General features: G+C 72.0%; 35 protein-coding genes and 1 pseudogene (1 of these 36 only partly in view). 20 read left to right on the top strand and 16 right to left on the bottom strand.

From position 1 onward, the window contains the following. From ABH935_RS38385 to ABH935_RS38365, 5 genes are all read right to left on the bottom strand, one after another. Positions 1–916, bottom strand: partial view of a glutamate synthase-related protein gene (locus ABH935_RS38385; protein ID WP_370382886.1) — the 5' portion only. The gene continues 374 nt to the left of window position 1, outside the view; only the first 916 of its 1,290 coding nucleotides appear in the window; the start codon lies at positions 914–916; its stop codon lies off the left edge, out of view. Beyond that, positions 913–1,935, bottom strand: a complete 1,023-nt coding sequence (locus ABH935_RS38380) for an asparagine synthetase A (protein ID WP_370382885.1) — start codon at positions 1,933–1,935, stop codon at positions 913–915. The genes ABH935_RS38385 and ABH935_RS38380 overlap by 4 nt, the downstream gene beginning before the upstream one ends. A 54-nt stretch (positions 1,936–1,989) precedes the next feature. Further along, entirely contained in the window at positions 1,990–3,414 is a 1,425-nt protein-coding gene (locus ABH935_RS38375; RefSeq protein WP_370382884.1) for a methylaspartate mutase, read from the bottom strand. Next, positions 3,411–3,860 (bottom strand): cobalamin B12-binding domain-containing protein, encoded by a 450-nt coding sequence (locus ABH935_RS38370; protein WP_370382883.1) that lies wholly within the window; start codon positions 3,858–3,860, stop codon positions 3,411–3,413. Before ABH935_RS38370 ends, ABH935_RS38375 begins: the two co-directional genes overlap by 4 nt. Positions 3,861–3,991: 131 nt before the next feature. Then, positions 3,992–5,407, bottom strand: a complete 1,416-nt coding sequence (locus tag ABH935_RS38365) for a helix-turn-helix domain-containing protein (RefSeq protein WP_370382882.1) — start codon at positions 5,405–5,407, stop codon at positions 3,992–3,994. Between the two features lie 198 nt (positions 5,408–5,605). On the opposite strand from ABH935_RS38365, the gene ABH935_RS38360 reads away from it, so the two are divergent. Next, entirely contained in the window at positions 5,606–5,821 is a 216-nt protein-coding gene (locus ABH935_RS38360) for a hypothetical protein (protein ID WP_370382881.1), read from the top strand. A 118-nt stretch (positions 5,822–5,939) separates the two neighbouring features. Here the strand turns inward: ABH935_RS38360 and ABH935_RS38355 are convergent, their stop codons facing one another. Beyond that, entirely contained in the window at positions 5,940–9,062 is a 3,123-nt protein-coding gene (locus ABH935_RS38355) for a BTAD domain-containing putative transcriptional regulator (protein WP_370382880.1), read from the bottom strand. A 211-nt stretch (positions 9,063–9,273) separates the two neighbouring features. On the opposite strand from ABH935_RS38355, the gene ABH935_RS38350 reads away from it, so the two are divergent. The 11 genes from ABH935_RS38350 (at position 9,274) to ABH935_RS38300 (ending at position 38,748) form a co-directional block, all read left to right on the top strand. Continuing rightward, a complete protein-coding gene (locus ABH935_RS38350) occupies positions 9,274–9,672 on the top strand; it encodes a nuclear transport factor 2 family protein (RefSeq protein WP_370382879.1) in 399 nt (132 codons plus the stop codon). A 217-nt stretch (positions 9,673–9,889) separates the two neighbouring features. Continuing rightward, entirely contained in the window at positions 9,890–14,917 is a 5,028-nt protein-coding gene (locus tag ABH935_RS38345; protein WP_370382878.1) for an amino acid adenylation domain-containing protein, read from the top strand. Next, positions 14,914–19,455 (top strand): amino acid adenylation domain-containing protein, encoded by a 4,542-nt coding sequence (locus tag ABH935_RS38340; protein ID WP_370382877.1) that lies wholly within the window; start codon positions 14,914–14,916, stop codon positions 19,453–19,455. Before ABH935_RS38345 ends, ABH935_RS38340 begins: the two co-directional genes overlap by 4 nt. Before the next feature lie 85 nt (positions 19,456–19,540). Next, positions 19,541–19,735, top strand: coding sequence for an MbtH family protein (locus ABH935_RS38335; RefSeq protein WP_370382876.1), 195 nt, complete (start codon positions 19,541–19,543; stop codon positions 19,733–19,735). Positions 19,736–19,772: 37 nt separating this feature from the next. Then, positions 19,773–21,722 carry an amino acid adenylation domain-containing protein gene (locus ABH935_RS38330; RefSeq protein WP_370382875.1) on the top strand — a complete coding sequence of 650 codons (1,950 nt, stop codon included), beginning with the start codon at positions 19,773–19,775 and terminating at the stop codon, positions 21,720–21,722. After that, a complete protein-coding gene (locus ABH935_RS38325; RefSeq protein WP_370382874.1) occupies positions 21,719–22,612 on the top strand; it encodes a thioesterase II family protein in 894 nt (297 codons plus the stop codon). The genes ABH935_RS38330 and ABH935_RS38325 overlap by 4 nt, the downstream gene beginning before the upstream one ends. Beyond that, the gene (locus ABH935_RS38320) at positions 22,609–23,796 is read left to right on the top strand and encodes a cytochrome P450 (RefSeq protein WP_370382873.1); all 1,188 of its coding nucleotides are present in this window, start codon (positions 22,609–22,611) and stop codon (positions 23,794–23,796) included. Before ABH935_RS38325 ends, ABH935_RS38320 begins: the two co-directional genes overlap by 4 nt. A 43-nt stretch (positions 23,797–23,839) precedes the next feature. Next, entirely contained in the window at positions 23,840–25,582 is a 1,743-nt protein-coding gene (locus tag ABH935_RS38315; protein WP_370382872.1) for an MFS transporter, read from the top strand. A 96-nt stretch (positions 25,583–25,678) separates the two neighbouring features. Then, the gene (locus ABH935_RS38310) at positions 25,679–37,813 is read left to right on the top strand and encodes an amino acid adenylation domain-containing protein (protein WP_370382909.1); all 12,135 of its coding nucleotides are present in this window, start codon (positions 25,679–25,681) and stop codon (positions 37,811–37,813) included. Between the two features lie 165 nt (positions 37,814–37,978). Next, positions 37,979–38,188, top strand: a complete 210-nt coding sequence (locus tag ABH935_RS38305) for a hypothetical protein (RefSeq protein ID WP_370382871.1) — start codon at positions 37,979–37,981, stop codon at positions 38,186–38,188. Between the two features lie 14 nt (positions 38,189–38,202). After that, positions 38,203–38,748, top strand: coding sequence for a hypothetical protein (locus ABH935_RS38300; protein ID WP_370382870.1), 546 nt, complete (start codon positions 38,203–38,205; stop codon positions 38,746–38,748). A gap of 188 nt (positions 38,749–38,936) precedes the next feature. On the opposite strand, the gene ABH935_RS38295 is transcribed toward ABH935_RS38300, so the two are convergent. The 3 genes from ABH935_RS38295 to ABH935_RS38285 all read right to left on the bottom strand — a co-directional run bounded on the left by ABH935_RS38295 (position 38,937) and on the right by ABH935_RS38285 (position 41,750). Further along, the gene (locus ABH935_RS38295; protein ID WP_370382869.1) at positions 38,937–40,373 is read right to left on the bottom strand and encodes an alpha/beta hydrolase; all 1,437 of its coding nucleotides are present in this window, start codon (positions 40,371–40,373) and stop codon (positions 38,937–38,939) included. Positions 40,374–40,485: 112 nt separating this feature from the next. Continuing rightward, entirely contained in the window at positions 40,486–40,608 is a 123-nt protein-coding gene (locus ABH935_RS38290; RefSeq protein WP_370382868.1) for an alpha/beta hydrolase, read from the bottom strand. A gap of 785 nt (positions 40,609–41,393) precedes the next feature. After that, positions 41,394–41,750 carry a hypothetical protein gene (locus ABH935_RS38285; RefSeq protein WP_370382910.1) on the bottom strand — a complete coding sequence of 119 codons (357 nt, stop codon included), beginning with the start codon at positions 41,748–41,750 and terminating at the stop codon, positions 41,394–41,396. Here ABH935_RS38285 and ABH935_RS38280 point away from each other — a divergent pair. From ABH935_RS38280 to ABH935_RS38270, 3 genes and pseudogenes are all read left to right on the top strand, one after another. Continuing rightward, on the top strand, positions 41,637–41,987 hold the full coding sequence (locus tag ABH935_RS38280; protein ID WP_370382908.1) for an integrase core domain-containing protein: 351 nt from the start codon (positions 41,637–41,639) through the stop codon (positions 41,985–41,987). The two genes, ABH935_RS38285 and ABH935_RS38280, sit on opposite strands and share 114 nt — an antisense overlap. Before the next feature lie 148 nt (positions 41,988–42,135). Next, positions 42,136–43,230: a hypothetical protein gene (locus ABH935_RS38275; RefSeq protein ID WP_370382867.1), complete on the top strand. Its 1,095-nt coding sequence runs from the start codon at positions 42,136–42,138 to the stop codon at positions 43,228–43,230. A gap of 230 nt (positions 43,231–43,460) precedes the next feature. Then, positions 43,461–43,776, top strand: a pseudogene (locus ABH935_RS38270) (helix-turn-helix domain-containing protein); the annotation flags it as partial. Between the two features lie 878 nt (positions 43,777–44,654). Here the strand turns inward: ABH935_RS38270 and ABH935_RS38265 are convergent. The 4 genes from ABH935_RS38265 to ABH935_RS38250 all read right to left on the bottom strand — a co-directional run bounded on the left by ABH935_RS38265 (position 44,655) and on the right by ABH935_RS38250 (position 49,894). Further along, entirely contained in the window at positions 44,655–44,828 is a 174-nt protein-coding gene (locus tag ABH935_RS38265; protein WP_370382866.1) for a hypothetical protein, read from the bottom strand. A 227-nt stretch (positions 44,829–45,055) separates the two neighbouring features. Next, positions 45,056–45,283: a hypothetical protein gene (locus ABH935_RS38260; protein ID WP_370382865.1), complete on the bottom strand. Its 228-nt coding sequence runs from the start codon at positions 45,281–45,283 to the stop codon at positions 45,056–45,058. 290 nt (positions 45,284–45,573) lie between these two features. Beyond that, positions 45,574–46,080, bottom strand: a complete 507-nt coding sequence (locus ABH935_RS38255; protein WP_370382907.1) for a GNAT family N-acetyltransferase — start codon at positions 46,078–46,080, stop codon at positions 45,574–45,576. A 1,099-nt stretch (positions 46,081–47,179) separates the two neighbouring features. Continuing rightward, complete coding sequence (locus ABH935_RS38250) at positions 47,180–49,894, bottom strand: cell wall-binding repeat-containing protein (protein ID WP_370382906.1); 2,715 nt, start codon at positions 49,892–49,894, stop codon at positions 47,180–47,182. A gap of 135 nt (positions 49,895–50,029) precedes the next feature. Here ABH935_RS38250 and ABH935_RS38245 point away from each other — a divergent pair, with 135 nt between their 5' ends. The 3 genes from ABH935_RS38245 to ABH935_RS38235 all read left to right on the top strand — a co-directional run bounded on the left by ABH935_RS38245 (position 50,030) and on the right by ABH935_RS38235 (position 51,147). Then, positions 50,030–50,401: a hypothetical protein gene (locus ABH935_RS38245; RefSeq protein ID WP_370382864.1), complete on the top strand. Its 372-nt coding sequence runs from the start codon at positions 50,030–50,032 to the stop codon at positions 50,399–50,401. 20 nt (positions 50,402–50,421) lie between these two features. After that, positions 50,422–50,796 (top strand): hypothetical protein, encoded by a 375-nt coding sequence (locus ABH935_RS38240; RefSeq protein ID WP_370382863.1) that lies wholly within the window; start codon positions 50,422–50,424, stop codon positions 50,794–50,796. A gap of 135 nt (positions 50,797–50,931) precedes the next feature. Beyond that, the gene (locus ABH935_RS38235) at positions 50,932–51,147 is read left to right on the top strand and encodes a hypothetical protein (RefSeq protein ID WP_370382862.1); all 216 of its coding nucleotides are present in this window, start codon (positions 50,932–50,934) and stop codon (positions 51,145–51,147) included. A 64-nt stretch (positions 51,148–51,211) separates the two neighbouring features. On the opposite strand, the gene ABH935_RS38230 is transcribed toward ABH935_RS38235, so the two are convergent. Beyond that, positions 51,212–52,216 (bottom strand): ArsR/SmtB family transcription factor, encoded by a 1,005-nt coding sequence (locus ABH935_RS38230; protein WP_370382861.1) that lies wholly within the window; start codon positions 52,214–52,216, stop codon positions 51,212–51,214. A 117-nt stretch (positions 52,217–52,333) separates the two neighbouring features. Here ABH935_RS38230 and ABH935_RS38225 point away from each other — a divergent pair, with 117 nt between their 5' ends. Continuing rightward, positions 52,334–53,827, top strand: coding sequence for an alpha/beta hydrolase (locus ABH935_RS38225; RefSeq protein ID WP_370382860.1), 1,494 nt, complete (start codon positions 52,334–52,336; stop codon positions 53,825–53,827). A gap of 415 nt (positions 53,828–54,242) precedes the next feature. Next, complete coding sequence (locus tag ABH935_RS38220) at positions 54,243–55,385, top strand: hypothetical protein (protein ID WP_370382859.1); 1,143 nt, start codon at positions 54,243–54,245, stop codon at positions 55,383–55,385. Between the two features lie 391 nt (positions 55,386–55,776). Here ABH935_RS38220 and ABH935_RS38215 read toward each other — a convergent pair whose 3' ends face one another. After that, entirely contained in the window at positions 55,777–56,952 is a 1,176-nt protein-coding gene (locus ABH935_RS38215) for a flavin monoamine oxidase family protein (RefSeq protein ID WP_370382858.1), read from the bottom strand. Further along, positions 56,858–57,409, bottom strand: a complete 552-nt coding sequence (locus ABH935_RS38210) for an FAD-dependent oxidoreductase (protein ID WP_370382857.1) — start codon at positions 57,407–57,409, stop codon at positions 56,858–56,860. The genes ABH935_RS38215 and ABH935_RS38210 overlap by 95 nt, the downstream gene beginning before the upstream one ends. Positions 57,410–57,671: the final 262 nt, after the last annotated feature.

The raw sequence follows: 57,671 nt of genomic DNA, 5'->3' as shown, positions 1-57,671 counted from the left end.
CGACGGTCACGGCGTCCGCACCGGCGCTCCAGGCGGTCGCCGCGGCCTCGGCGATGTCGCGACCGGGGTGGAACTTGATCCACGTACGGGCTCGCGGGTAGTTGTTCCGCATGAAGTGCAGCTGCTGGCGCACGATCTCCTCGGTGAACGTCCCCGGGCTCGCGCAGCGCAGCACCCGCTCCGAACCCGGGCCGAGCACGTCGCGCACCGCGAAGCGGTCGGCGAGCCGGTCCGCCTCGGGCCGCGTGAGCACGGTCATGCCGCCCAGCCCGGGCTTGGCGCCCTGGCCGACCTTCAGCTCGAACCCGAGCCGGCCGGAGGCCAGCAGCGGCTGGACCGCCGGGTCGCTGTAGAGCAGGTTCCAGACCTCGGAGTCGGCGTCCTCGGTACTCTGCTGCACCACGACGCCGCCACGGCCCTCCCCGGCTTCCTCCAGGTAGGCGCGGATCCGGGACAGGATCACCGACGGCGCGCCCGAGGCACCGCGGTATCCGTGCACTGACACGGTGTTCTCGCCGATCACCATCGGGATGCCGAGGCGGCCGGCCTGCCGGCTCGCGGCGACGGCGAGGTCGCCGCTGCCGACCCGGGTGGATCCGAACGCCGACAGGAACAACGGAAGCGGGCTGGCGAAGCCGCCGATGCCGGATTCCAGGTCCACGTCGTCGGGCAGCGGCTCACGGCCCAGCTCGATCAGCCGCTCCAACCGCCGCGGCATGAAGACCGGCGGGACGATGCGCGCCCGGTCCAGGTCGTCCTGAGCCTGACCGCAGCCGTCCGACACGCCGGCCCCGAACACCCGCACGCCGTAGTCGGCTTCCGGCGGGAAGGCGTCGGCGGTTCCCACGCGCGCCCGGTCACGTACCCGCGCCTCGGCGAATCCGGCAGCGAATCCGTCGACGAAGTCCCCGGTCACGGCGCCAGCACCCCCGGAAGCTTCGGGTAGGCGCTCACTTGCCACAGCGCGTCGAGTCCGGTCAGGAACCGCACCAGCCGCTGCAGGCCCATGCCGAACCCGGCGCTGGCCGGGATGCCCTCGCGCACCATGTCCAGGTACCACTGGTATTTCGCGGGGTTCTCCCCGCTCTCGCGCATGCGCGTGATGATCGCGGCGTAGTCCGCCTCGCGCTCGCTGCCGCTCACCAACTCGCCGAACCCGCCGTGGGCGATGAGGTCGAAGTTGCGCAGCACGCCCGGCCGATCAGGGTCCTGACGATCGTAGAAGCCCCGCGAGCCCTTCGGGTAGTCGGTGACGAAGAACGGCCGCACGGCCTGCCGCGACAGCCGCTCCTCGCCGGTCCAGTCGATCTCGGCGTCAGGGCTCTGCGGATGCCCGAGGGCGCGCAGCCGGCCCACGGCCTCGGCGTGGGTGCACCGGTCGAACGGCCCGTCCAGCAGCTCGGCGAAGGCCCGACGGTCACGGCCCAGCCCCACCAGTTCCTGCGGCACGCGTTCCCAGACCCGCTCCACGACCGCCTTGAGCAGATCCGCCGCGAGCCGCATGGCGTCCTCGCGGGTGCCGTCGGCGATCTCCACGTCGATCTGGTGGAACTCCACGAGGTGCCGGCCGGTCTCGGCGGTCTCCGGCGGCTCGACGCGCACGTTCGGCGCGATGTAGAAGAGCTTGCCGAAGCCGCGCAGCGAGGCCTGCTTGTAGAGGATGGCGCTGGTCATCAGACGGTAGCGCTGTCCGTAGTAGTCGACGTCGAGCGCTTTGGCGCCGCGCCCGCCGGGGTCGGTGACCGGGCCGATGAGCGGCGGCAGCAGTTCGGTGAACCCCCGGCCGCGCAAAAGGTCACGGGTGGCTTGGAGGGCCTCCTGCTGGACGAGCATGGCGGCCTTGAGCGTGTCCGAGCGCAGGTGCTCGGCCAGCGGGAGCGGCCGAGGCGGGGTGGGGCCCGCCACGGCGAGCGGGGTCGGGGACGTCTGGATCATCGTCGATCTCCTTCGAGTCGGTCGCCGAGGGGCGCACCGGTGCGGGGCGAGGCGTCAGTGGTCGAATTTGTCGGCCACCGCGCGCAGGGCTTTGAGCAGTTGGTCCGAGGACATCTCCGGCCGGCCCGGACCCGGGATCCGGGCCGGCCGGACCGGCATCGCGCCGACCGCGGACCACCGCAGCCGGCCGCCGCCGTCGAGCGTGCTGCGCGAGCGGCCGGCGTTGTCCGGGTGCAGGCAGTACGGGACGTCGAGGTAGCCGCGGCCGAACGCGGCCAGCAGCGCGCGGCCGACGTCGGCGTCCAGGTCGAGCACGGCTTCGACGAAGGCCCGGGCCTCGTCGTAGACGGCGTGCGCGTCGTCGGGGTCGTCACGGCCGGCATCACCGTCGACGGGGCGGGCGGGCGCCGGGACCGGCCCGGCTTCGGCCGCGGCGGTCGCGCCGGCCCATTCCAGGGCCCTGACGTTCTCCTCGATGGTGGGGATCCGCCGGCTCTCGGCCGCGGTCTTGACGATCAGCCGCTGGGCCCCGGCCCGCACCGCGAGCCGCGCGGACTCCTCCAGCAGCCGCCGCGCGCCGCGGTCGGAGGCGGGGAAGACTCCCATGTAGGTGTAGACGACGACGTGCAGGTCGACCTCCGGAGGCAGGAACTCCGCGGCGAGGCGCCGCAGGGCCCTGATGGCGTGCTCGTCCTGCACGGGATCGGTCTGTTGGGCGTAGCTCAGGGAGACGCTGGCGATGCCGTGCTGCGTGAAGAACAGTCCCTCCAGCAGGCTGAGCGCCACCAGCAGCCCGGGCGGGCAGAGCTGGCCGAGCAGGCAGCCGCCGAAGGTCTCCACGTGTGGCAGCCGGGGCGGCGGCACGAGGTCGGCCAGCAGTTCGCAGGAGCGGGCCCAGCAGTCGATCGATTCGCTCAGCGGGGTGCGGCCGTAGGGCAGGCAGTAGGAGACCGGGCCGCCCTCGGTGGCGTCGAGGCCGGCGGCGGCCACCGCGCGGATGATCCGCTCCGGCCGCGCCGAGCCGTGCCGGACCTGGACCGGGAAGGTGGCGTCCACGATCCCGTCGAGCATCGCGCGGGTGTCCTGGAGGCGGTGGTCGACGATCGGGTAGCCGTTGAGCCGGTCCCCGGCGGCCAGTGCCCGGCGCGCCGCGGCGTGTTCGCCGAGCCGGGTGTAGCTGTCCAGGGTGATGGTGCCGACGGCGCGGGCCGCGGCGTACTTGGTGCGCTGCAGGCCGAGGCGCATCACGGCCGGGTCGCTGAAGCCCATGCGCGGCTGGACCACGAGGTGGCCGGCGGCGGACGCGGCGGCGACGAACGCGCCGAAGGAGGGCGCGGAGGGCGGGGCGGGTGCCGGCCGCTCGGCGGCGAGCTGGTCGGCGCGGGGGCGCCGCGCAGCGTGGGGCTGTGCGGCAGAGCCCTGATCGGCACGCGGCTGATCGGCACACAGCTCGTCGGCACGCCGCCATCGCACGCTCATCGCGCCCGCTCCGGCGCTCGCTCCGGGACGCGGCCGCCGGCCAGCGCGGCGAGCAGTTCCAGGAACGCGGCGGTGTCCCCGTCGGCGAACACGGCGCGGTACCCCGCGGCGATCAGCCGCGCGACCTCGTCGGCGTCGACCACCCCGGCGACGTCGAGCTTCCCGCCGATCACGGCCGGCAGCCCGGCCAGGGCCGGGTCGGCGCGCAGCGCCGCGATCATCTCCAGGCCGTCGCGGTGCCCGTGCCCGTTGACGGTGCCCACCGCGACCAGGTCGGGTTTGTGCCGCCGGCACTCGGCGGCCAGCAGGTCGCCGCTGACGCAGGGCCCGATGTTGACCGTGCGGTGGCCGGCTTCTTGGAGCAGCAGTTCCAAGTACACGAGGTTCCAGGTATGCGCGTCGGACGCGCCGCCGGCGATCAGGACTTTGAGTCCGGGCTCAGCCACGATGATGTTCCCTTTTCCGTCGACGGTTCTCACAGGTGGATGTGAGCGTGGAAGCAAGCGCTCGAATGTAGGCAGGCCGGTTCGGCCGCGGCGGAAGTCGGACCGGCACTTCCCAGGCAGGTCCGAAGCGCTCACGCCGCCATGACCGGCCGCCGGGACCCGGCCTGGCTCGCGGCCCGGGCCAGGTTCAGCACCCGGAACCGGTTCTGGCCGGCCCGCCCCGATCCCGGGCACACCAGTCCGCTCAGCAGCAGCTCGCGCAGCACCCGGGCGCAGTGCGCCAGGCTGAGCCCGGCGTGGTCGGCGGCCTGGGCCAGGTCGAAGTCGCCGTCGGAGGCGCAGAGCGCGCGCAGCAGGCGGGCCCGGTCCCCGGCCAGCGCCGCGACCCGCCGTTCCAGGCGCTCGCGGACCCGCCAGCGGCCGTCCGCGCCGGACAGGTGGCCGAGCAGGCCGTCCGGCTCGGCCAGGCACGCGCGCAGCGTCGCGACGTCGTAGACCACCAGCCAGGAGGCGGCGGCCCGCAACGCTGCGGGCAGTCCGTCGAGCAGGCGGCAGATCTGCGCGACGTCGGCGGCGTCGTCGGGGGTGAGCGTGTATCCGGGGTGGATGCGCCGCACCTCGTCGAGGAACAGCAGGACGGCAGGGACCCGCGCAAGGGCGTCCGGGTCGATCTCCGATCCCGCTCCCGCTCCTGCTCCCGCTTCCGGGATCGGCAGCGGGTGCACGGTGTGGATCCGGGTGCCCGGCAGACCGGTGGGGCCCTCCGCGGTGATCAGGATCCTGAGCTCGGGGAGGAGCCGCAGCAGCCGGGCGGCGCGGTCGGCGTGCGGGGCCCGGGTGGTGCCGTCCACGACCAGCAGCGCCGGCCGGTCCGGGGCGAGGGCGCCGGCCAGCGCGTCAGGGTCCGGATTCACCCGGGGGAAGGCCTCGCCGAAGGCGCGGGTCAGGCGGGCCTCGGCCCGGTCGGCGCCGAACAGTCCGTCGACGCCCGCGCGCACCAGCTCCGCCAGCCCGTCCGGGGCGGCCGGGTACCGGTACTCGTCCTCGCCGGCGCCGGGGAACGCGAACCAGAGCACCGGCAAGGCGGCCTGGCGGTACAGCAGTCCGGCCACCTCGACCGCGAGCCGGGTCTTGCCGACCCCGGCCAGGCCGACGATCTCGACGACCGGTTCCGCGCCGTCGGCCAGCGCCGCCGCGAGCGCCGCGGCCGCCTGGTGCCCCTCGACCAGCGCCCGGGGCGCCGTCGGCGGTCCCGGGGGCGCGTCGGCGAAGTCCGCTCCGAACAGCCGGCCGGCACCCGGGCCCTGCGCGGCCAGGCGCAGCTCCTCGCGGGCACGCGGGCCCAGCCGCAGGCCCTCGGCGATCAACCGGACCGTGTCCCGGCGCGGCTGGCGCACCCGGCCGCTCTCCAGGTCGCGGATGGCGCGTTCGCTGACGGTGGAGAACCCGGCCAGTTCGCGCTGGGTCAGGCCGCTGCGGGTGCGGTGCAGGCGAAGCAGGCTGCTGAACTGTGTCTCGTGCGCTAGCACCGCGGTGTCGACGCCCATTCCCGTCCTTCTCTCGATGAGGTCATGGCTTGCCGACGACCATGGGAGCCCGCGCGGCTATCCGCCGAACATCCGTGCCCCTATCGCGGGGCGCCCGGAGGCTTTCACGGCGTGATAACGCGGTGATGCCGGGGTGATTTCGCAGGTCCCTAGCTTGAAGATGTCGCAATCGGGCGGCGCAGGAGAAAGGTAGAGACGATGCGGATCACGAAGTCCCTCGGCACCACGGTCGCGGCCATCGCCCTCGGCGCCGGCACGGTGCTGGGCGCGGGGCTGGTCGCCGGTACGCAGGCCGGCGCCGCCGGGCAGCAGCACAGCGTGGTCCGCCTCGCCGACTCCGGCACCCCGACCACGAGCCCGACCACGAGCCCGACCTCGACGAACCCCACCGGCGGCAACGACCCCTGGGACTGACCGAGGAGACTGTGACCGAGGAGACTCTGACCCGCAGACTCCCCACGCATCGCCTGGAGGGGCGGCCGGAATCTCCCGGCCGCCGGCGTGGCGTGTTCCGCCGACTTTTCGCAGGGTTCTACAACGTCTCCGCCACGTCCGCGCCCCGCAGCTGTTCGGCTTCCCGCAGCTCCCGGTACATCCTGTGCTGCCGGAACACGGCGATCGCGCCGTCCAGCCCCGCGCCGTCCAGCCCCCCGCCGTCCGATCGCGAGGAGTCCGGGCCCATCCGCGCCAGGTCCAGCCGCAGCACCGCGGCCCCGCCGTGGTCCATGATCTGCTCGCGGATCGCGAGCGCGGCGCAGAAGTACCCGCGCGCCTGCTCGTGCCGTCCGAGCTCGGTGCTGATCTCGCCGAGGTTGCGCAGCAGGTGCGCCTCGCCGATCACGTCGCCGATGCCGCGCACCATCTCAAGCGCGCCGGCGAAGGTGCTGCACGCCTGCTCGCGCTCCCCGCTCTGCTGCAGCATCTGCCCCACCCGGCGCAGCGCCCTGGCCTGGCCGCCGACGTAGCCGACCGACCGGTAGATCTGCAGGGCCTCGTCGAGGCGGGCGCGCGCCGAGTCGGCCTGGCCGCGCCGCATCAGGATGTGCGAGCTCTGCGTCAGCACCGTGGCCTTGCCGACGACGTCGCCGACCCGCTCGAAGTCCCGGAGCGAGTGCTCGTAGCGGGTCAGGGCCCGGTCGTCGTCGCCGCCGTGCCGGTCCAGCAGCGCCAGGTCGCGGCGGCACAGCGCCTGGCCGTGCCGGTCGTCGAGCACGATGAAGGACTCCAGCGCGGTCTGGAGCGCGTGCCGCGACTTGTCCGGCTGGCTGCGGCTCATGTACAGGGTGCCCAGCGACGCCAGCAGCGCCGCGGTGCCGCGGTGGTTGTCGGCCTGCCGGGTGGCGTCCAGGGCCACCTCGTGGGTCCGCTCCCACAGGTCGTGGAAGCCGCGCGCCTCGAACAGGGTGACCAGGGTGGTCGCGAGGTCCCAGCACAGTTCGTCGTGCCGGTTCTGCGCTGCCTGCTCGACCGCGCCGCACAGGCCGGCCTGCTCGCGGTCCATCCACTCCAGCGGGTTCTCCAGCAGGCCGGCCAGGTACTCCTGCGGCGGGTGCCACCGCGGGGCGCGGCCGTGCAGGACGGTGTAGTCGCCCCCGTAGACGGCGCGGTGTGCCTGCTCGGTCAGTGCCAGCCAGCCGCCGAGCATCCGGGTCAGGGAGTCGGCTCGGACCGCCGGGTCCTCGTGCGCGTCGAGCTGTTCGCGGGCGAACAGCCGGATGATCTCGTGGAACCGATAGCGGAACTCGCCGGTCGGTTCGACCGAGGCCACGTCCAGCAGCTGGATGTCGACCAGCGGCTCCAGCAGGTCGGCCGGCTGCGGGCGGCGGTCGTCGAGCAGCGCCCCGGCCAGCCAGCCCGGGATGGTCGGCCCCGGCGCCAGGCTGAGCAGGCGCAGCAGCCGGCGCTCGGACTGGCCGAGGCCGTCGTAGGTCAGGGACAGGGTGGCGCGCACGGTCATCTCGCCGTGCGCGAGCTCGTCGAGCCGGTGCCGTTCGCTGGCCAGCCGGCTGACCATCGAGGCCAGGGTCCAGTGCGGGCGGGCGGCCAGCCGGGCCGCGACGATGCGCAGCGCCAGCGGGAGTCCGCCGACGGCGCGGACCAGGGCCACGGCCGCCTCGTGCTCGCCGGCCACGCGTTCCCGGCCGGCCACCCGGGCCAGCAGTTCCAGCGCCCCTGCGGCGTCGAGCACGTCGAGCTCGACGCGGGTGGCGCCGGGCAGCGCGGTCAGCCGGCTGCGGCTGGTGACCAGCACGCCGCAGACGCCGGTGCCGGGCAGCAGAGGCCAGAGTTGGGCCTCGGTCGCGGCGTCGTCGAGCACGACCAGGACCCGGCGGACGGCCAGCAGCGTGCGGTACATCTCCGCACGCTCGTCGAGCAGGTCCGGGATCATCGCCCCGGGGATGCCGAGCGCCCGCAGGAACCGGCCGAGGACTTCTTCGGGCGGCAGCGGCTGGGCGCTGGTGCCGCGCAGGTCGCAGAACAGCTGGCCGTCGGGGTAGTGCTCGTCGGCGACGCGGTGGGCGACATGGGTGGCCAGTGCGCTCTTGCCGACTCCGGGCCGGCCGGCGATGACCACGACCGGGCCGCGGTGCTCGCGCGGGCCGGTGAGCAGGGCTTCGACCCGGGGTATCAGACCGTTGTCGACGTAGTCGACGGTGTCGGCGGGGAGCTGGCGGGGGCGTTCCTGGCCGTAGTGGCGCGCGGCGGGGGGCTCGGAGTCGGCGGCGGTGCCGGGCACCGGGCCGCCTTGTTCGGTGCCACTGTCCGGGAGGCGGATTCGCTCGGCGTCGACGGGCTCGACCGCGGGTTCCGCCGGTTGCCCGGCGCCGGCCGGATCCGACCCGAACGCCTGGATCGACGTCGGGCTCCCAGCGGCGTCCGGGAGGTTGAGCGCCGCGTCGCCGCACAGGATCGCCGACTCCAGCAGCCGCAGCGACTCCCCGGGCTCCAGGCCCATCTCCTCCAGCAGCAGCCGGCGCCCGGCCCGGTACGTCTCCAGCGCCTCGGCCTGCCGTCCCGAGCGGTACAACGCCACCATGAGCTGCCCGCGCAGCCGTTCGCGCAGCGGCTGCTCATCCACCAGCCGACCGAGCTCGCCGACCAGCTGGTGGTGCCGGCCCAGATCGAGTTCGAGCCCGAGCGCGGTCTCGATGGCGACCAGCCGCTCCTCGTCCAGCCGGATCCCCTTGCTGCGCAGCGTCGCCCCGGGCATCCCGCTCAGGCTCGGCCCGCGCCACAGGCCGACGGCGCGGCGCAGCACCTCGGCGGCCTCGGCGGCGCGGCCCTCCTTGATCAGCACGCGGGAGCGGGCCACCTGCGCGGTGAAGACGTACAGGTCGACGGCGTCGTCCTCGACCTGCAGCAGATAGCCGGGCGCGCGGTTGACCAGCTGCGCGCTGATCCCGGTGCCGGCGAACGTCTTGCGCAGCCGCGACACACAGATCTGCACCTGGGTGCGCGCGGTCTCCGGCGGCTCCTCGCCCCAGATGATGTCGACGAGCTGGTCGGTGCTGACGATCCGGTTCGCCTCCAGCACCAGGCACGCCAGGATGGCCTGCTGCCGACCGGCGGGGATGCGCAACAGAGCCTGCGGGCCGCCCACTTCCAACGGCCCCAGGATGCGGAACACGGGCGCGGAAGGGTTCGGAAGGCGCATAGATCTCCCTTGATCAGCCGAGCACCCTCGGTGGTTCCGCAAGCGTTCGGAGGTGATTCTGGCCGATGCCTCAGGGTTCGTCCATATGGGGCTCTGACAGGGATAACACGGCGATAGCAGTTGGTTGTGGCCGCCGCGTTGGCTGGAGACGACCGAACCGCCGCCCGGCGCGGCCCCGGATCGCCGCGCCTTCTCCCCCTAGGAGACGCCCATGGCATCCCACGATCAGCGCCGCCTGCCCCCCAGCTCGGCCGTGACCGCCATCGGGCTGGACCACGTCCGGCTCTCGTATCTGTATCTGGACAGCCGCGACATCGACGCCTACGGCTCTCTGTTGGCCGAGGAAGTGCAGGTCACGCGGCCGGACACGACGCCGCGCAGCGGGCGTCACAACGTGCTGGACATGCACCGGGGGCCGGAGGCGCCCCGGGAGCGGCACCAGATCTTCAAGACGGTCGCGGACGGCGACTGCGTCGCCGTCATGGGGCGGCTGATCCGGACCGAGGCCGATCCGGCACAGCCCGATGTGGACTTCGCGGACTTCTTCACGCTGTCCGAAGACGGCATGCTGCTCGGTTGCCGGCGCTTCTACTTCGCACCGCCGGCATGAGTTCCGCCCGCATGAGTCGCACCTCCATGAGCCCCGTCGCGGGCCCAGGCACCGGCGCGCCGGTCCCGGGCGCCGCAGAGCTGCCGGTCGTCCTGCCGGTCCGGCCACTCCGGCGCCCCTACCGTCGGACCCATCGCTCGACCTTCCCCGCCCAGCGTGCCGCGATGTGCCGTCCGCGGCGGAGTTCCAGCCTTCGTCTTCCAACCCGAGGTGGACCATGTCGGTGAACAAGCAGATCCCCGTCGCCGCGGCCGGGACCGTGACCGGACGCCTGCGGCTGCTCGCGGCGCGGGACCCCGGCCGGGCCGCGGTCCGGGTGGGCGCGGACGTGCTTTCGCGGGGCGCTTTGGACCGGCTCACGGACCGCCTGGCGGCCCGGCTGGCCGCGGCCGGCGTGCGGCCCGGCGACGTGGTGGCGGTCGCGCGCAGCGAGCGGCTGCACCAGGTGGCCGGGATGCTGGCGGTGTGGAAGGCCGGCGGCGTGTATCTGCCGGTGGATCCGGAGTGGCCGGCGGAACGCGCCGAGATGGTGCTCGCCGACAGCGGCGCTGTGTTCACACTGGATGAAACGGTGCTGGAAGCATCCGCGTTCGAGATCACCGGTGCCGATTCCGCGCTCGATCAGAACTCTGCGACGCCGTCGGAGAATCCGGACGCTGCGATCGATCCGGCCCCGGACACCCTGGCGTATCTGATCTACACCTCCGGGAGCACCGGACGTCCGAAGGCGGTGGCCGTCGCGCACCGGGCGTTGGCCCGGCACATCGACGCGGTCTCGGAACGCTTCGGGATCGGCGAGGCGGACACCGTGCTGAACTTCGCCAAGCCGACCGCCGACGTCGCCGTCGAACAGGTGCTGACGGCGCTGGCCGCGGGCGGCTGCCTGGTGCTGCCGGAGAACGGGCTGATGTCCGTGGAGGAGTTCTGGCGGCTGATCGACGCGGGCGGCGTCACCGTCGCGAACCTGCCGTCAGGGTACTTCCACGCCCTGGTCTCGGCGGTGCGAGACGGCCGCGGGATCCCGGCGACGCTGCGCACGATGATCTCCGGCAGCGACCGGCTGTCGCCGCAGGCCGCCGCGAGCTGGGTCGAGCTGACCGGGGTCCGGCTGCTCAACGCTTACGGCCCGACTGAGACGGTGATCACCGCCAGCGCGCACGAGGTTTCCGCCGACCCGGGCGGCGAGGCGGTACCGATCGGCACCGAGGTGGCCGGACGCGTCGCCCACGTGCTCGACGACCGGCTGTCCCCGGTCGCCGCGGACGGCGTGGGCGAGCTGTATCTCGGCGGCCCGGTCATCGCGGCCGGCTATCTGGGGCGCGCGGAGCTCACCGCGACGCGGTTCCTGCCCGATCCCTTCTCCGACGCGCCCGGCGCCCGGATGTACCGCACCGGCGATCTGGTCCGGCGGGGCGAGGCCGGCTTGGTGTTCGTCGGACGGACCGACGACCAGGTGAAGATCCGCGGCTTCCGGGTGGAGCTCGGCGAGGTCGAGAACGCGCTGGCGGCGCACCCGGCGGTGGCCACCTGCGCGGTCGCGGTGGACGAGGCCCCGGGCCGCGAGGCGCGGCTGGCCGCGTACATCACGGCCGCGGCGCCGGCTCCCGGCTACACGGAGATCCGCGACTTCCTGGCCGATCGGCTGCCCGGACACCTGATCCCGGCGAGCCTGACCGTACTGGAGGAGCTGCCGCTGACCGCGAACGGCAAGGTGGACCGGGTCGCGCTGCCGGCAGCCGCAGCCGGGGGAGCCGACTCCGACACGTCGCACGCCCCTGATGATCAGGCTCCTGACGAACGCTCCATCCCGCGCACCCCGGCCGAAGAGCTCATCTCCGGCATCTGGGCGGACGTCCTCGGCGTCGCCGGCGTCGGCCGCGGGGACAACTTCTTCCACCTCGGCGGCGACTCGCTGACCGCCGTGCGGGTCGCCAGCCGGGTGTTCGAGGTCTTCGGCCCGGTCTCGCCCTACCTGATCTTCGACGCGCCGACCCTGGCCGACTACGCCGCGGCCGTGCACGGCCAGTTCACCGGGCAGGACGGCCGGAACCGGACCGCTCCGGTGCGGACCGCGGCCGCGAGCGCGCCGCTGTCCCCGTATCAGCGCGGCTTGTGGGTCCAGGACTGTCTGCAGCCCGGCACCGCGACGTACAACGTGCCGTGGGTGTTCGAGTTCGACGGCGCCCTGGATGCCGAACACCTGCGCGACGCGCTCGCCGGGGTCGTGGCACGGCACGAGGCGCTGCGGACCACGTTCGACGTCGCCGACGGCGCCGGACGGCAGATCGTCCACCCGCCTTCGGCCCCGGCGCTGCGCGTCGAGGACCTGACCGGCGTACCCGAGGCCGAGCGCCGCGCCCGCGTCGAGGCCCTGATCCGGGCCGACGCCCAGGAGCCGTTCGACCTCCAGACCGGTCCGCTGCTGCGGTCCCGGCTGATCGTCGAGTCAGAGCGTTCGGCGAGCCTGGTGCTGGTGTTCCACCACCTGATCTGGGACGAGGGGTCGCTGCCGGTGCTGGACCGCGAGGTGAGGGAGCTGTACGCGGCGCGTTCGCAGAACCGTCCGGCGCGGCTGGCCGAGCCGGCGATCCAGTACGGCGACTACGCCGCCTGGCTCGACGCCGAGGGCGTGGGCAAGGAGCAGCTCGCGTATTGGCAGGAGCAGCTGCGCGACCTTCCGACCGGGGTCGCCGTGCCGCCGGACCGAGAGCAGGCGACGGATCCTGAGAGCCGCCTGGAATACCAGCGCTTCGATCTCGGCGCCGAACTGGCCGCCGGTGTCCGGGAGCTGGCACGCAGTCAGGACGCGACGCCGTTCATGGTGCTGCTGGCGGCTCTGGTGCTGGCCGTCCAGCGGCGCGGCGGCGAGGACGACCTCGTGGTGGCCACGCCGGTGAGCGTCCGCGACCGCCCTGAGCTCGACGACCTGATCGGCTACTTCATCAACCTGCTGCCGCTGCGCTTCCGGATCGGCCCCGGGCTGCCGTTCCGCGACGTGCTGGCCCACGTTCGCCAGGTCGCGCTGGAGGGCTATCGGAACCAGGCCGTCCCGTTCGAGCGCGTCGCCGACCTGGCCCGCGTCGAGCCCGGGGCCGCCAGGCACCCGCTGGTGCAGCTGGTCTTCGAGGCGCACACGGCCTCTCCGGCGGTAGCGCCGGTGGGCGGAGCGGCGCTGTCCCGCCGACTGCACGTCAACGAGCTGTCCCGCTTCGACCTGTCGTGGTCGGTGGAGGACGACGGCACCGGCTTCACCGGCCGCGTCGAGTACGACGCCGGGCTCTTCGACGCCTCGACGCCCGCCGCGCTGGCCGCCGACTGGACCGCGGTGCTCGCGGCGGTGGTCGCCGATCCGGAGCTGGCGGTCGTGGAGTCGGCCGGCTCGCCGCAGTCGGGCGGCTCGCCCCGCGATCCGCTCGCGGAGCCGGAGTCCCCGGTCACGGCGCGACGTCCCGCCGGTATCGACGGCGACCTGTTCAGCGTGTTCGCCGAGCAGGCGGCGCGCACCCCTTCGGCCACAGCGCTGGCGTTCGGCGAGATGAGCATCACCTACGCCGCACTGGCGGCTGCCGCCGCCCGCGTCGCGACGACCCTCGTCCAACGCGGCGTCGCCGCGGGCGACCTCGTCGCGGTCACCCTGCCGCGCGGCGTCGACATGGTCATGGCACTGCTGGGAGCGCTGAAAGCGGGCGCCGGCTACGTACTGATCGACCCGGAACTCCCCGCCGGACGCCGCGCAGCGGTCCTGACAGACACCGCACCGGCCCTGATCGTCGACGAGGAACTGGTCGCGCACGACCCCGGCCCGGCACCCACGGAACACGTCGCCGTGGACCCGGAGTCGGTCGCGTGCCTGATGTTCACCTCCGGCTCGACCGGCCGGCCCAAGGGCGTGGCGGTGTCGCACCGCGCGCTGCTCGCCACGTATCTCGGGCAGAAGTACGCGGCCTTCGACGCCTCGCAGGTGTGGCTCCAGTGCTCGCCGGTGTCCTGGGACGCGTTCGCGCTCGAACTGTTCGGCGCGCTGCTGCACGGCGGCACCTGCGTCCTGGCACCGGGTCAGCGCCCGGACCCGCAGACCGTCGCCGAGCTCGTGGCCCGGCACGGCGTCACCCAGCTCCAGCTCTCGGCCAGCCTGTTCAACTTCCTGGTCGACGAGCTTCCCGAGGCCTTCGCCGGGGTCCGTCTGGCGTTCACCGCCGGCGAGGCGGCGTCGCCGGCCCACGCGGCGCGGATCCGGGCCGGGTATCCGGAGCTGGTGGTCGTCAACGGCTACGGCCCCGTGGAAAGCCTCGGCCTGACCACGTCCCACGTCATCGGGCCCGACGACCTGGGATCGGCCTCGGTGCCCATCGGGACGCCACTGGCCGGCAAGGGCGTCCGGGTGCTCGACGAGCGCCTGCGTCCGGTGCCGCCGGGCGTCACCGGCGAGCTGTACTGCACCGGCGACGGACTGGCCCACGGCTACCTTCGCCAGCCGGGTATGACGGCGTCCCGCTTCCTGCCCGATCCTTTTTCCGGCGATCCCGGCGCGCGGATGTACCGCACCGGCGACCTGGGGCACGTCGACGAGGCGGGCGTGCTGCACATCGCCGGGCGCGCCGACGACCAGGTGAAGATCCGCGGCTTCCGCGTCGAGCCGGCGGAGGTCGTGGCCGGGCTGCAAGGGATCCGGGGCGTGCGGCAGGCGGCTGTCACGGTCGTCGGCACAGGGTCCACGGCGCAGCTCGCGGCGTGGGTCACCGGTACGGCCGACATGCCGTCGCCGCAGGACATGCAGGAGCAGCTGACCGGACTGCTGCCGGACTACATGATCCCGACGACGGTCACGGTGCTGCCGCGGCTGCCGATGACCGCCAACGGAAAACTCGACCACGCCGCGCTCGCGGCGCGGCCGCTGCAGGCCGGGCCGTCCGGCGAAGCAGGCGGCGACACGGCCAGCGACACGGCTGACGACAAGGCCGGCGACGGCGCACTCACCGACGCCGAGCGCCTCGTCGCCGACGTCTGGGCCGAGGTCCTGGGCCTGGACGCGGTCGGCACGGACGACACCTTCTTCCGCCTCGGCGGCAACTCGCTGGCGGCGGTCCGCGTCGCGATGCGGCTGTCGCGCCGGACCGGCACGAAGGTGCCGCCGCGGTTGGTCTTCTCCGCCAAGACGGTGCGCGCCCTGGCCCGTGCCCTGCCCGCCGCGCAGCCGATCCCCGCCGGGACCGCCCCCGGCCCGAACCAGACGGAGACCCGATGAGCACCCGCACCGCCCCGGCGTCCCGCCCCCAGGCCGGTCTGTGGTTCCTGGACCGCTGGAATCCGGGTTCTGCGACGTACAACACGCCCTGTGCCCTGGAGTTCGACCATCCCGTCGTTCCGCAGCTGCTCCAGCGCGCGCTGGAGCGCATCGTGCACCGGCACGAAGTGCTGCGCACCACTTTCGTCCTGGGTCCCGACGGACCGTTGCAGCTGATCCACGACACGGTCCGGGTCCCGCTCGTGCTCCGCACGCTGCCCGAGTCCCCGCCGGCCGAGCGCTCCGCCGTGCTGGAGGAGATCCTCGCCGCCGAGGCGGCGACGCCCTTCGACCTGTCTCAGGGCCCGTTGATCCGCGCCACCCTGGTCGGCCGGACCACGCTGCTGGTGATGACGCACCACATCGTGTGGGACGGCTGGTCCGCATCGATCTTCGAGCACGAACTCGCCGAGCTCTACAGCGCCTTCGAGGCCGGCCGCGAACCGGACCTGCCGCCGCTGACCGAGCAGTACGCCGACTACGCGTCGGCCGAGACCCGGCTGGACCACGCCGAGCACCGCGACTACTGGAGTACGGCGCTGGCCGGCGTCCCCACGGAGCTCGACCTGCCCACCGACCGGCCCCGTCCGGCACTGCAGACCCACCACGGCGGCACGCGCGGGTTCGCCGTCCCCGCCGGGACCGCCGAGCGCCTGCGCGACCTGGCCGGACAGGAGGACGCGACCGCCTTCGTGGTGCAACTGGCGGCGTTCGCGGTCCTGCTCGGCCGGTACTCCGGAGCGCGGGACCTGGTCATCGGCACGCCGGTGACCACCAGGGCGCGCCCGGAGCTGGAAGACCTGATCGGCTACTTCGTCAACCTGCTGCCGCTGCGGGTCCGGCTCGATCCCCGGGCCACGTTCCGCGACCTCGTGGCGCAGGTCCGCGACACGGCCTTCGACGCCTACGCGTACTGCGACCTGCCCTTCGACGGCATCGTCGACACCCTGGGCCTGGAACGCTCGGCCCGGCGCGCGCCGCTGGTCCAGGTCGTCTTCGGGGCGCACGGCGAGGACCGGGCACCCCTGCGGTTCGGCTCGTCGCGGGCCACCCGGCGCACCGTGGCCAACGCCACCAGCAAGTTCGACATCACCTGGTCCACGTTCGACGACGGCGAACTGCGCGGCGAGATCGAATACAACACCGACCTGTTCGACACCGCGACCGCGGAGCGGCTGGTCGCGGACTGGCTCGACGTACTGCGGCGGGCGCTGGACGCCCCGGACTCGCAGTTGTGGCGGCTCACGCCGGGCGCCGCCGAGCCGGTCCGGCCCAGGCCGCTGCCGACGGTCCCGACCCGCTGTCTGCACCAGGGCTTCGAGGACGCCGCGGACCGCTTCCCCGACCGTCCGGCGCTCAGTTTCGCCGGCGCCACCCTTACCTACGCCGAGCTGGACGCCCGCGCCAACCGGCTGGCCCACGCCCTGATCGGCGCCGGGGTGCGGCCCGGCGACCGGGTCGGTCTGCTGCTGGACCGGACGCCGCACGTGGTCGAGGCCATCCTCGCGGTGCTGAAGGCGGGAGCGGCCTACGTGCCGGTCGATCTGACCGCCCCGGCCGACCGGGCGGCGTTCGTGTTCGGCGACACCGGGGTGCGGGTCGTGGTCACTGACCAGGGCGAGGCCGCTCCGGCCGGCCCGTGGCGGTGCTTCGACCTGGCCGAGCAGGCCGCGCACGTGGCGGTGAGCCCCTCGGTACGGCCCGGCGTGCCCGTCGCGCCCGGCGCCGTCGCGTACCTGATCTTCACGTCCGGCTCCACCGGCGCGCCCAAGGGCGTCGCCGTGGCGCACGAGCATGTCAGCCGCCTGATGTCCTCGGGCCTGGAGCATTTCGGGTTCACCGAGGACGACGTCTGGACCCTGTTCCACTCCTACGCCTTCGACTGGACCGTGTGGGAGCTGTGGGGCGCGCTGCACCACGGCGGACGTCTCGTCGTGGTGCCCTATCTCACCAGCCGCGACCCGGGCGCCTTCGCCGATCTGCTGGCCGCCGAGGATGTCAGTCGTCTGTGTCTGACGCCTTCGGCGCTGCGGCAGCTGGAACAGACGTTGCGGGCCGAGCCGCGTCCGCTGCCGGCCTTGCGTCAGGTGATGCTCGGCGGCGAGGCGTTGGACCCGGCGGTCGTCAGGCGGTGGTTCCAGCTGCCGGAGGGTTCGCGGGCGCCGCTGTGCAACCTCTACGGCATCACCGAGACCACGGTCCACGTCACCACGCACGATCTGGCGGGGGCGGACGGCTTCGACCGAAGCCTGATCGGCGGGGCGATGCCGCATCTGGACGCGCTGGTGCTGGACGAGTGGCTGCGGCCGTGTCCGGTCGGCGTGCCGGGCGAGCTCTACATCGCGGGCGCGGCCCTGGCCTACGGGTACTGGGGCCGGTCCGGGCTGACGGCGCAGCGGTTCATCCCGGATCCCACCGGGACGCTTCCGGGCGGACGGCTCTACCGGACCGGCGACGTGGCGCGGCGGCTGGCCGACGGCGGGCTGGAGTACCTCGGACGCTGCGACCACCAGGTCAAGATCCGCGGTTTCCGGATCGAGCTCGGCGAGATCGAGAACGCGCTGACGGCGCATCCGGCGGTGCGCACGGCCGTGGTCACCGTGGCCGGCGAGGATCCGGACGATCGCAGGCTCGCCGCCTACATCACCGTGGACGGTCCGGCTCCCGGCCACGCCGAACTGCGCCGGGCTCTGAGCGGCACGCTGCCGGACTACATGATCCCGGCGACCGTCACGGTGCTGGACGTGCTGCCGGTGACGCCGAACGGCAAGGTGGACCGGGCCGCGCTGCCCGCGCCGCAGCCTTCTGCGACGGGGTCGGCCGGGGCTGCCGGTTCGGGTGGGGGCGCCGCGGGCGAACCTCTCGCCGAACCGCCGGCCACCCCGGCCGAGCGACTGCTCGCCGAGGTGTGGACCGAGGTGCTGGGTATCCCCGGGATCGGCCGCCGAGACGACTTCTTCCACCTCGGCGGCGACTCGATCCGCGCCGTGCGCCTGTCCGGGCGGCTGCGGGAACACGGATGGACCCTGTCGCTGCCCGACCTGTTCTCGGCGCCCGCCCTGGCCGACCTGGCGACCCTGCTGCGGCCGGCCGACGCCGACGCGGATCCGGCCCCGGCGACCGTCCCGTTCGCCCTGGTGTCCGAAGACGACCGCGAGTCCCTGCCGACGGACGTCGTCGACGCCTATCCGATGGTGTCCATGCAGCTGGCCATGATCTTCCACATGGAGCTGTCCGGCGGTGTCGGCGGCTACCACAACGTGAACTCCTACCGGGTCGGCGGCCGGCTCGACGAATCGGCGCTGCGCCAGGCGATCGCCGACGTGATGGCGCGGCATCCGGTCCTGCGCACCAGCCTGGATGTCTTCTCCTACAGCGAGCCGTTGCAGCTCGTGCACGCCGAGGCCCCGGTCCCGCTTCAGACCTCCGACATCAGAGCCCTGACGGAGAGCGGCCGGCAGGACGCCGTCACCAGGGTCTTCGATGAGCTCTGCGACGCCAGGTTCGACCTGCGCACCGCACCGCTGTTCCGGGTCGTGGCCCAGCGCCTGGCCGCCGAGGAGTTCCAGCTCACGCTCGCCGAGCACCACGCGATCCTGGACGGCTGGAGCTTCACCTCCATGCTGACCGAGATCCTGGAACGGCACGCGGCGCTGCGCCTGGACCCGGACGCGCCGCGCGCGCCGTCGCCGGCCGTGGCCTTCCGCGACTTCGTGGCGGCCGAGAAGGCCGCGGAGCGTTCGCCGGACAGCGCGGCGTTCTGGCGGGACCGGTTGGAAGGCGTCAGCGCGGTGCTGTTCCCCGGCGCCGGGCCGCGATCCACCGATGCCGAGATACCGCGCACTGTCGAGCACGTCATCCCGGACGCCGATCGTGTGCTGCGCGGCGCCGCCGCGGCGGCCGGGACGCCGGTCAAGGCGGTCGCGCTGGCCGCGCACGTGCTGGCGCTGACGGAGATCACCGGCCAGGCGCGGATCACCACGGGCCTGTCGGTGAACGGCCGGATCGAGCGGGACGGCGGCACCGAGTGCTACGGCCTGCACCTGAACACCGTGCCGCTGACCGTCGATGTGGACCTCGCCGGATCCGGCCCGGCCCTGGTGCGCCACGTGCACCGCGCGGAGACCGAGCTGCTCGCGCACCGGCGCATGCCGTTCGCCCGCCTGGCCCGGCTCATGGCCGACACCCGGCTGGACGCGAACTTCGCCTTCCTGCGCTTCCACTCCCTCGGCCGGCTCGCCGGGGACGCCGACGGCACCGGCGCGGGCCGGATCGTCGACGACCGCATCGGTTGCGAGCCGACCCTGCGGTACGAGCCCACTGATTTCGCCCTGGGCGTCGCCCTGGTGCAGGACCCGTCGTCCGGCCGCGCGCTGCTGGCCGTCGACCACCTGCGCTCCCAGGTGCCCGAGGCGGACGCCGACCGGTACGCGGCCGCCTATCTGGCCGCGCTGGCGGCACTGTCCGAACCGCACCCCGAGCCGGCGGCCGCCCGCTAGCGGCGGCTCGCCGGCACCTTCCGCCTGATCCGGCCGCGCGCCGGTGCGTCAGCGAACCGAACCGAGAGTGAAGAAAGGCATCGCAATGGACGCTTTCACCGAGTTCACCGTGGTCGTGAACGACGAGGAGCAGTACTCGATCTGGCCGACCGAGCTGGACGTCCCCGGCGGCTGGCGCCAGGCGGGGCGGACCGGCACGAAGGAGGAGTGCGTGGGTTACATCGACGAGGTCTGGACCGACATCCGCCCGCTCAGCGTGCGGATGGCGGCGGCCCGGTAGCCGGGCGCGACGGATCAGGCGGAAGGAGGCGCGGGACATGAATGCGATGACGAAGGATGTCGAGCAGCTCGCCGGCAGCGCGGCGGGCCGCCAGGACGAGGGCTTGTTCGGGGTGTTCGCCGAGCAGGCCGGGCGGGCGCCAGCGGCGACGGCGCTGGTGTTCGGGGAGCTGCGGGTCAGCTACCGGATGCTGGCGGCGGCCGCCGGGCGGGTCGCGGAGGAGTTGGGGCGGGCGAGAGTCGACGGCCGCCGCGGCGACGGCGACGGCGCTGGGGACCGCATCGGTGCCGGTGCCGGTGCCGATGTCGGTGCCGGAGCCGGGGCCGGGGTCGGGGTCGGCGTCGGGGACCTGGTGGCGATCACGCTGCCGCGCGGTGTCGAGATGGTCGCGGCGCTGCTCGGCACCTTGAAGGCGGGCGCGGGCTATGTGCTCGTCGACCCGGATCTGCCCGCGGCCCGGCGCGAATCAGTGCTCGCCGACACCGCGCCCGCGGTCGTGGTCGACGAGGCGCTGATGGCGCGCGCCGGCATCGACGCCGCCCGGATGGCCGCCGGCGACGACGCCGAACCGGCGTTGGCCAGACCGGTATGGACCGATCCGGCGGCTGTGGCCTCAGTGATGTTCACGTCGGGCTCGACCGGCCGGCCCAAAGGCGTCGTGGTCCCGCACCGCGCCATGCTGGCCACCTACCTGCGCCAGCGCTACGCGGCCTTCGACGCCTCGCAGGTGTGGCTGCAGTGCTCGCCGGTGTCGTGGGACGCGTTCGCGCTGGAGCTGTTCGGCGCGCTGCTGCACGGCGCGACGTGCGTGCTGGCCCCGGGGCAGCGTCCTGACCCGGAGACGGTCGCGGAGCTGACCGTGCGGCACGGTGTCACGCAGTTGCAGCTGTCGGCCAGCCTGTTCAACTTCCTGGTCGACGAGTTCCCGGGCACGTTCGCCGGACTGCGCGTGGCGTTCACCGGGGGCGAGGCGGCTTCGCCCGCGCACGTGGCACGGATCAAGGCCCGCTATCCCGACCTGGTGGTCGTGAACGGCTACGGGCCGGTGGAGAGCCTGGGCTTCACGACCTGCCACGTCATCGAGCCCTGGAACACCGAGGCGGCGGCCGTTCCGATCGGGGTGCCGATCGCCGCGAAGGACGTCTACGTGCTCGACGAGCGGCTGCGTCCGGTGCCGACGGGCGTCGCCGGCGAGCTGTACTGCGCCGGCGACGGACTGGCCCACGGCTACCTGGGCCAGGGCGGGCTGACCGCGTCGCGCTTCCTGCCCGACCCGTTCTCCGACCTCCCCGGCGCGCTCATGTACCGGACCGGCGATCTGGGACACGCGGACGCCGGCGGGGTGCTGCACGTGGCGGGCCGGGCGGACGACCAGGTGAAGATCCGGGGCTTCCGGGTGGAGCCGGCCGAGATCGTGGCCGCCGTGCTGGCGGTCCCCGGCATCCGGCAGGCGGCGGTGACCGTCGTCGGCGAGAAGCCGGAGGCCCGCCTGGCGGCTTGGGTGACCCGCGACCCCGACGCGCTCGCGCCCACGCCGCGGCAGGTGCGCGAACTGCTCGCCGACCGGCTGCCGGACTACATGATCCCGGCCGTGGTCACGGTACTGCCGCGGCTGCCGATGACGGCCAACGGCAAGCTCGACACGGCGGCGCTGCCGGCGCCGCGGTTCACGGCCGCGCCGGGCGCCGAAGCCGTCGCAGTGCCCGAAGACAGTCTGCTGGGGCGGATCGGCGCGGTGTGGTCGCGGGTGTTGAAGGTCGGACCGGTCGGGCCGCATGACGACTACTTCGCGCTCGGCGGCCACTCGCTGAACGCGGTCCGTACGCTTTATCTGCTGCGCGAATCGCTGTCGGTGGAGATTCCGCTGCGGGCGCTGATGGACGCGCCGAACCTGGCGGAGTTCACCGACGCCGTACAGCAGGTGATCGACAGCGGGGCGGCCGTGCGCAAGGTCGTGCCCCTGCTGGGACGGCGGGGAACGCGATGACGGCCTCGGTTCTGCGCGCGGCGCACGTACCGGCGCCCATGCTGACGCCCGCGGCGACGCCCACAACAGCGCTGACGCCCGCGCCCACGACAGCGCCGACCCGGCCGCGTCCGGCCGTCGAAGCGTGGCTGTACCGCCCGGTGCCCCGGGGGCTCCAGGCCCGCCAGCTGGTGTGTTTCCCGCACGCCGGAGGCGACGTCACCGCCTTCGCCGCGCTGGCCGAGGAGTCGCCGGCCGGGGTGGAGGTGGCGGCGGTGCGGCTGCCGGGGCGGGGCGGCCGGTTCCGTGAGGCGATGCCGTCGCGGTTCGACGAGCTCGTGGCCGACGTGGCCGAAGGTATCAGGACCCGGATACGGCCCGGGTCGGTGTTCTACGGGCAGAGCTTCGGCGCGCTCCTGGCGTACGAGGTCGCCCGCGCCCTGCCGCGCGCGCTGCGTCCGGCGCTGCTCGTCCCGGCCTGCGCGCCGGCGCCGCAGGACTGGCACGGCACGGTCCCGGACCCGGCCGACGGCGCCCTGGACCTGTTCCGGGCCTGCGGCCTGGCCGACCAGCTGCCGGATGACAGCGGCCTGCGGGAGCTGACGCTCGGAGTCCTGCGTGCGGACCTCGCCGTGTGCCGTTCCTACCGCCATCGCCCGGCACCCGGCTTCGACACGCCGATCCACGCCGTCGCCGGTGCCGACGATCCGGTGCTGGCAGCCGGCCGGCTCCAGGCGTGGGCCCAGGCCACCGAGGGACCGTTCGCCGCGACCGTCGTCCCGGGCGGCCACCTTCTGGCCTGCGCGCTCGACGCCGGACCGGCCGACCTGCTCGCCCGCCTGGCCGTCGGCGATCCGCTCGCCGCCGGAACCTCCCCCGCCACCGACCTCCCGCAAGGAGCCCGACCATGATCGCGACGACGACGAGCGTCGACCTGAGCGACCCCGGCCTGTGGTCGCGGCCCGACCTGGCCGACCTGATGGACACCCTGCGCGCCGAGGCGCCGGTCCGTCGCACCGACACCGCCCAGGACGGGCCGGTGTGGTCGGTCATGTCCTACGAACTGGCCTCGGCCGTCCTCACCGACGCCGCCACCTACAGCTCGACCAGTGGATCGCTGCTCGGTTCCGGGGCCGGCCAGTGCCCGGTCGGGGCCGGCCGCATGATGGCGCTGACCGATCCGCCCCGGCACCGCGAGCTGCGCGCGCCGGTCCTGCCGTTCTTCTCCGCCAAGGGGGTGCGGGGCTACCGGGAGCGGCTCGAACAGATCGCGACGGCGGCGATCGGCGACGCGGTGGCCCGAGGCGAGGCCGACCTGGTCCAGACCGTCGCGACGGTGCCGCTGGCCGTGATGTGCGACCTGCTCGGCATCGCGGAGCAGGACCGCGCCATGGTGGTCGAGGTCTGCGACCAGGCGTTCCTGGGCCGCACCCCCGAGGAGCGGCGGGCGGGGCACCAGCAGCTCATCCCGTACCTGTTCACGCAAGTGATGCAGCGGCGCGTGAACCCCGGCGAGGACCTGATCAGCGCCGCCGCCACGCACCGCGTCGCCGGCCGGCCGCTGCCGGTGGAGGACGTGGTGCTCAACCTGGACAACATCGTGGTCGGCGGCGTGCAGACGGTGCGGCACACGGCCGCCATGGGCATCTGGGCTCTGATGCAGCACCCGGAGCACTGGGCCGCGCTGGCCGAAGGCCGCGTGGACCCCGACTCGGCCACCGACGAGCTGCTGCGGTGGACGTCGGTGGGACTGCACGTCCTGCGCACCGCGACCCGCCGGGTCGAGCTCGGCGGGCACACCGTCGAGGCCGGCGACCGGGTCGTGGTGTGGACGTGGCCGGCCAACCACGACCCGGCGGCCTTCGACCGCCCCCGCGAACTGCGGCTGGACCGCTCGCCCAACCGGCACCTGGCCCTCGGCGTCGGACCGCACTACTGCATCGGGGCGCAGCTGGCCAAGGCCGAGCTCGGCGCGATCTACCGCGCACTGCTGACGCGGGTCCGGACGATCGAGCTCGCCGGCGAGCCGGAATACAACAGCTCGATCATCAACTTCGGCTTCGACCGGCTGCCGGTGCGGCTGCACGCGCGGTGAGCGTCCGAGTCCGGCACCAGAGAAGAAGGGCGGAGGGACGAGCATGTCCTCGCAAGTAGTGGAGAACCAGGCCGAGGCACCCCGCAGCGAAAAGCGGGCCGAGCACGCCGAGCCGACAGACCGAGCTGAGCGAGCCGCGCACACTGAACCGACCGGCCGAGCCGCACGCAGCGAGCCGGCCGCGAGCGCCGAGCACGCCAACCGCGCCGACCGAGCCGCGCACACTGCGCCAGCCGACCAAGCCGGGCGCACCGACCCGGCCGCCACAGCCACGCGCAGCGAGCCGACCGCCGCAGCCGAGCACGCCGGGCACGCCGGGCACGCCAACCGGGCCGCACACACTGAACCGGCCAGCCGAGCCGCGCACAGCAAGCCGACCGCGAGCGCCGAGCACGCCGACCGAGCCGGGCACACTGCGCCAGCCGACCAAGCCGGGCGCACCGACCCGGCCGCCACAGCCGAGCACGCCGGGCACGCCAACCGAGCCGCACACACTGAACCGGCCAGCCGAGCCGCGCACAGCAAGCCAGCTGCCACAGCCGGGCACGCCAACCGCCCCGACCGAGCCGCACGCACCGAGCCGGCCGACCAAGCCGGCCACGTCTGGACCCGCGTCAGCCTCTTCCTCGGCGGCCAGGGCATCTCCCTGGTCTGCGACCAGGTCTTCTTCATCGCGGTGGTCTGGGCCGCGGCCCAGTACGGCGGCAACGCCGCCGTCACCTGGGTCACCCTCGGCGAGTCCATCCCCCGCGCGCTGACCATGATCTTCGGCGGCGTGATCTGCGACGCCTTCGGCCCGCGCGCGGTCCTGCTGCGCACCACGTCGGTCCGCATCGCGGTCCTCGGCGCGGCCGCGGCCGCCGCGGCGTCCGTCCACTCCGTCTGGCTCCTGGTCGCCGTCGCGGCTCTGGAGGGGGCGATGCTCGGGCTCGGCTCGCCGTCCTTCGGCACGATCCTGCCGCGCATGGTCTCCGCCGAGCAACTCGGCCGCGCCAACTCCGTCCGCGCCATGGCCATGCGGTTCGCGCCGATCATGGGTCCCCCGATCGGGGCGTGGCTGGTCGCCGGCGGCCATCTGCCGGCGGCGCTGGCCGTGGTGTGCGGCGGCGTCGTGGTGTCCCAGGTGTGCGTGCGCTGGGTGACCCGGGGTGTGGAGGTGCCGGCCGCCCATCGCAAAGCCCTGTGGCGCCGCATGGGCGGCGGTTTCGTCCTGCTGCGCCACGACGCGCGGCTGCGCTGGCTGTTCCTTTCGGCCCTGTGCGTGGACCTGGGCTTCGCCTGGCCGTTCAACCCCGCGCTGCCGGTCGTCATCCTGCATCGCGGCTGGGGCGTCTCGGCGGTGGGCATCCTGATCGCCTGCTTCGGCGCCGGCGCGCTGTCCTCGGCCGCGCTGGGCGCCGTGCTCGACGGCCGCATCCCGATGTCGGTGCGCTACGTCGGCAGCGGTGTGGCGCTCGCGGCGGGCCTGCTCGGCATGATCCTGGTGCCCTCGCTGACCGCCATGGCCGCCGCGGCATTCGTCGTCGGCGTGGCCTCCGGCCAGAACGCCCCGGCCTCGGCCACCCTCTACCAGCGGGCCGCGCCGCCGGATCAGCTCGGCGTGGCGATGTCCATGCTCTCGCTGTCCGGCATCGGCGCCGCTCCCCTGGCCTACAGCGTGTTCGGCGCGCTGGCCTCCGCGACGACGCCCACCGTGGCCTGGATCGCGAGCGCCGTGCTGGCCTTCGGCGGACCGATCGCCGGCATCCGGGCCCTGCGCACACCGGCGACCGTGCGCGCCTCCTGACTCCAGGCTTCGCCTCAGACCTCACATCAGGCCTCATATCAGGCCACGTATCAAGACCCGTATCCTCGTCCGTGAAAGGAAACTCCCGTGCGTCCCATGTCGCCCGGCCAGCAGCGCCTGTGGTTCCTGGACCAGTTCGAGGGACCGGACAGCACCTACAACGCCCCCTTCCCGCTGCGGATGCGCGGCCCGCTCGACCGGCGGGCGATCCGCGCGGCGGTGGCGGACGTCGTCGGACGCCACGAGGTGCTGCGCACCGTCTACCCGGCCGTGGACGGCGCGGCGCACCAACTCGTCCTCGACACGGCCGAGGCCATGGAGCGCCTGGCCTTCGACGTGGTCGACCTCCGGGACGAGGAGCTGCCGGCCGCGCTGGCCACGGCGGCGCGGCGGCCGTTCGACCTGGCCGCGGAGCTCCCGCTCCGGGCGACCCTGTTCGCGGTGGGCCCGCAGGACCACGTCCTGCTCCTGCTGCTGCACCACATAGCCTCCGACGGCTGGTCGCTCGGCCCGCTGGCCGACGACCTCGGCACCGCCTACGCCGCCCGCCTGGCCGAGCGCGCGCCCGGCTGGGAGCCGCTGGAGGTGCAGTACGCCGACTACGTGGAGTGGCAGCTCGAAGTCCTCGGCACCGAGGACGACCCGGAGAGCCTGATCAGCGCCCAGCTGTCCTACTGGACCGAGCAGCTGGCCGGCATCCCGGAACACATCGCGCTGCCCTTCGATCGCCGGGCCGCCGCGGCCGGGGCCCGCGCCGCCGACATCGTGTCCGTCGACGTCCCGGCCGAGGCCCACGCCGCACTGCTGGCGCTGGTCCGCCACGAGCGCTCCACCCTGTTCATGGGCCTGCAGGCCGCGCTCAGCGCTTTGCTCACCCGCCTCGGCGCCGGCGAGGACGTCGTCCTCGGCACGGCGGTCGCCGGCCGCGACGAGGCGGCCCTGGCCGACCTGGTCGGCTTCTTCGTCAATACCCTGATACTGCGCACGGACACCGGAGGCGACCCGACGTTCCGCGAACTGCTGGCGCGGGTGCGCGAGACCGACCTGGCCGCGTTCGCCAACGCCGACGTCCCGTTCGACCGCCTCGTCGACGCGCTCGGCGCCGACCGCGCCTCCGGCACGCACCCGCTGTTCCAGGTGATGACCGTGCTGCAGAACAACGACGACGCCGGATTCGCCTTCCCGGGCCTGGCCGTCGAGGTCGAGGACATGGACGAGGCGAGCGCGAAGTTCGACCTCAACGTGGCCTTCAGCGAGCTGCCCGCCGCCGGCGACGGCACGCCGGCCGGGATCCGGTGCCAGTTCGAATACGCGACCGACGTGCTGGACCGCTCGACGGTCCAGGCATGGGCGTCGTGGTTCGCGGCTCTGGTGCACGCCTCGGCGGCCGACCCCGATCTGCCGCTGTGGCGCCTGGATCCGGCCTCCGGCGACGCCCCGGGCCGGGTCGTGCCGTCGGTGGCGGCGCCGGTCGAGCAGGCACGGCTGCCGCACAGGGTGTTCGAGCAGCAGGCCGCCGCCGATCCCGAGGCGACCGCCCTCGTCTTCGGCGACACCCGCTGGACCTACGCCACGCTGAACCGCCGCGCGAACCAGATCGCCTGGCGCCTGCTGGCCGCCGGCACCGGCCGTGGAGATCTGGTGGGCGTGCTGGTGGAGCGCAGCCCGGAGATGGTCGCCGCGCTGCTGGGCGTCCTCAAGGCCGGCGCCGGCTACACGATGCTGGACCCCGACTTCCCCGACGAGCGCCTCGTCGGCAACATCGAGCGGGTGGCGGTGCGGCAGGTGCTGGCCTCGGCGGCGCTGGCCGCCCGGGTCCCCGATTCCGTCCCCTGTGTCGTGCTGGAGGACGGGGACTCCTCCCAGCCGGGGCCGGACACCGATCCGGCCCTCGCCGTGGCCGTGGACGACCTGGCGTGCGTGATGTTCACCTCCGGCTCCTCCGGCACGCCCAAAGCGATCGCCACCTCGCACCGGGCCCTGGCCGCCACCTACCTCGGCCAGGACTACACGGTCTTCGACCGCGGCCAGGTGTGGCTGCAGTGCGCACCGGTGTCCTGGGACGCCTTCGCCACCCAGGTGTTCGGGCCGCTCCTGCACGGCGGCGTCTGCGTCCTGCAGCCGGGTCAGCGCCCTGATCCGTGCCTGATCGCCGAGCTCGTCGTCGAACACGGGGTGACCGTGCTGGAGGCCTCGGCGACCCTGGTGAACTTCCTGCTGGACGAGCTGCCCTGGATGTTCGAAGGCCTTGGCCACGTCCTCACCGGCGGCGAGCCCGCCTCGGGGCCGCACCTGGCCGCGGCCATGGACCGGTTCCCCCAGCTGCACGTCGTGAACGGCTACGGCCCCGCGGAGTCGATGGGCTTCACCACCGTCCGGCACGTCAGCCCGGAGGACTGCGCGGCGGCCAGCGTGCCGATCGGCGTGCCGATCGCCGGGAAGCACGGCCACGTCCTGGACTCCCACCTGCGGCCGGTGCTGCCCGGCGTGCCCGGCGAGCTGTATCTGACCGGCGCGGGCCTGGCGCACGGCTACCTCGGCGCCGGCGGCCTGACCGCCTGCCGCTTCCTGCCGGACCCGTACGGCGCGCCGGGGTCGCGGATGTACCGGACCGGGGACCTGGTGCGGCTCGACGCCGACGGGGTGCTGTGGTACCTGGGCCGCATCGACGACCAGGTGAAGATCCGCGGGTTCCGCGTCGAACCGGACGAGGTCACCGCGCACGTGCTCGCCGATCCGGCGATCACCCAGGCCGCGACCGTGGTCTGCGAGGACGGCGGCGACCGCCGGCTGGTCGGGTACTTCGTCGGCGAGGCCGACCCGGCGCAGATCCGGCGCCGGCTGGTCGCCGCGCTGCCGGAATACATGGTGCCCTCGGCGATCGTGCGACTCTCGGCGCTGCCGCTGACGCCCAACGGCAAGCTCGACCGGCGCGCGCTGCCGGCCCCGGACCCCGCGGCCCGCACCGGCGCCGACCGGGCGCCGCGCGACGCGGTCGAGGAGATCCTGTGCGGCCTGTTCGCCGACATCCTGAAGCTGCCCGCGATCGGCGTCCACGACGACTTCTTCGCGCACGGCGGCCACTCGCTGCTCGCCACGCGGCTCACCAGCCGGATCCGCTCGACGCTGGGGGCGGAGGTGAGCCTGCGGCAGCTGTTCCAGAACCCGACCGTTGCCGGGGTCGCCTCGATCGTGGCATCGGAGGCCGGCCGGAGCGGCGGCGCGGGCTCGGCGAGCGGGGCACCGGGGCGTCCGCGGCTGGCACCGTACGACCGGCCGACCGAGGTTCCGCTGTCCGCGGCACAGCAACGCCTGTGGTTCCTGTCCGGGGTGCAGGGGCAGGACCGTGCCTACAACGTGCCGCTGGTCCTCCGGCTGACCGGCACCGTCGATCGCGACGCGCTGGGCGCCGCGCTGCTGGACGTGGTCGGTCGGCACGAGGTGTTGCGCACCCTCTTCCCGGCGACCGACGGCCGGCCGCGTCAGGAGATCCTGGCTCCGGAGGCGGTCGGGTCGGTGCTCCGGATCGTCGACACCGATGAGGGATCCCTGCCGGGCCTGATTCAGGCCGCTGCGACGCACCGCTTCGAGGTGGCGGCGGAGATCGCGCTGCGGGCCGACCTGTTCGTCCTCGGCGACGGGGAATCAGTGCTCGTGCTGTGTCTGCACCACATCGCCAGCGACGGCTGGTCGATGGGGCCGCTGTGGACCGACGTCGCGGCCGCGTACACCGCGCGCGCGGCCGGCACGGAACCGGACTGGGCCCCGCTGCCCGTGCAGTACGCGGACTACACGCTGTGGCACCGTGAGCTGCTGGGCGCCGAAGACGACCCGGACAGCCTCATCACCGCGCAACTCGCCTACTGGCAGGAGGCGCTGAGCGGGATCCCCGAGGAGCTGGCGCTGCCGTTCGACCGGCCGCGTCCGGCCGAGCCGAGCCACCGCGCCGACTCGGTCACGCTCCGGCTGCCCGCCGAGGCACAGCGCGCGCTGGCCGCCCTGGCCCGGGAATCGGGCGCGACCATGTTCATGGTGGTGCAGGCCGCGCTCGCCGCACTGCTGTCCCGCCTGGGCGCCGGGGCCGACATCCCGCTGGGCACCCCGGTCGCCGGCCGCACCGACGAGAACCTCGACCAGCTCATCGGGTTCTTCGTCAACACCCTGGTCCTGCGTACCGACGCCTCCGGCGACCCGAGCTTCCGGGAACTGCTGGCGCGGGTGCGCGAGACCGACCTGGCGGCGTTCTCGCATCAGGACCTTCCCTTCGACCGCCTCGTGGAGCACCTGAACCCGGTCCGCGCCCTCAACCGCCACGCCCTGTTCCAGGTCATGTTCTCCTTCACCGGAGCCGGCGACGGGGACGGGGACGGCCGGTGGTCGCTGCCGGGCCTGGCAGCGAGGATCGAGGACGACGACGCGGCCGAGGACATCGCCAAGTTCGACCTGAACGTCACCGTCACCGCGGCGGGTTCCGGCGAGATGGAATGCCGCTGGGAGTTCTCGACCGATCTGCTGGACTCCTCGACGGTCTCGGCCTGGGCCGCGTGGTTCGTGCGGCTGCTGGCCGGGGTGGCGGCCGCTCCCGACACGTCCGTGTGGCAGATCGAGGTCGCCGATGACGACGACCGTCTGATGCTGGAGGACCGGGGCGCCGACGGGACGCTGCGGCATGTGAGCCGGTACGTGGAAGAGCCCGCCGAAGCGGACCCGGACCAGTCCGACCGAGACCACGCAGGCGAGGCCGACCGGGCCCCGCACGACGCGGTCGAGGAGATCCTGTGCGGTCTGTTCGCCGCGGTCCTGGACCGGCCGGCGGTGGGCGTGCACGACAACTTCTTCGCCCTCGGCGGCTACTCGCTGCTCGCGACCCGCCTGCTCAGCCGGGTCCGCTCCGCGCTGGGCGTCGAGGCCGGCATCCGGGACCTGTTCGAGGCGCCGACCGTCGCCGGCCTGGCCGCCCGGCTGGACGCGGGCCGGGCGGTGCGGCCGCCGCTGCGTCCGGTGCGCCCGGCCGAGCGCCCCGACCCTGTGCCGCTGTCGTTCGCCCAGCAGCGGCTGTGGTTCATGGCGCAGTTGGAGAAGGCGAACGCCGGCTACAACGCCCCGCTGGCGCTGCGGCTGCGCGGGCGCCTGGACCGCGGGGCGCTGATCGCGGCGGTGGGCGACGTCGTGGCGCGGCACGAGGTGCTGCGGACCGTGTTCCCCGAAGTCGACGGACACCCGGTGCAGCGGGTCCTGGCCGACTGGCGGCCGACGACGGAGATCCGACCGTGCCTGGAATCAGACCTCGAAGACGCCATGGACGCCTTCGGGCAGCAGCCGTTCGACCTCACCGCCGAACCGCCCTTCCGCTCCCTGCTCCTGGCCGTCGCCGAGGACGACCACGTCATCGTGCTGGTGCTGCACCACATCGCCAGCGACGGGTGGTCGATGGGGCCGCTGCGCGCGGACCTGGCGACCGCGTACACCGCGCGCGCCGGCGGCGAGCAGCCGACATGGCAGCCGCTGCCGGTGCAGTACGCGGACTACACGCTGTGGCAGCGGGAGCTGCTGGGCTCCGAAGACGACCCCGACAGCCTGCTCAACGCCCAGCTCGCGTACTGGGGCGACAAGCTCGCCGCGCTGCCGGAGGAGCTGGCGCTGCCGTTCGACCGCCCGCGCCCGCCGGTGCCGACGCATCACGGCGACTCGCTGGCCTTCGACGTGCCGGCCGGGGTCGCCGGCGGCCTGGCCGCGCTGGCCCGGGAGTCCGGCTCGACGATGTTCATGGTGGTGCAGGCCGCGCTGGCGACGCTGCTGTCCCGGCTCGGTGCCGGGTCCGACATCCCGCTGGGCACCCCGATCGCCGGCCGCACCGACGACAATCTCGACGACCTCGTCGGATTCTTCGTCAATACCCTGGTCCTGCGCACGGATCTGCGCGGCGACCCCAGCTTCCGCGAGGTGCTGGCCCGGGTCCGGGAGACCGACCTGGCCGCCTACACGCACCAGGACCTCCCCTTCGACCGCCTGGTCGAGCACCTGAACCCGGTCCGGACCTTGTCCCGGCACCCGCTGTTCCAGGTCGTCGTCGCCCACAACCGGGACGCGACCAAGAGCACCGACGGCGCCGAGCTGAGCGCCGGGGTCAGCATCGAGACCGAGCCGGTGGACACCGCGACGGTTCGGTTCGACCTGGGCCTGACCTTCTCCGAGGTCTGTGCTGCCGAGGTCCGTGATGCCGAAGGCCCCGGCGACGCCGGGCTTCGCTGTGTACTGACCTTCGCGACCGAGCTGTTCGACACCGGGACCGTCCAGGGCATCGCCGATCGGCTGGTGCGGCTGCTGACCGCGGTCGCCGCGGACGCCGACCTGCCGGTGCATCGCGTCGACCTGCTGGCCGCCGACGAGCGGGGCCTGCTGCTGCGGGAATGGAACCGGACCAACGTGGACGTCGCGGATACGACGCTGCCGGAGCTGTTCGCCGCACAGGCCACGCTCACCCCCGAGGCGACGGCTCTCGTCTTCGAAGGGACCGAACTCACCTACCGCGAGTTCGACCGGCGCGTGGAGACGCTGGCCCGCGCGCTGCTGGCCGAGGGCGTGCGTCCGGCGGACGTGGTGGCCGTCGCGCTGCCGCGGTCGATCGAACTGGTCACCGCGCTGTACGCGGTGCACCGGGTCGGTGCGGCCTATCTTCCGGTGGACCCCGGCTATCCCGCCGACCGGGTCGAGTTCATGCTCGCCGACGCGCGCCCGGCCCTGGTTCTCACCCCGGAGTCGGTGGCGGAACTGGCCACGCGGGGTGCCCTGCTGAACGGGGACGCCGAAACGCCGGTGCCGTCGTCGTATCCGGCCTATGTGATCTACACGTCCGGCTCGACCGGCCGCCCCAAGGGGGTGATGGTCTCGCACGCGGCGATCGTCACGCACCTGTTCTGGATGCAGGGCGACTACCGGCTGGGCGCCGACGACCGCGTGCTGCACAAGACGCCTTCCAGCTTCGACGTGTCCGTCTGGGAGTTCTTCTGGCCCCTGATGACCGGTGCGGCGCTGGTCGTGGCGCGGCCGGAGGGGCATCGCGACCCGGCGTACCTCGCGACGCTGATCGCCTCCGAGCGGGTCACCGTGGCGCACTTCGTGCCCGCGATGCTTGAGGCGTTCTTGGCGCTGCCGCAGGCCCCCGCCGACAGTCCGCTGCGGCAGCTGTTCTGCGGCGGGGAGGCGCTGACGCCGGCGTTGGCGCGGCGCTGCCACCAGGTGCTGCCCGGTACGCGGCTGTCGAACTTCTACGGTCCGACCGAAGCGGCCGTGGAGGCGACGCACCAGCGGTATCGTCCGGCCGTCGCCGGGCGCACGGTACCCATCGGCGCGCCGGTGTGGAACACCCGCGCCTACGTGCTGGACGAGTACGCGAATCCGGTACCGGCGGGGGTCGCGGCCGAGCTGTACCTGGCCGGAGACCAGCTGGCGTACGGGTACTTGCACCGTGCGGGGCTGACCGCGCAGCGGTTCGTGCCGGATCCGTTCGGCGGTCCGGGCGAACGGCTCTACCGCACCGGGGACCTGGTGCGGTGGCGGGCCGACGGGGTGCTCGAATACCTGGGCCGCACCGACGAACAGGTGAAGATCCGGGGGCAGCGGCTGGAGCCGGGCGAGATCGCCGGCGTGGCACGCGAGTGCGCGGGCGTGGAGCAGGCCGTCGTGATCGTGCGCGAAGACCGCCCCGGGGACCGGCGGCTGGTGGCCTACATCGCCGGCTCGGCGGACGCGGCGCGGGTACGGGCTCATCTGGCGGCGTCACTGCCCGAATACATGGTCCCGGCCGCGATCGTGGTGTTGGCGGAACTGCCGCTGGGGCCGAACGGCAAGGTGGACCGGCGCGCGCTGCCGGCCCCGGACTTCGCGACGGACGCGAAGGCCTATCGGGCACCGCGCGAGGCGATCGAGGAGATCCTGTGCGGACTGTTCTCCGAGCTGCTCGGCGTGGACCGGGTCGGGATCGACGACGGCTTCTTCGCCCTCGGCGGCCACTCACTGCTGGCGACGCGCCTGATCAGCCGGGCGCGGGCGGCGCTGGGGGTGGAGTTCGCCATCGGCGACCTGTTCCAGGCGCCGACCCCGGCGGGGCTGGCGGAGGTGGCCGGGCGGCTTGAGCAGGGCGGGGCTCTGCACGCGCCGTTGCGGCCGATGGTGCGGCCGGACCGGGTGCCGTTGTCGTTCGCCCAACAGCGGTTGTGGTTCGGGAACCGGCTCGACGGCGCGGATGCGAGCTACACCGTGCCGATCGCGTTGCGGCTGCGCGGGACGCTGGACGCGGAAGCGCTCGCGGCCGCCCTGGCCGACGTGGTCGAGCGGCACGAGGTACTGCGGACGGTGTTCCCCGACATCGACGGGACGCCGATGCAGCAGGTCCTGCCGGCGCCGGCGCCGGCCCTGCCGGTCCGGGCGGTCGCCGAGGCTGAGCTGTCCGAAGCGCTGGCGCAGGCGCGGCGCTCCACGTTCGACCTGACGGTTCAGACACCGTTCCGTTTCGAGCTGCTGGAGATGGACGCGCAGGACCATGTGCTGCTGCTGGTGCTGCACCACATCGCCAGCGACGGGTGGTCGATGGGTCCGCTGTGCGCGGACCTGGCCAGGGCGTACGCCGCACGGGCCGCGGGTCAGGAGCCTGATTGGCGTCCGCTGCCGGTACAGTACGCGGACTACGCGTTGTGGCAGCGCGAGGTGCTCGGGGACGAGGACGATCCGGACAGCGTCATCAGCGGGCAGCTGGCGTTCTGGAGCGAGCAGCTGGCCGGGATGCCGCAGGAGCTGGCGCTGCCGGCGGACCGGCCGCGACCGGCGGTTCCGGGGCGGCGGGGCGAGTCGGTCGCGGTGGACGTGCCCGCACCGGTGCACGCCGCGCTGGCCGCGCTGGCGCGCGAATCCGGGACGACGTTGTTCATGGTGGTGCAGGCGGCGTTGGCGGCGTTGTTGTCGCGGCTCGGCGCCGGATCCGACATCCCGCTGGGCACGCCCGTCGCCGGGCGCACCGACGAGGGCCTGGACGACCTGGTCGGGTTCTTCGTCAACACCCTGGTCCTGCGGACCGACGCCTCCGGCGACCCGAGCCTGCGGGAGCTGCTGGCGCGGGTGCGCCAGGCGGACCTTGCCGCGTACTCGCACCAGGACCTGCCCTTCGACCGGCTGGTCGAGCACCTGAACCCGGCGCGCACGCTGTCCCGGCACCCGCTGTTCCAGGTGATGTACGTGCTGCAGAACAACGAGGAGGGCAGCCTGGACGACCTGCCGGGGCTGCGGGTCGACGGAATACCGTTCGACGGCGCGGCGCTGGAGTTCGATCTCGTGGTCGCGCTGCGCGAGCGGCACGCCGCCGACGGGACGGCCGACGGCATCGGCGGCCTGCTGGTCTTCAACGCCGACCTGTTCGGCCCGGAGACCGCCGCCGGCCTCACGGCGCGGCTGGTGCGGTGGCTGGGCTCGGCGGTGGCGGCACCGGACGTGCCGATCAGCCGGCTGCCGTTGCTGACCGGGGGCGAGCGGCGGCACCTGCTGGACGTGCTGACCGACACCGCTCTGGCGGACGAGCACGGCGCGGTGCCGGTCTGCGACCTGGTCGCCGCGCACGCCGCGGCCACGCCGACCGCGCCGGCCGTGGTGTACGGCGCCGAGACCCTGGACTTCGCAGGACTCGACGACGCCGCGAACCGGCTGGCCCGGCGGCTGGCCGCGGCCGGGGTGGGACGCGGCACCGTGGTCGGCGTCTGCCTGCCGCGGGGGACGGACCTGGTCGTCGCGCTGCTGGCGGTGCTGCGGGCGGGGGGCGCGTATCTGCCGCTGGACCCGGCGTATCCGGTGGACCGGATCGCTTTCATCCTTCGGGACGCGCAGGCGCCGGTGGTGCTGAGCCACTCGGGGCTGGCCGACCGGGTCGGCGGCGGGTCGGCGGCGGTGATGTGGCTGGACGGCGGGGACGATGGCGGCTCCGTGGGCGACGGCGGCTCCGTGGGCGACGGCGACGGCGCGACTGTGCCCTCGCTCGTGCCCGCCCCCACACCCGCCGACGCCGCCTACGTCATCTACACCTCCGGCTCGACCGGCACGCCGAAGGGCGTCGTCGTCGAGCACCGCGGCCTGAGCGACCTGTGCGCGTGGGCCCGCCACGAGTTCGGGATCACGGCGTCCGACCGGGCGAGCCAGGTCGCCTCCCTCGGCTTCGACGCCGCGGTGTACGAGATCTGGCCCGCCCTGTCCGCCGGGGCCGCGGTCCACCTGCCCGCGCCGGAGACGCTGGCGGACGACGCGGCGCTGACGGAGTGGCTCGGCCGATCCCGGATCACCGTCTGCTTCCTGCCCACGCCGCGACTGGAGGCCCTGCTCGACGAACCGATGGCGCACGCGCCTCGCGTCGTGGTGACCGGCGGCGACCGCCTGCGCCGCCGGCCCGGCGGCGAGCCGGGGTTCCGGCTGGTCAACGCCTACGGCCCGACCGAGTTCTCGGTGATCGCCACCTCCGGTGACGTCGCCCCAGCCGCGCCCGGCGCACCGGGCTCTCTCGGCTCGCCCGGTTCTCCCGGCTCTCCCGGCACCGGGCTGCCGGACATCGGCGCGCCGGTGGCCAACACCCGCGCGTACATCCTCGACGCGGCGATGAACCCGGTCCCGGTCGGCGTCCCCGGTGAGCTGCACCTGGCCGGCACCGGTCTGGCGCGCGGCTACCTGGGCCGCTCCGGTCTGACCGGGCAGCGCTTCGTGCCCGACCCGTTCGGCGGTCCCGGGGAGCGCATGTACCGCACCGGGGACGTGGTGCGGTGGCGTCCCGACGGCCGGATCGACTTCATCGGGCGGACGGACCACCAGGTGAAGGTGCGCGGTGTGCGGATCGAGCTGGGCGAGATCGACGCGGTGCTCGCCGCGCACCCGGGCGTGCGGCAGGTCGCGACCGTGGTGCGCGAGGACCGGCCGGGCCTGCGCGAGTTGGTCGCGTACGTCGTCGCCGGCCCCGGGTTCGAGCCCGCGGAACTGCGCCGGCACGCGGCCGCGTTCCTGCCGGCCGCCATGGTCCCGGCGGCTTTCGTGGCCCTCGGCGCGATGCCGCTGACGCCGCACGGCAAACTCGATCCGGCCGCGCTGCCGGCGCCGGACCGCTCGGGCTCGGGGGGCCGGCCGCCGCGCGGGCCGCGCGAGCGGGTGCTGTGCGAGCTGTTCTCCGAGCTGCTGGGCGTGCCGGACGTGACCATCGACGACGACTTCTTCGCCCTCGGCGGCCACTCGCTGCTGGCGGCCCGGCTGTCCGGGATGATCCGCCGGGAGCTGGGCACCGAGCTGGGCATCAGGGTACTGTTCGAGGCCCCGACCGTGGCCGCGCTGGCCGAGCGCCTCGGGGCCGGGACCGTGACCGGCACCAGCCGCGACTCCCTGGCCGTCCTGCTGCCGCTGCGCGGGCGTGGCTCCCGCCTGCCGCTGTTCTGTGTTCACCCGGCGGTGGGCGTCGGCTGGGTCTACTCCGGCCTGCTCGCGCACCTGGACCCCGAGCGTCCCGTCTACGCGCTGCAGTCGCGCGGACTGATCGAGCCCGACCGGCGCCCGGCCGACATGGAGGAGCTGGTCAAGGACTACCTCGACCAGATCGCGCAGGTCCAGCCGGAGGGTCCTTACCACCTTCTGGGCTGGTCGTTCGGCGCCGAGATCGCGCACGCCATGGCGGTCCGGCTCCAGGAGCAGGGGCTGCCGGTGGCTTCGTTGACGATGCTGGACGGGTATCCCGGCGGCTCGCTGTCGATGCCCTTCCGCGCCGCCGACTCCTGCTCCTGTTCCTCCGACAGCGAAATCCTGGCCGCTGACAGCGAAATCCTGGCCGCCCTGCTGGTCTCCCTCGGCCACGACCTCACCGACCACCCGGACGACCGGCCGTTCGACCACGCCGAGTTCGTCGCCCGGGTCCGCGCCGCCGGCGGCCCGCTGGCCGAGCTCGGCCCGCAGGAACTGGCCGCCCTGCCGGCGGTGTTCGCGCAGAACTGCGAACTGGCCGCCGGATACCGCCCTCGGACCTACGACGGCGACGTGGCGTTCTTCCTGGCGACCGAACACCGCACCGCCGCCTCCCCCGACCCCCGGGCCTGGCGCCCGCACGTCACCGGAGAGCTGACCGTGCACGAGGTCGCATGCCGGCACGGCGAGATGACCCGCCCCGAGCCGCTGGCCCGGATCGGCGCGGTACTCGCGGCCCGGCTGGAGGGACGGCCATGAGCTGCCTCGGGGACATCCCGCGTGGCTGGTCCATCAGGGACATCCCGGCTCCGGCGGCTGTTCCCACCGGGAGCACGTCCGCCTACATTTCAGGGTGCTGACTCACCGTCACCGCCACACCACCGCACCACCACACCACCACACCACCACCCGAAGGAGAATCCGTTGAACGCCAAGAAGCCCGTCGTCACCGTCGCCCTCGCCGCCGCGGGCCTGGTGCTCACCGCCGGCACCGCGAGCGCGGCCACCCCGTCGTCGGCCCGCATCAGCGGCCACGACCAGCTGCGCGCCGGCATCCAGGCCGCGGTCCAGGCCCTCCCGGCGCACGAGGCCAACGCCGCCACCGGCGGTCCGGCCGGCATGCCGGTGCAGTGAGCATGAGCGCCCACATGCCGACCGACCATCAGCTCTCGCCGGCACCGACACCGGAAGCGGAACCGGCCGCCGTGCGCCGCACCGGGCACCAGACCTGGTGTCCCAGCGCCGGCCCGGAGCGACCGGAGAGCGTGGTCCTGGGCGTGCAGTCCCCCGAGTCCGGCCAGGTCGTCTACCTGGCCGAACCGATCCCGGCGGCGCAGGCCGCGGCGATGGTCCCGGAAGGCATCGACCCGCGCCGCATCCTGCGCTTCGCAGCCCACTGCGACCAGCGCTGCCCGAACAACTCCGCCGGCGACTGCACTCTGGTCAACCGCCTGCAGGCCGTCCCGGTCCGCCAGGTCCACGCGCACCAGATCCCCCGCTGCCACCTCCGCCAGGACTGCCAGTGGTGGACCCAGGTCGGCGTGGAGGCGTGCCGCCGCTGCCCGGCCCTGGTCACGGTCCGCACCGCCGGCGACGAGTTCGGCGACCTCGTCGCCGACCCGGCCACCACCCGCGCCGACCTCGCGGCCTGGATCACCGCGAACCCGGCCGCCGAGGCCCCGTCGGGGAGCTGAGAACGGCGCTGAGAACGGCAGAGACGGAGGCGGTTCCGGCCGCCTCCGTCCACGACCTTCGCCTCGCGTCGCTTCGGATCGAACTGCTCGAAAGGCTGCGCCAGCTTGAGCTTACGGAGCTGCGCGCCCCAAGCCGGCGTGAGGCCACGGCTCCGACGCGCGCACGCGAGATGGCCGCCGTGGCCTGATCAGCAGACCGTCCCGGCAGCCGGCGGCGTCCCGTTGATCAGGTCCGTGTCGATCGCGTCGTCGACACAGCTGTTCCCCCGCATGTAGGCCGTGTGACCGTGGCCTTGGAACGTCAACAGCACGCCGTGCTGGAAGGTCCGAGCGGCAGAGACGCCCCACTGGTACGGCGCGTCCGGATCGCCGGTCGTGGCCACCACGAGGATCGGCGGCGAGCCGGCCGCGGTCAGCGGCAGGGGCGCGGAGGTGGGCGGGGCCCAGGCCGTGCACGGCAGGCCGGACTGAGCCTGCAGCGCGCCGAGGTCTGGTCCCGCCGCCTCGGCCGCCGCCCGCATGGCCGCGTAGCCGTCCCGCGTCGTCGGCCACCACCAGTCGGCACACTCCAGCGCCTGGCCCTGATAGATCGTCGGGTAGTACGAGCCGTCGGGCAGTCGGCCGTTCTGTGCCAGCTCGTACAGCCCGGAACCGTCTCCGGCCGCCGCCTTGGCCAGCGCGTCATCGACCAGCGGCCAGGTCTGCTCGGGCTGTACCACCGCGATGGACAGCGCCGTGGACAGAGCGTTGGGCCCCACCGTCGCAGTGGTCCCGGGAACCGGGAGCGGACTGGTCCGCAGCCGGGCGAAAAGGCTGTCGATCAGCGCGCCGTTCCCCCTGACGCTCTCGTAGTAGCCGATTTCGGTCTCGGCGGCCCGGGACTGGTCGACCACCATCTGCTGTCCGCTCTGGTCCGGATTGAAGAAAGCGTCCAGCACGACGGACCGCAGGTGGGCCGGGAACAGCTCGGCATACCAGGCCGCGCCGAGGGTGCCGTAGGACTCACCGAAGTAGCTGATCTTCTTCTCCCCGAGGGCCGAGCGGAGCACGTCGGCGTCGAAGGCCCCGACCAGGCTCCCCAGCCGCCCCGGCAGGCCCGGCGCCGACGCCGTCCGACAGCCGTCGGCGTAAGCACGGCCCGCGGTCATCAGGGAACCGACATCCGCGGTGGTCGGATCGACGGCGAAGTAGGCGTCCAGCGCGGCACCCGGGCAGCGCAGCGCCGGGTCCGAGCCCGCCGTGCCGCGCGCGTCCCAGGTCACGACATCGAAGTCGGCCAGCAGCCGCGGGGACAACGCATACGTCAGACTGCCGCGAAGGTAGCCGACGCCGGAATTCGCCGCACCCCCCAGATTGGCGAACAGCGTGCCGACACGGTGGGCCGGATCAGTGGCGGGGAACTTGATGACCGGCAGGTGGAACACCTGGCCGGCCGGGTCAAGGTAGTCCCGCGGAACCGTCAGCGTGCTGCACTGGGCCGTGCCACACGCCTGCCAGGTGAGCGTCTGGCGGCCGAATCCCGCCAGCGGATCGGGCCGCGTCGACGCGGCGCCCGCGGTGGGCACCGCGGTGACGAAGAGTGCGGCGACCGCACCCAAAGCCCAGAGAACTCGGTTTCTGCGCATGAAATCCTCCCGTGGTCGCGATTGCGCGATACGGGGAAGACGAAGTCAGCATTCGAATACGTTGCGGCCGGACCGGCGATTACCGAGATCCAGCCGCGATGCCCGATCGCACTCAGCACACCGTCCCGTTGGTCGGCGGCGTCCCGTAGATCAGGCCGTTGTCGACGGCAGAGGTCACACAGGCGCTGGAACGGCCGTAAGCAGTGTGCCCTGAGGTGCCGAGAGACCCGTCCACGCTGGTCATCGACTTGCGGGAAGGTCGCTGACGAGTGATGACCGGTCCTTGTGTATCTCCGTTTCGTCTTCCTGCTCACCGCTCGGCTCCTCGCGGCAGCGCGCCCGTCCCGCCGCGACACGACGTGGAAGAGTGCGGAGATCCGCCTGACCACCACGGATGAACTTTTCGGCAAGGACACCCTCACCAGCCACGCCCACCACGCTCCACAACCCCCGGCCACCCACGGCGATAGCAGCGCCCCGCCGCGTTCCATCACGACCTGTCCACCGGCTATCTACCGCTTGCTATTGCTGGAACCGTCCTTCTCCAACACAACGTCCGATACACCTGTCCTGGTCAGAAAGTCGGCCAACCGGCCTGACCTCGGGTGAACCCGTGGCAATATGGCGCTGCTGGCGCGTTCGCAGGCGTCGAAGAACGTTGAGGTACTGGTGTTGCGCCAAGAGGTGGCGGTGCTTCGCCAGCCGAACCGGAAGCCGAGGCTCACCTGGAGCGACCGTGCAGTGCTCTGTTGCGTTGGCATCGGCGCTCTGGTCGCGAATAAGTGGCGCCAGCCGAGGCCGCCGGGCCGACCACCGATCAGCGACGAACTCGTTCAGCTGATCCTCACTATGGCACGCGAGAACCGCACCTGGGGCGCGGTCCGAATCCAAGGCGAGCTGCGCCGCCTCGGACACCGCGTGGCCGCAGCCACGATCCGGAAGGGGCCTGCGAGCCCACGCCCAGAGCCCGCTAGCCGCAGACTTCTTTCACGTCGACAGCGCGCTCACCCTTACCCGGCACTACGTCGCGTTCGTCACATCGAGCATCGCACGCGTCGGGTCCACCTGCTCGGCATCACCCGGCATCCGACCGCCGCCTGGGCCGCCCAACTCGCACGGGACTTCACCGCCGACGTCAAAGCCACCGGGCATCGCTTCACCCATCTCGTCCGAGACTGCGATGCCAAGTTCACCGCCATGTTCGATACGTTGTTCAGTGCCACTGGCATCGCAGCGATCACGACCGCACCGCAAGCCCCGACGATGAACGCCATCGCCGAACGGTTCGTCGGCACCATCCGCCGTGAATGCACCGACCGCATCCTCATCGCCTGTCAACGCCACCTGCGCGTTGTCTTGGACCAGTACATCGCGCACTACAACTCCGGCCGCAGCCACCAAGACCACGGAATGAGCCTGCCCTCTCCGGACGACGACCCAAATGTGATCCCATTCCCCGCGCCTATAGGCGCGGGTCAGGGTCTTGGGGCTGATCTTGGCGTAGAAGGCGGTGGACTGCGGGGATCGGTGGCCGAACCTGCCGCAAGCCCCCCGACTTCCAGCTGGGGCGTTCGGCCTAATTCCATCTTTTGTTGCAGTGTTCTTATATGCTGATTTTCGTGGTGCTTCTTACTCTTCCCTGCTCCTGCGAACGCGTCCGCCGCCGATCTGGCCGTGTGGCGCCGCCGCACCTGGGATCACGAGGGCACTCCCCGGGTTTTGGAGTTCAGCCACGCGGCTCGACCGCCGAGTGAGCGCTGACATGGGCACCTTTCAGTCCGCCGACCCGAACTACCCGATCGGCACGAACGTCTCGGTCGCGGCCACCATGTACTCAACCGCCGCCGGGATCATGTGCGGTTTCGCCTTCACCGCGATCGTGCTCCTGGTCGTGACCTGGCTGACTGACAGCTCGCGGGCGCAACGCGTCCTGGCCGCGACGGGTCGAGCGCTCATCGCATCGTTCTTCGGACTGCTGATCATGTGCGTGCTGTATGCCTCGTTGTCTGCTTCTGCGGTAAGCAGCGGACAGGCAATCAGCGACAACACCATCCTTACGGACGGATTCGGCAGTGTCGGTATCATCCTGGTCTATTCCGTCGTGCTCATGTTGGAGGCCGCCGACGAGGGCACCGATCCGCCCTCGGACCGGGGGCGGGACCTGGCGAAATTCGCCCGTGCGTTCGCCTGCGTGTTGAACCTGCTGATCGTCGGCATGGTCTACGAAGCCGTCGAGGACTACTTGTCTATCAGGTACGGCCAATCGCATCCGATCACCGGTATCAATGTGTTGGCCTGGAGCCTGCTGGGGACCCAACTCATCGTCGCCTGCCGCTCGGCATGGATTACCACCCGCCGCGAGCAGGCCGGCCGATGCTTCAAGAACCGGGACAAGACGACACGCCGCGTCGTCCACATCGGCCTTGGCCTTACAGTTGCCTCCGCAGTGAGTTACATGGCCGCAGACAGCACCCTTTCCACTGCCAGTACCATCGCCCCGGCCGTGGTGGTGCTCGTACTCGTCGCCGCCTTCGGCTTCGCCTGCGGAACGACACTCCACCTGGCCCTCACGCGGATGGGGACGTCCGTCGATACCATGCCACCCGACGCGCCTTCCGGCGCAGGGACGCAGCCGCCTGCAGCGGTGCACATAGCCGACGGAGACTTCCAAGACTTGGTGGCAAGCGTGGGGACCGGCAATGGGCTCGCTCCGAAGACAGGCGCCAACCAGCGCGAAATAGAGATCGCGCACCTGACGGCGGTGCTTGCCGCAGCCGTCGCCGGACTCGCCATAGGTCGCCTCCGGACCTGGGCACGGTCGCGCGCACAAGCGGTGAGTCGGTCCGGTCGGCCCTAACCGCGCGAACCCGCCGGGCCTGACTCGACATTGCGGGCCCAGGGGCAGGCAAGACTGTGCCGTGGACGTGCTTTTAATGGGCCCGGCGGCTTTGGCGCTGGGGCATTCAGACAGTTCCCATACCTGACTGTGCCGTTATGCGTCAGCTCGGACTTCCGGGTCCGCACGCTACGCCGGCACCTGGACGGCACCGTCGCCGCAGCGCTGGAGGCGGCCGCGCGGAGGAAGACGTGAAGCGGCAGATCGGATACGCCTGGCGGCTTCGCGAGGTGATGGCCGACAAGAGCATGTTCACCGCGACCGAGTTTGTGCCGCTGCTGCGCGAGCGCGGCATTGACCTGTCCGCCTCCGAGGTCCACCGCCTGGTCTCCGGCACCCCCGAAGCGGCTGTCGCTGCAGGTGTTGTCTGCGCTCTGCGACATGCTCGGCTGCGCTCCGGCCGATCTGATCGCCACCAGCGCGCAGAACGCGGGCGTCCGCAAGACCGCCTCCGGCGACGTCCCCGCCCCCGGCGCCGTGGTGGCCAAGCTGCGGCCGCGTCCGGCCGGATCCTGGACGAGCCGTGATCACGGACGAGCAGATCGAGCGGTGGCACAAGCGCACCTGCGCCCGCCACGGCTGGTCGCCGAGGTCTGTCCGGACGGCCCGGCCTGCCGCACCTGCGCCGACCGCGCGGTGCGGACCCGCGGCGTCTGCCTCGGTTGCGGAACCGACCGGGCGCTTCCCGGTCGGCGTCCCAGACGGTTGTGTCCCCGCTGCACGCTGGCCGATCGGCTCGACGAGCGCTTGGACGACGGGACCGGCCGCATCCGTCCCGCGCTCGCGCCGCTGACCGGGCTCCTGCTCAGCGCGGAGAAGCCGCTATCGATCCTGACCTGGCTTCATACGCGTAAGCCGCAGCAGGTCGGCCCGGCCTACCTGCTGCGGCGTCTGGGCCGCGGCGAGATCGAGCTGACCCACGCGGCGTTCAACACCCTCCACCCTTGGCGGGGCGCCGCCCACCTGCAAGAACTCCTCACCTCCTGCGGGATCCTGCCCGCCGCCGACAAGCAGATCTGCTTGCTGGAGCGGTGACTCACTGCGCACCTGGCCACGATCGCGAGCCCCGAACACGCCCAGCTCGTCCGCCGCTTCGCCACCTGGCGAGTGCTTCCCCGGCTCCGGCCGCGCCGAGCGCGGTCGCCCCCGCCAGCCGCGACTTCGCTAAGGACCAGGTCAAACACGCCACCAGCTTCCTCGCGTGGCTGGCCGACCGCAGCCTGGCCCTGGAGGACTGCCGCCGGGCCGAGGTCGACCTCTGGTACGCCGGGCACCACGCGCCCGCCCGCAACGCTCTCCGCAGCTTCCTGAACTGGAGCATCACCAACAAGCTGATGCCGGGAGCCGAGCTGCCGCCACTGGCCCAGGCCGACCAGACTGCCCCTCTACCCGAACCCGAACGGCTCGCCCAGATCGGACGGCTCCTCACCGACGACGAGATCCCCCTGCGCAGCCGCGCCGCCGGGCTCATCTTCCTGCTCTACGCCCAGCCCATGAGCAGCGTCGTCCGCCTCGGCCCGGGCGATGTCCTGCACGAGGACGGCCAGGTCCTGCTTCACCTGGGCACACCGCCGACCCCGGTCGCCGGCCGGGCCGCCGCCATCCGCCAGCACGTCCTAGAGACACCGGCCCCTATCGTCGCCGACCCCCCTCGCCTACCACTACGTCGCCACCGCCAGGGTTGCCGCAGAGAGCGGAGGCGACTGGAGCCGCTACGCCGCTCGGGACCACACACGGTCTCCGGCAGGCTGGACCCCGCGCTCGACCCGCACCAGCTGACCTGCGTCTATTCGGGAATCGTCAGACCAAGCTCCCGCAGCCGCGGCAGGCAGATCTCCAGGCAGCGCTCCACGGTGACGGCATCAGTTCTTACGAGGACGTCTTCGTGGAAGGGCTTGCCGTTCGCAACGAACGTCCACGGCTTGCTGCCATCGCGCATCCGCTCGGCATCAGCCTTGAGGAGAACCGTGACGCCCTGCTCGGCCAACGCAGCCATGATGGCCACGATCTCCATTGGCGCCTCCAGATCGATCAACGATGCTGCAGAGGCTACAACGCAGGCCATGGGAGACGGAGCCGCCGGCCGTCAACGGACCCGGAGCGTCAACGAACTCGCGGCAGTTGAATACGCGAGCTCACCAGTCGGCGACCCCAGCTACGGCGAGATACCCGCAGCCGTCGATGAGGTCAACGCCTTGCGGACGTGACGGCTGGCGGTCGATCGTGCAGGACGGACACATGGCCATCCTGACCAAGGCGCCGACAGGCTTCGTACCTGCCGTCAATTCGGCGATGCTTACGCGTCTAGGCCTGGTCAAGTACGCGTGTCAACCAGATCGAATCGCCGCGCTCGGCATCCTTGTCGACGCGACCGCTCCGGTTGAACTCAAGCTTCTGGAGCACACGGAACGACGCCGCATTCCACTCCCGCACGGTCGCCCACAGCCGCCGCCGTCCCGTCCGAGCCGCGGCTTCGACGACCGCACACGCGGCCTCGGTGGCATACCCGTGACCGTGAGCTCTCCGAGCGAGCTCGAACGCGATCTCGGGTTCGTCGAAAGACGCCCCGTTGACGGTCAATCCGCAGTATCCGATGAACTCCCCCGTATCCCGCAGCTCGATCGGCAGCAAACCCAGCCCGGGCTCCGCTCCCAGGGGATTGCGGGTGATCCATTCACGGAGATCGTCGACTGTCGGGCGCCCCTCCGCGTCGATTCGCCGCAACGCACGCTGGTCCCGCTCAACCCACAACCCGCGGTACTCCTCAGCATCCGACGGCAGCCATCGCCGCAATCGCAGCCGCTCCGTCATCAACTCTGCTTGCAGCTCCTCGTACGTCGCCTCCACCTGGCAAACCTACCCGAGCGCTACACACACCCTGGCACCGTTACACACGGCGGGATGAACAAGTGGCGACTGGATCACGCTCTGCAGCGGTCCCTGGCGTCAGCCCTCGAACTCCGCAACTTCCAACTCCCGTGCCTGCCAGTTGCCGCGCGGTACCGCGGCAACCAGGATCGTTGGGAACTCCGTTGATGTCCTTCAGGCTCGCGCGGACGTGCCCGGTATCTCCGTATTCCGCGCGAGGCTTACCGGTCACCCGGCGATGATTGCCGTGTACAAGGCGCCGACTGTAGTAAGCACCGCCACCACGTCCGCTGTGGCCAGGTCTCCCCACAAGACCAGCACCACCACAGCCGCCAAGATGGCCAAGAGCACAAAGCTGTTCCACAGCCCCAGCCGTGGCCAGCCAGCAGGTGGTGGCGGCGAACCCGGGCCGCCCAGCTTGCCAGCCTTGCCAGGTGGGGTGTCTCCTGACACCAAGTTGGGGCTCCAACTCGACCCGCGTTCCACGATTCGACAAACATGTCCTGACCCAGGACGCTGACCAGCGCATACGCGATGAGATATCTGCAGTCAGATGAAGCGAAAACCGATCATCAAATGTGTCGTGTCTGATCGTGCAGTACCACCGCATGGTGCACAGCTGGAGTGTCTGCGGTCGTGATCGTCTGTCGCCGGTCGACTTCGAGTGTCGTCAGGACGAGCGGGGCCCGCAGCAGGTTGGTGGCGCGAGCGGAGTCGGTGCGCAGCTTGGTAAGGACATGCCAGTTCTTCAAGTGTGCAATGCCGGGCGCGACCTGTGGCGTGGGCCTGCGGATCCGGTCTCGTTCGGGTGACGCCAAGCCGATCTGACGCGGCATCGCTGCGACCGAGTCATTCTCGATCGCAGTGTGGAGTCCAGCTGGCGACCGAGAGTGGTCTCCTGCTGCGCAACGGGGGGTACCGACGGAATGGTGCTGAGCTGGGCTGGCGGGCCAAGACCAGGGTCTGTCTCCCGAGCTATCGGTGATCGTTTCCCAGAGTCTCGGGCCGGGTCGGCCCGAGACTCCCTCCGCAACATGCGGCGTCAGAACTGGGCGTTGCCATGGAGCAGCGTGACGATGGATGCTGCGAGTGCTGGCGCGATGATGTTGCTGCCGCCGAAGATGTCGGCCCTGGTGTTGCTGCGACGCCCGGCGAGGATGGCCTGCGATTCGGCGGGGATGGTGCCGGTGATGCCGTCGACCAGAACGATCGGGCCGTTGGACTCGGCCATGTACGCCCCGCCGGTCAGGGCGTCAGGGTAGCCGGGGTTGGTTCCCGAGGCGATGCCATTACCGATCCCGACCTGCGTATTCGCGAACGCCCCAGTGAACTCGCGCGCGACGCGAGCTGCAGTGTCGAACCTGTTCAGACCCGAGAAGGACTTCGCGGCATTCGGCCAGGCGCGGCCTGCTTGGGCGCCGACGGTGGCCACGGTCTTGCCGTTCAGGAAGGCCGCGGTGGCCGGGTCGAGGTGGGCGCCGTCGGAGAGCACGATCGCGGCGGGGGAGCCTGGTGCGTCGGCGAACGGCCCGGCGGCGTACGGGCCCGCGGCCAGGGCGTCGGCGAACCCGTCGCCGGTGGCCACGACCACGTGCTGCGGCGATCCCATGCCGTCGCGGGCGACCTTCAGCGCGGTGTCCGCGCGGTCCGCTCCTTTGTACTGCGTGACTGCATAGCCAAGTGACTTGAGCTGGTTGACAATCGCCGGATTCATCGCCCCGTCGCCGCCGAGGATGTGGACGGCGCCGTGGGCGGGCAGCACCCGCCGGATCTCGGCCAGCACTCGCGGGTCGAGCCAGGTGGCCGAGCCGTCGGTCAGCAGCAGCGGTCCGCCCTTCTTCGCCGCCAGCGGTCCGCCGGACAGCGCGTCGGGATAGTTGAGGCTGGTGGCCAGCACCACGGCCTTCGCCGAGCCGCCGGCCGTCCAGCGCTGCTGCGAGATCGCGATTCCGGTCCCGATCCGGTCGCTGCCTGCGTCGCGGTAGACCTTCGGCGCGGCGGCGGCCGGCGTGGGTGGCGACGGCGGCACCGGGGTCGGGGTCGGGATCGGAGTCGGAGTCGGAGTCGGCGGCGGAGTCGGAGTCGGCGTGGGGCCCGCCGCAGGCAGCGTCACCGACGTGGGGTTGGGCTGGACCTGCCCCAGGCGGTAGCCGTCGGCGTTGTAGTACACGACCATGAGCGGGTAGGTGCCTGCCGCTGTGTACGTGTGTAGGACATCCAGTTCCGGCGTCCCGGCGGCGACTTCGCAGCCGAGCGGCGCGCTACCGTCCCCGAAGTTGATGATGTACCTGCCCGGTGCCAGCGTCTGGCCGCCCAGCGGGCTGACACTGACCATCGCGGCCATTCCCCCGGCGACGGCGGTGGCCGTGAAGTGCGGGGCGCTGGTAACGACGGTTCCGGCGATCTGCCGGCTGGTCGAGATGGTCCGGCCGCCGGGATACGTGGCCGTGGCGACCATCTCGAACTCGCCGACCGGGCTGTAGGTGTGCGCAGCGGTCGCCGAGGTCTGCGGCCCGACGACCGTTCCGTCACCGAAGTCGAAGGTGTAGCTGACAGCCTGGTCCCAGAGGTCGCCGATCGGCATCGCCTGTGCCGTGACGGTCCCGTGGCCGTCCGACGTGACGCCGCTGTCAGTGGCGAGGTCGAGATAGCCGGTGCCCACGTTCTCGATCGCACCGCGGTCCAGGTACGAAACCGCGCCGGCACCGGTGTCGGTAGCCTTCGGGTCGTCGGTCGCCGGATGTCCGTAGTAGTCGGCGGCCTGGACGCCCGCCGCGGCCGCGTTCGCGGAATCGACGGCGCTGCCAGCTGGCACCCGCCGGTCGAAGGACGTGGCGCCGTCGTCCGAGACGAGGTCGTGGCCGCCCTGGTGGGTGTCGCCGGTGAAGGCGGAGACCGCGGTGTACCTCGTGCCGTTCCACGTGTAGAGGAATCCGTAGGCTCCGGCCGTGGTGTAGACGTCGTTGTAGTCGGCCACCGTGCCGCTGGTCGACGAGGTCACCTCAAGCTGGCCCCTGGAGTCTTCGCCCGTCGAGGAGCAGGCACCGTTGTCGCCGTTGCCTGAGATGACGTTGTTCTGCACGCTGGTCCCGACGGAGGTGCCGGTGACCGCCACGCCGACGCAGGCGGAATGGTCCAACGTGTTGTTCGTGACAGCGGTGCCGACGCTGTCGACGACCCGGACGCCCACCCCGCCGACCGACCAGGCGATGTCATCGGCGACGACCACCGAGGACGAGCCGCCGTCGACGACGATTCCATCAGCTCCCTGCGCCACCTGGTTGTCGACCACCGACGAGTCACTGACATGCGACAAGTGGATCGCTGCGCCAGGGGCGTTATAGCCGCTGGTGACGTTGTGCGAGATGGTGATCCGTGTGGAGTCGCTCACCGCGATCCCGTTGGAGGCGCCAAGGATCGGGAAACCGTCGATCACGACGTCATGCTGTCCACGCACCGTGAAGCCGGTCGTCAGCGGCCAGAACTCGATGTCGGGATTCACAGCCTTGATGGTGGTCGGCGCCCCCTGGGTGCCGGACACGGCGACGTTGATGTCCTCCCAGTATTCGCCGCCTCGCACCAGCACGGTCCCGCCCGGACCCACCTTGTTCACCGCTGCGGTGATAGTGCAGAACGGCGCGGACGCGGTCCCGGTGGCATCCGCCGACGCGTCGCAGTGCGCCTGCGGGCGGTTGTCAACGAACAGCGTCACTGCGTCGGCGGCGTGGCCGACCCCCGGAGCAGCCGTCAGGAGCACAGGCAATGTAGACAATGCAACCGTCGTCACACGCCGAGCACGCATAGAGGACCCCCCGAGCGATGGCATCGAAGCCGCGAGATGATGTCTGCAGCGTAGACCGCCACTGTGTCACCAGGTACATAAACGCTGATCATGGCCGCAGATCTGGCCTGCAATCCTGAGTCGGGGCGCTGTGACACGATCCTTGTCGTGATTGCGCGTGCGGAGGACGTCGACTGGTCTGGGGTGTTCCACGCCGAAGGGCCTGCCTCCGATACGCCACGGCATCTGCATGCGCTTCTTGGCTGCACTGACAGCGCGAGCAGTGACAACGATGCTCGGGTCTTCGTGGACGGCTACTCGCATTTGTGGTCCACGACGCTGCGCCGCGACCGTAGGGCCTGGCCGGCAACCGCGCCGACGGCGCTGCTGGTTACCGAGCTTTTGGACGATCCGCGGCTGGGGCCGGACGACCCCTCCGGCGGTCGAGCCCTGGCCTTCCCGATCGCATCGCCTCGACGCTGAGCTCCGAGTACGAACGAACGGTGGCCGACGGGGAGGTGGCCTCGTTCAGCGTCGAGGCCGAGTCAGAACGCGGGTTCACCATCGACGTGCGCGGGCACGGCCTGCCGTCGATCGCGGGAGAGCTGCCCGACCTCGACGCTGTCTTCTCCCGTGTTTGTTCGCGCTGGCCGACGCAGTTCCTCTCCTTCGCCTCGGCGCTGAGCTCGCGTGTCTGGGCCCAGGCATGGGCCGGCGAGCACGTCGTTGTCGGCGAGTACGTCGTTGTCGGCGAGTACGTCGACGGCATGGCGCTGGGCGAAGGGACCGCCGACGTCGACCAGTCGAGAGACGGATATCGGGTCACCTTCGAGATGGACGATGCATGGCGGCCGCTTGGCACTGTGGGCGGCTTCTGAACCGCGAGAAGGAGACAGCGCGGCCGGCGGTCACCGTCCAGGGTGTTCAGTGTTTCATGGGGTGTTTCAAAGGGCTGGTCGAGCGAATAGAAGCTCTTCGAGCTGTACACGACGACGGACGACCGGTGGGAGTGCGTGGCCGCGCACCACTTTCCGCACGCCGCGTCCGCGATGGCCTCGCCGCACAACTTCCGCCGCCCAGTCCGGCTGATCCACGGGCTCTACGTGTACGGCGACCATCGCAGGACCGCCGGGATAGGCGGGGCACGGGAGTCGGGACGGCGGGTCGCGCACTCGGTGCGGGCCGACCTCGGGTTTTCCTTTCGGACCGAGGAGCCGGTCATCGCCTGAGCCGGGCCGAGCTGGACTTAGCCGGGCACGGCGTTCGACCGTGGGGCTCACAGGCTCGCGGCCCTCACCGCCGCAGGAGCGCCGAACCCGGCGCGGGGTTCGCCAGGAGCAACCCCGCGCCCAGCGCCGTGACCGTGTGCACGACCTCGCGACCGTCCCGGGCGCTGGCCAGCAGCCCGGCCTCGCGCAGCGCGGTCGCCTGCACCGACGCCGTCGGCGCGCTGACCGCCAGCCGGGCGGCCAGCTCGCCGGTGGTGCAGCCGGGGCCGACTGCCCGCAGCGCGGCGGCCCGGCCCCGGCCGATCAGCACGGCCAGCGGATCGCCGGCCCGCCTCGCGGCCGGGGGCTCGGCTTCCCGCAGTGTCGGATACGCCAGGAACGGCTGCTGCCACGGACCGATCGAGAACGCCCAGCTGTCGTCCAGGAAACCGTTGGCGGACAGCAGGAAGCCCCGGCCGTCCATCGCCACCTCGGCGCGCCCGGGGTGCCGGCAGCCGCCGGACACCGTCAGCGCGCTGTGGTCCACCTGCCCCGGCGCCAGCGAGTCCAGCATCGCCTCGACTCCGCGCTCGGCCAGCACCCCGGCCCGGTAGGCGAGGTCGGCCCGCAACCGGCGCTCGATGTCGGGCCAGTCGTCGGCGAGACAAGAGCGGTAGAGCGCGTACACGCCGTCCGCCAGCCGGTCCACCTCCCGGCCGCCGTCCCGCAGCGCCCGCACCACGCGCGGCGGGTCGGGCAGGTCATCGTAGGAGCTGAGCTCCCGTTCCACGCGCGCCCGGCCCGCCGCGCGGATCAGGTCGAGCTCGTCGGCGATCGACGGCGCGGGCCGCCGGGGGTCCAGCGCGATCGGCGGCGTCAGGAAATCCGGGGTGAACATCGGCTTGGCCTGGAGCAGCTCCACGACCGGGGCCGCCGCGGCCGGCGCGTCCCGGCGGACCCGCCGCCACCAGCGGCGCGCGACCGGGTAGGGGCTGTCCGGCACGGCGCCGAGCAGCAGATGCGCGACCGGCGAGATCGAGAACCGGATGTTCGCCAGATCGCGGGGCTGAAGCCGGATGACCACCTGCACCGCCGACGACCTCCTTCGGAGCTTTTAGCGGCAGAGGCTAAGCGTTCGAGCGGGCCGTGGGGCGACGTCCACACTGGCGCCGCCCACCCGATGGCATCTGGATCGCTCGGAGGAACCATGCACAAAAGGAAGACGATCGGAGCGGCCGCGCTGGTTGCGGTCGCGACCGCCGCGATCGGCGTCGTCCCGGCGGCTTCGGCCACCGCGCGCCGCGCGGCCGACCCGTTCGCCGGCTTCGACGGCCAGACACTGACGTGGCAGGCGTGCGGGGCGTTCCAATGCGCCACGCTGACCGTGCCGCAGAACTATTCCGATCCGACCGGCCCGGTGATACACCTGCCGGTCATCAAGTCCCCTGCCACCAACCCGGCGCACCGCGTCGGAACGCTGTTCGTCGACCCGGGCGGCCCGGCGGCTTCCGGAGTCGGATTCGTGCAGCAGCAGCCGTCACCGTTCTCACCCGCGTTGCGGGCCCGCTTCGACATCGTGTCGTGGGACCGGCGGGGTTCCGCGGCGTCGAACCCGACGCTGCACTGCCTCGACGACTCGGCCCTGGACACCTACAACCACCTTGATCCGGCGTCGTCGGACGTGGGCGCGCTGATGCGGGCAGGGGCTTCGTATGCCACCGCGTGTCGCAGCGCGTCAGCGGCCGGCCTGACGTCGGACGGCGGAACGCTGCAGACGGCGTTCGACACCGACGTGCTCCGCTCGGCGATCGGCGAGCAGAGGATCAGCTACCTCGGGTTTTCCTACGGCACATTCCAAGGTGCCTGGTATGCCGAGCTGTTCCCCACCCACGTCCGATCCATCGTGCTCGACGGCATGTTCGATCCCTCGCTCAGCGGCGAGCAGATCCTGGTCGGTGAGGCTGCCGGGTTCGAAGGCGAGCTCAAGTACTACGAATCCGCGTGTACCGCGAGCAACGGCGTACCCTGCCCGGCCCCGGATCCGGCGGGGATGAGCGCCCTGATCGACGGCCTCACCGCCCGGGTCCGGACCAGCCCGCTGCCGGTGCCGGGCAGCACCCGCACGGTCGGCCCCGGGGAACTGGCCTCGGCGTTCACGTTCCTGGGGCTCGCCCCCGAGGTCACCTGGGGACTGGCGAACGCCGCGCTGGCGCAGGCGGCCACCGGCGACGGCACCGGGCTGCTGGCGATGGCGGACGCGTGGACCGGGCGCAACCCCGACGGGACGAACGACGGCACCGCGGTCGACGGCACCGCGCTGTGGTGCTCCGACCGCCCCTGGCCGACGAGCGCGCCGGGGTGGTCGGCGTTGCGTTCGGCGGCCGAAGCGGCGGGCCCGCACCTCGGCGCGGGCCGCGCCGAGCAGGCCCTGCCCTGCACCGCCTGGAACCTGCCGACACTGCTGCCCGCCGCGCTGACCGCGCCCGCCGCGCCGCCGATCGTGGTGGTATCGACGACCGGCGACCCGGCGACGCCGTACCAGTGGGGTGTCCACGCCGCGCGAACCTTCGCGCACGGCGTGCTGCTCACCTTCCGGGGACACGGTCACACCGCCTACGGGCGCTCCAACGCCTGTGTGACGGATGCTGTCGACAAGGACCTGATCAACGGGACGCCGCCGGTGAGCGGAACGCTCTGCTGATCACGCTCACGCCACGGGGACCACCACAGACAGACTCACCGCCGGGACCCCCACCCTGGGTCAGTGCACGTCAAGAACCGCCACCAGAAAGAATCCGAGAAGCGACAGACTACGCAGAATACTCGCCGCAGCTCTGTACCGCGTCTTTCTCAGGCGCGGCTAGATCATGCATAACGGCGATGGTCATCGCGGCGAAATGACATAACCATCCGCGCCCCAACCTTTCTCAGAACCCGTGCACCTGTCAGACATCATCGTTAGCCAGTGCATTAAAGCGCCCGGGACCTCTTGCATGAACACCCTGCATCTACGAGGTAACCCTTAGTATCTCGCGCACCCGGATCGACACTCAACCCGAGGAAGGCGGAGGGCACCCTGCTCCTCCGCGCGACAATTCCATCGGAAGGTGGTCTTCGTGACCGGCAACAACCAGAGAAGTGGCGGCCGTATGCGGCGCCGGTTCGTGACTATCGCCGCGGCGCTGGCGGTCTGTCTGTCGTTCCTCGCGGCGCCGATCGCGTACGCGGCCGAGGAGCCGTCGACGACTCAGCTCACCCTCGTCAACGGCTGGTCGGACGCTCCGTACGGCACGGAGCACGCCGGGGTCCGGCAGCTCTCCGACGGCGTCGTCGTGTTCACCGGCGCGATCAGGGGCGGCACCACCGGCGTGGCGTTCACCCTCCCGGCCAACGACCGGCCGACGATGAACGAGTACGTGCCTGTCGACATGTGCAACGCCACCAAGGGCCGGCTCGTCATCCAGACCAGTGGCGTGGTGACGGTGCAGGCCGAGGGCGCGTTCTCGAACGCCAGCTGCTTCACCTCGCTCGACGGTGCGAGCTTCCTGATCTCGGCGGCGTCGGGCCTGCCGGTGACGCTCCAGAACGGCTGGTCGGGCGGGCCGTACGGGACCGCGCAGCCCGCTGTGCAGATCAAGTCGAGCTACTACACCGGCGGCTCGAACCAGGGCACCGTCCACTTCGTCGGGGCCATCTCGGGCGGCGCGAACGGCTCCGTGGCGTTCACCCTGCCGGTCGGCTACCGCCCCAGCACCACGAAATACGTGCCCGTCGACATGTGCGGCGCCACCAACGGCCGGCTCATCATCCACACGGACGGCACGGTCGTCGTCCAGCAGGAGTCGTCGACGTCCACCAACGCCAACTGCTTCACCTCGCTCGACGGCGCCTGGTTCGTGCTCAACACGACCCCGAACTACCTCTCGTTGACCCTGCAGAACGGCTGGTACGGTGCCGGCTACGGAACGGCCGCGCCGGGTATCGACGAGGACTACGACGGCCTGACCTACCAGTTCAGCGGCGCGATCGCCACGTCGAGCGCCAACACGAACAGCGTCGTGTTCACGCTTCCCTACCCCTTCTCCCCGGGCTACGACGTCTACATCCCGGTCGACCTGTGCAACGCCACCAACGGCCGTCTGCACATTCAAGCCAACGGCGTGACGACCGTCGAAGCCGAGACCGTGTTCTCCAACGCGACCTGCTTCACATCGCTTGATGGCGTGTCGTACTCGCGGTGGCAGCACCTGATCGGCTGACCGTCTCGGCCGACCGCCGACAGGCCGACGGCGTGGCTGGGGGGGAGGGGGGAGAGACTGCATCCCCTGCCCGCCACGCCGTCCTGACGACCGTCCCACGCGCGGCGACCAGCCCCCGCCGGACACCACCACGAAGCTCGACCTCGCCACCTGAGGGACTCTGCCCGAGGGTGTCGCATAGCTCTGCGTTGCGGCTGTCAAGCTGCGGTGAGGCGGGTGTTCTTGGTGATCACCGAGCGCCACCGGCGCTTCACATCCGTCAAGGCCCTGATTCAGGCAGCGGGCCGACCACAAATCGTCAAGCACGGTCAAGGTCGAAGACTCATTATGACCGCCGCAATCTCCGTCACGTTGCTCGATGTGGACGTTCTGCCCAAGTGCGAGACGGGAATCAGGAACCTGACGCGTTGAGGCTGAGCTGTCGCTTGTGCAATTGAGTGACGGCGCTGCGCGCGGACGTGATCGCACCGTGCTGCCAGGCGTCCAAGTAGGACAGCCAGTCGCCGGCGAAGTAGGTCTTTCCCGTGGGATATGCCAGTGGCTTGAGGACCGGCGCGTCCGGACCCCCATCGGGGATGTTGTGCCAGGCACCCTCAAGATGCGGAATGTAGCGCCAGGACTGGGAGAACGACGAGGCGAACTCGGTACGGTACTTCGGTCCGTAGATCTTCTCGCCGAGGGTGATCGCGCGACCTTCACGTTCGGCGGGTGTCATCTTGCCGTACATGTCAGCGTTCGCACCGTAGTTGTAGTAGCCGATGAGCACCCCACGCTCGCCGTGGAAGTCGTAGGACGGGTGCCACACATGCGTCAGATCCAGGTCCGTCTCGGTGATGCCGCCGTAAATCCGATAGTCCGTCTCCCACCACCGGCTCTTGTACTCAAGCCCGATCTTGCTGGCCGACGCCGGGGTGATGGCCTCAAGCCCGGTCTGCACCGAGGGGCCGAGGTTGTGCGGCAACTTTGCGAGGAGGTGCGGCGGCATGGCCGCGATCAAATAGTCCGCGCCGATCGTCCGCGCGCGGCCGTGGGCGTCGGTGTATTCCACCGTGACGCCCTCCGGCAGCTCAGTGATCTTCGTGGCCTGGCAGCCCAGCCGGATCTTGTCGGTCCCGATGGCCGCCGTCAGCGCCGCCGGGATCCGGTCCATACCGCCGACCGGCTGGAACATGAGCATCGCCTGGTCGAAGCCGAATTCGAACGAGAAGTACCGGCCCACTCCGGACGCGAAGACCTCGGACAGTCCGGGCACCGGGCCGAGCGGGATTCCCGGCGTGCCCGCGGCTGCGGGATATTCGCTGAACCCCCGGTTGCCACCGTCTGTGTACCGGAGGCTCGTCTTGTCCAGCTGTCCCCAGTCTTTGAGGAAAGCGAGCAGCCGTTCTTTGTCGTCGCTGGTCATCTCGGTGTCGAGCGCGCCCTGTGAGCTGGCCTTCGCGAGCAGCTCGCTGACGTAGCCGTAGACATCCGATTTAGCCGACCTGTACCTTTCGGGCTTGGTCATCCCCGAGGCTTCGTTGTAGATGAAGGCGTCGGCGTTGGTGTTGGTGAACACCTGGATGGGCACACCGAGCTCGCGGCAGTAGTCGAAGCGTCACCATCCACTGCGCCAGCCGCGCCGGGCCGCAGTTCATGTACTGCCCCTCGGAGAACGCGGCGGTCTGCGTCTGTCCGAAGATGTCGGTCTCAGAGGTCCCGCCTCGCGCCGTGAAGTTGCGGCCGCCAGTGCGCGAGCGCGGTTCCAGGATGGTGCATCGGTAGCCGGCCTTACCGAGTTCGTAGGCGGATATGAGTCCCGCTATGCCGCCGCCGAGGATCACCACCGACGCCGGGGAACGGCCGGTCAGGGTGAAATCAGAGGTCTTCGGGGCTGAGAACGCGGGAGTGGCGGCTGCTGCCTTCGCGGTGGGGGCCAGGCCCAGGGCGCCCATCGCCGCGAACATGGTACCGGCGCCGCCGCTCACGCCGACGGCGCGCAGGAATCCCCGGCGCGACCACGATGCAGACGTCGTTGAATCCGACATGCGAAGATCCCTTCGGTCATCAGCAGGTGATGGATGACCGTAGGTATCGCCTGTTACATCTACGCAGTCACGGGGTTTCAGGGCTGTTAGAAAGGCCTTGTCCAAGTATCCAGGGTCTACCGTCTGCGGGCACGTGCTCCCGATTCCGGCGGCCGCGGCAAAGACGAGGGTTGACACCCCTGCTCGGTGTGCTTAGTTTTACCCACGATTCATACATCTGGATGGCGTTCGTATATGTGAATACGCGCATCGCCAGAAGGCC

The sequence above is a fragment of the Catenulispora sp. GAS73 genome (assembly GCF_041262085.1).
Taxonomy (GTDB): domain Bacteria; phylum Actinomycetota; class Actinomycetes; order Streptomycetales; family Catenulisporaceae; genus Catenulispora.
Note: the sequence above shows the minus strand (reverse complement) of the source record. Positions and strands in the feature narration are given on the sequence as shown.

Bases quoted from the DNA above. Each gene is read 5' to 3' on its own strand.
- ABH935_RS38380 (WP_370382885.1), bottom strand. From the start codon at position 1,935: ATGATCCAGACGTCCCCGACCCCGCTCGCCGTGGCGGGCCCCACCCCG.
- ABH935_RS38375 (WP_370382884.1), bottom strand. From the start codon at position 3,414: ATGAGCGTGCGATGGCGGCGTGCCGACGAGCTGTGTGCCGATCAGCCG.
- ABH935_RS38365 (WP_370382882.1), bottom strand. From the start codon at position 5,407: ATGGGCGTCGACACCGCGGTGCTAGCGCACGAGACACAGTTCAGCAGC.
- ABH935_RS38360 (WP_370382881.1), top strand. From the start codon at position 5,606: ATGCGGATCACGAAGTCCCTCGGCACCACGGTCGCGGCCATCGCCCTC.
- ABH935_RS38355 (WP_370382880.1), bottom strand. From the start codon at position 9,062: ATGCGCCTTCCGAACCCTTCCGCGCCCGTGTTCCGCATCCTGGGGCCG.
- ABH935_RS38350 (WP_370382879.1), top strand. From the start codon at position 9,274: ATGGCATCCCACGATCAGCGCCGCCTGCCCCCCAGCTCGGCCGTGACC.
- ABH935_RS38345 (WP_370382878.1), top strand. From the start codon at position 9,890: ATGTCGGTGAACAAGCAGATCCCCGTCGCCGCGGCCGGGACCGTGACC.
- ABH935_RS38340 (WP_370382877.1), top strand. From the start codon at position 14,914: ATGAGCACCCGCACCGCCCCGGCGTCCCGCCCCCAGGCCGGTCTGTGG.
- ABH935_RS38335 (WP_370382876.1), top strand. From the start codon at position 19,541: ATGGACGCTTTCACCGAGTTCACCGTGGTCGTGAACGACGAGGAGCAG.
- ABH935_RS38330 (WP_370382875.1), top strand. From the start codon at position 19,773: ATGAATGCGATGACGAAGGATGTCGAGCAGCTCGCCGGCAGCGCGGCG.
- ABH935_RS38325 (WP_370382874.1), top strand. From the start codon at position 21,719: ATGACGGCCTCGGTTCTGCGCGCGGCGCACGTACCGGCGCCCATGCTG.
- ABH935_RS38320 (WP_370382873.1), top strand. From the start codon at position 22,609: ATGATCGCGACGACGACGAGCGTCGACCTGAGCGACCCCGGCCTGTGG.
- ABH935_RS38315 (WP_370382872.1), top strand. From the start codon at position 23,840: ATGTCCTCGCAAGTAGTGGAGAACCAGGCCGAGGCACCCCGCAGCGAA.
- ABH935_RS38310 (WP_370382909.1), top strand. From the start codon at position 25,679: ATGTCGCCCGGCCAGCAGCGCCTGTGGTTCCTGGACCAGTTCGAGGGA.
- ABH935_RS38300 (WP_370382870.1), top strand. From the start codon at position 38,203: ATGCCGACCGACCATCAGCTCTCGCCGGCACCGACACCGGAAGCGGAA.
- ABH935_RS38295 (WP_370382869.1), bottom strand. From the start codon at position 40,373: ATGCGCAGAAACCGAGTTCTCTGGGCTTTGGGTGCGGTCGCCGCACTC.
- ABH935_RS38280 (WP_370382908.1), top strand. From the start codon at position 41,637: ATGAACGCCATCGCCGAACGGTTCGTCGGCACCATCCGCCGTGAATGC.
- ABH935_RS38275 (WP_370382867.1), top strand. From the start codon at position 42,136: ATGGGCACCTTTCAGTCCGCCGACCCGAACTACCCGATCGGCACGAAC.
- ABH935_RS38260 (WP_370382865.1), bottom strand. From the start codon at position 45,283: ATGGAGATCGTGGCCATCATGGCTGCGTTGGCCGAGCAGGGCGTCACG.
- ABH935_RS38255 (WP_370382907.1), bottom strand. From the start codon at position 46,080: ATGACGGAGCGGCTGCGATTGCGGCGATGGCTGCCGTCGGATGCTGAG.
- ABH935_RS38245 (WP_370382864.1), top strand. From the start codon at position 50,030: ATGGCCGCAGATCTGGCCTGCAATCCTGAGTCGGGGCGCTGTGACACG.
- ABH935_RS38225 (WP_370382860.1), top strand. From the start codon at position 52,334: ATGCACAAAAGGAAGACGATCGGAGCGGCCGCGCTGGTTGCGGTCGCG.
- ABH935_RS38210 (WP_370382857.1), bottom strand. From the start codon at position 57,409: ATGTCGGATTCAACGACGTCTGCATCGTGGTCGCGCCGGGGATTCCTG.